The organism is Nostoc sp. ChiQUE01b, from assembly GCF_034531255.1.
Lineage (GTDB): Bacteria > Cyanobacteriota > Cyanobacteriia > Cyanobacteriales > Nostocaceae > Nostoc.
This window is the reverse complement of sequence record NZ_JAVRBM010000046.1, coordinates 1-57,671: the sequence shown is the minus strand read 5'-3', so window position 1 is coordinate 57,671 and position 57,671 is coordinate 1. Positions and strand designations below refer to the sequence as shown.

Annotated in this window: 58 protein-coding genes and 1 pseudogene (1 of these 59 running past the window's edge); 21 read left to right on the top strand and 38 right to left on the bottom strand. The window is 41.7% G+C overall.

Features of this window, described 5'->3' with window-relative positions; genetic code table 11:
• The 3 genes in view from RMY63_RS25980 to RMY63_RS25970 are tightly spaced (at most 50 nt apart) and all read right to left on the bottom strand, a layout consistent with a single transcriptional unit that may run on beyond the window.
• Positions 1-3,461 carry the 5' portion of a translation initiation factor IF-2 N-terminal domain-containing protein gene (locus RMY63_RS25980; RefSeq protein ID WP_322731464.1) on the bottom strand. 1,021 nt of this gene lie to the left of the window's left edge, so 3,461 of the gene's 4,482 nt are visible here — the first part of the coding sequence; the start codon lies at positions 3,459-3,461; its stop codon lies beyond the left edge, outside the window.
• A gap of 21 nt (positions 3,462-3,482) precedes the next feature.
• Positions 3,483-3,854 (bottom strand): hypothetical protein, encoded by a 372-nt coding sequence (locus tag RMY63_RS25975; protein ID WP_322731463.1) that lies wholly within the window; start codon positions 3,852-3,854, stop codon positions 3,483-3,485.
• A 50-nt stretch (positions 3,855-3,904) separates the two neighbouring features.
• Positions 3,905-4,822: a histone deacetylase gene (locus RMY63_RS25970; RefSeq protein ID WP_322731462.1), complete on the bottom strand. Its 918-nt coding sequence runs from the start codon at positions 4,820-4,822 to the stop codon at positions 3,905-3,907.
• Between the two features lie 111 nt (positions 4,823-4,933).
• On the opposite strand from RMY63_RS25970, the gene RMY63_RS25965 reads away from it, so the two are divergent.
• Together RMY63_RS25965 and RMY63_RS25960 are read left to right on the top strand one after the other, a co-directional pair.
• Positions 4,934-5,971: a mechanosensitive ion channel family protein gene (locus RMY63_RS25965; RefSeq protein ID WP_322731461.1), complete on the top strand. Its 1,038-nt coding sequence runs from the start codon at positions 4,934-4,936 to the stop codon at positions 5,969-5,971.
• A 73-nt stretch (positions 5,972-6,044) separates the two neighbouring features.
• Positions 6,045-6,758, top strand: a pseudogene (locus RMY63_RS25960) (IS1 family transposase).
• Between the two features lie 83 nt (positions 6,759-6,841).
• On the opposite strand, the gene RMY63_RS25955 reads toward RMY63_RS25960, so the two are convergent.
• The 4 genes from RMY63_RS25955 to RMY63_RS25940 form a co-directional block, all read right to left on the bottom strand.
• Positions 6,842-7,621, bottom strand: coding sequence for an MBL fold metallo-hydrolase (locus RMY63_RS25955; protein ID WP_322731460.1), 780 nt, complete (start codon positions 7,619-7,621; stop codon positions 6,842-6,844).
• A gap of 68 nt (positions 7,622-7,689) precedes the next feature.
• Positions 7,690-8,472 carry an ABC transporter ATP-binding protein gene (locus tag RMY63_RS25950; protein ID WP_416212550.1) on the bottom strand — a complete coding sequence of 261 codons (783 nt, stop codon included), beginning with the start codon at positions 8,470-8,472 and terminating at the stop codon, positions 7,690-7,692.
• Positions 8,473-9,077: 605 nt separating this feature from the next.
• Positions 9,078-9,350 (bottom strand): GlsB/YeaQ/YmgE family stress response membrane protein, encoded by a 273-nt coding sequence (locus tag RMY63_RS25945; protein ID WP_322731458.1) that lies wholly within the window; start codon positions 9,348-9,350, stop codon positions 9,078-9,080.
• Between the two features lie 937 nt (positions 9,351-10,287).
• Positions 10,288-10,554: a hypothetical protein gene (locus tag RMY63_RS25940; protein WP_322731457.1), complete on the bottom strand. Its 267-nt coding sequence runs from the start codon at positions 10,552-10,554 to the stop codon at positions 10,288-10,290.
• Positions 10,555-10,829: 275 nt separating this feature from the next.
• Between RMY63_RS25940 and RMY63_RS25935 the strand changes: the two genes are divergently transcribed.
• From RMY63_RS25935 to RMY63_RS25920, 4 genes are all read left to right on the top strand, one after another.
• Positions 10,830-11,462: a bifunctional 4-hydroxy-2-oxoglutarate aldolase/2-dehydro-3-deoxy-phosphogluconate aldolase gene (locus RMY63_RS25935; protein WP_322731456.1), complete on the top strand. Its 633-nt coding sequence runs from the start codon at positions 10,830-10,832 to the stop codon at positions 11,460-11,462.
• Positions 11,463-11,574: 112 nt separating this feature from the next.
• Positions 11,575-12,090, top strand: a complete 516-nt coding sequence (locus RMY63_RS25930; protein WP_322731472.1) for a L,D-transpeptidase — start codon at positions 11,575-11,577, stop codon at positions 12,088-12,090.
• Positions 12,091-12,593: 503 nt separating this feature from the next.
• The gene (locus RMY63_RS25925) at positions 12,594-13,118 is read left to right on the top strand and encodes a L,D-transpeptidase (protein ID WP_322731455.1); all 525 of its coding nucleotides are present in this window, start codon (positions 12,594-12,596) and stop codon (positions 13,116-13,118) included.
• 165 nt (positions 13,119-13,283) lie between these two features.
• Entirely contained in the window at positions 13,284-13,574 is a 291-nt protein-coding gene (locus RMY63_RS25920) for a type II toxin-antitoxin system prevent-host-death family antitoxin (protein WP_322731454.1), read from the top strand.
• Positions 13,575-13,606: 32 nt separating this feature from the next.
• Here the strand turns inward: RMY63_RS25920 and RMY63_RS25915 are convergent, their stop codons facing one another.
• Both RMY63_RS25915 and RMY63_RS25910 read right to left on the bottom strand, forming a co-directional pair.
• Entirely contained in the window at positions 13,607-15,205 is a 1,599-nt protein-coding gene (locus RMY63_RS25915) for an Hsp70 family protein (protein WP_322731453.1), read from the bottom strand.
• A gap of 234 nt (positions 15,206-15,439) precedes the next feature.
• Entirely contained in the window at positions 15,440-16,030 is a 591-nt protein-coding gene (locus RMY63_RS25910) for an RNA-guided endonuclease TnpB family protein (RefSeq protein WP_322731452.1), read from the bottom strand.
• A gap of 181 nt (positions 16,031-16,211) precedes the next feature.
• On the opposite strand from RMY63_RS25910, the gene RMY63_RS25905 reads away from it, so the two are divergent.
• Entirely contained in the window at positions 16,212-16,835 is a 624-nt protein-coding gene (locus RMY63_RS25905; RefSeq protein ID WP_322731471.1) for a Uma2 family endonuclease, read from the top strand.
• Here the strand turns inward: RMY63_RS25905 and RMY63_RS25900 are convergent.
• The gene (locus RMY63_RS25900) at positions 16,830-19,454 is read right to left on the bottom strand and encodes a U32 family peptidase (RefSeq protein ID WP_322731451.1); all 2,625 of its coding nucleotides are present in this window, start codon (positions 19,452-19,454) and stop codon (positions 16,830-16,832) included. The two genes, RMY63_RS25905 and RMY63_RS25900, sit on opposite strands and share 6 nt — an antisense overlap.
• 255 nt (positions 19,455-19,709) lie before the next feature.
• Between RMY63_RS25900 and RMY63_RS25895 the strand changes: the two genes are divergently transcribed.
• The gene (locus tag RMY63_RS25895) at positions 19,710-20,042 is read left to right on the top strand and encodes a XisI protein (RefSeq protein WP_322731450.1); all 333 of its coding nucleotides are present in this window, start codon (positions 19,710-19,712) and stop codon (positions 20,040-20,042) included.
• A gap of 140 nt (positions 20,043-20,182) precedes the next feature.
• Here RMY63_RS25895 and RMY63_RS25890 read toward each other — a convergent pair whose 3' ends face one another.
• On the bottom strand, positions 20,183-20,329 hold the full coding sequence (locus tag RMY63_RS25890) for a hypothetical protein (RefSeq protein ID WP_322731449.1): 147 nt from the start codon (positions 20,327-20,329) through the stop codon (positions 20,183-20,185).
• Positions 20,330-20,390: 61 nt separating this feature from the next.
• Between RMY63_RS25890 and RMY63_RS25885 the strand changes: the two genes are divergently transcribed.
• A complete protein-coding gene (locus RMY63_RS25885) occupies positions 20,391-20,657 on the top strand; it encodes a hypothetical protein (RefSeq protein ID WP_322731448.1) in 267 nt (88 codons plus the stop codon).
• Positions 20,658-20,697: 40 nt separating this feature from the next.
• Here RMY63_RS25885 and RMY63_RS25880 read toward each other — a convergent pair whose 3' ends face one another.
• The 4 genes from RMY63_RS25880 to bchL form a co-directional block, all read right to left on the bottom strand.
• Positions 20,698-20,961: an AbrB/MazE/SpoVT family DNA-binding domain-containing protein gene (locus RMY63_RS25880; RefSeq protein ID WP_322731447.1), complete on the bottom strand. Its 264-nt coding sequence runs from the start codon at positions 20,959-20,961 to the stop codon at positions 20,698-20,700.
• Positions 20,962-21,159: 198 nt separating this feature from the next.
• Positions 21,160-22,563 carry a ferredoxin:protochlorophyllide reductase (ATP-dependent) subunit N gene (locus RMY63_RS25875; protein WP_322731446.1) on the bottom strand — a complete coding sequence of 468 codons (1,404 nt, stop codon included), beginning with the start codon at positions 22,561-22,563 and terminating at the stop codon, positions 21,160-21,162.
• 204 nt (positions 22,564-22,767) lie between these two features.
• Positions 22,768-23,556: a DUF5331 domain-containing protein gene (locus tag RMY63_RS25870; RefSeq protein ID WP_322731445.1), complete on the bottom strand. Its 789-nt coding sequence runs from the start codon at positions 23,554-23,556 to the stop codon at positions 22,768-22,770.
• 32 nt (positions 23,557-23,588) lie between these two features.
• Positions 23,589-24,455, bottom strand: coding sequence for a ferredoxin:protochlorophyllide reductase (ATP-dependent) iron-sulfur ATP-binding protein (gene bchL, locus RMY63_RS25865; RefSeq protein WP_292774821.1), 867 nt, complete (start codon positions 24,453-24,455; stop codon positions 23,589-23,591).
• A 688-nt stretch (positions 24,456-25,143) separates the two neighbouring features.
• On the opposite strand from bchL, the gene RMY63_RS25860 reads away from it, so the two are divergent.
• Complete coding sequence (locus tag RMY63_RS25860; protein WP_322731474.1) at positions 25,144-25,371, top strand: hypothetical protein; 228 nt, start codon at positions 25,144-25,146, stop codon at positions 25,369-25,371.
• Positions 25,372-25,458: 87 nt separating this feature from the next.
• Positions 25,459-25,689, top strand: coding sequence for a hypothetical protein (locus RMY63_RS25855; RefSeq protein WP_322731444.1), 231 nt, complete (start codon positions 25,459-25,461; stop codon positions 25,687-25,689).
• Between the two features lie 181 nt (positions 25,690-25,870).
• On the opposite strand, the gene RMY63_RS25850 is transcribed toward RMY63_RS25855, so the two are convergent.
• The 8 genes from RMY63_RS25850 to RMY63_RS25815 all read right to left on the bottom strand — a co-directional run bounded on the left by RMY63_RS25850 (position 25,871) and on the right by RMY63_RS25815 (position 36,795).
• On the bottom strand, positions 25,871-26,359 hold the full coding sequence (locus tag RMY63_RS25850) for an FHA domain-containing protein (RefSeq protein ID WP_322731443.1): 489 nt from the start codon (positions 26,357-26,359) through the stop codon (positions 25,871-25,873).
• Between the two features lie 865 nt (positions 26,360-27,224).
• Positions 27,225-29,849 carry a heavy metal translocating P-type ATPase gene (locus RMY63_RS25845; RefSeq protein ID WP_322731442.1) on the bottom strand — a complete coding sequence of 875 codons (2,625 nt, stop codon included), beginning with the start codon at positions 29,847-29,849 and terminating at the stop codon, positions 27,225-27,227.
• A gap of 339 nt (positions 29,850-30,188) precedes the next feature.
• Entirely contained in the window at positions 30,189-30,452 is a 264-nt protein-coding gene (locus tag RMY63_RS25840; RefSeq protein ID WP_322731441.1) for a hypothetical protein, read from the bottom strand.
• A 183-nt stretch (positions 30,453-30,635) separates the two neighbouring features.
• Positions 30,636-30,911: a TM2 domain-containing protein gene (locus tag RMY63_RS25835; protein WP_322731440.1), complete on the bottom strand. Its 276-nt coding sequence runs from the start codon at positions 30,909-30,911 to the stop codon at positions 30,636-30,638.
• A 774-nt stretch (positions 30,912-31,685) separates the two neighbouring features.
• Positions 31,686-33,260: a CPBP family intramembrane glutamic endopeptidase gene (locus tag RMY63_RS25830; RefSeq protein ID WP_322731439.1), complete on the bottom strand. Its 1,575-nt coding sequence runs from the start codon at positions 33,258-33,260 to the stop codon at positions 31,686-31,688.
• Positions 33,261-33,479, bottom strand: a complete 219-nt coding sequence (locus RMY63_RS25825) for a hypothetical protein (RefSeq protein ID WP_322731438.1) — start codon at positions 33,477-33,479, stop codon at positions 33,261-33,263. It lies immediately after the preceding gene.
• A gap of 466 nt (positions 33,480-33,945) precedes the next feature.
• Positions 33,946-34,383, bottom strand: coding sequence for a DUF29 domain-containing protein (locus RMY63_RS25820; RefSeq protein WP_322731437.1), 438 nt, complete (start codon positions 34,381-34,383; stop codon positions 33,946-33,948).
• A 483-nt stretch (positions 34,384-34,866) separates the two neighbouring features.
• A complete protein-coding gene (locus tag RMY63_RS25815; protein WP_322731436.1) occupies positions 34,867-36,795 on the bottom strand; it encodes an alpha-amylase family glycosyl hydrolase in 1,929 nt (642 codons plus the stop codon).
• A 479-nt stretch (positions 36,796-37,274) separates the two neighbouring features.
• Between RMY63_RS25815 and RMY63_RS25810 the strand changes: the two genes are divergently transcribed.
• Both RMY63_RS25810 and RMY63_RS25805 read left to right on the top strand, forming a co-directional pair.
• On the top strand, positions 37,275-38,327 hold the full coding sequence (locus RMY63_RS25810) for a hypothetical protein (protein WP_322731435.1): 1,053 nt from the start codon (positions 37,275-37,277) through the stop codon (positions 38,325-38,327).
• A gap of 285 nt (positions 38,328-38,612) precedes the next feature.
• Positions 38,613-38,825 carry a hypothetical protein gene (locus RMY63_RS25805; protein WP_322731434.1) on the top strand — a complete coding sequence of 71 codons (213 nt, stop codon included), beginning with the start codon at positions 38,613-38,615 and terminating at the stop codon, positions 38,823-38,825.
• 55 nt (positions 38,826-38,880) lie between these two features.
• Here RMY63_RS25805 and RMY63_RS25800 read toward each other — a convergent pair whose 3' ends face one another.
• On the bottom strand, positions 38,881-39,312 hold the full coding sequence (locus tag RMY63_RS25800; protein WP_322731433.1) for a hypothetical protein: 432 nt from the start codon (positions 39,310-39,312) through the stop codon (positions 38,881-38,883).
• Between the two features lie 111 nt (positions 39,313-39,423).
• Here RMY63_RS25800 and RMY63_RS25795 point away from each other — a divergent pair, with 111 nt between their 5' ends.
• Complete coding sequence (locus tag RMY63_RS25795) at positions 39,424-41,241, top strand: serine/threonine-protein kinase (RefSeq protein WP_322731432.1); 1,818 nt, start codon at positions 39,424-39,426, stop codon at positions 41,239-41,241.
• 525 nt (positions 41,242-41,766) lie between these two features.
• Positions 41,767-41,985, top strand: a complete 219-nt coding sequence (locus tag RMY63_RS25790) for a hypothetical protein (RefSeq protein WP_163937100.1) — start codon at positions 41,767-41,769, stop codon at positions 41,983-41,985.
• 39 nt (positions 41,986-42,024) lie between these two features.
• Here the strand turns inward: RMY63_RS25790 and ribD are convergent, their stop codons facing one another.
• Positions 42,025-43,242: a bifunctional diaminohydroxyphosphoribosylaminopyrimidine deaminase/5-amino-6-(5-phosphoribosylamino)uracil reductase RibD gene (gene ribD, locus RMY63_RS25785; protein ID WP_322731431.1), complete on the bottom strand. Its 1,218-nt coding sequence runs from the start codon at positions 43,240-43,242 to the stop codon at positions 42,025-42,027.
• Positions 43,243-43,616: 374 nt separating this feature from the next.
• Between ribD and RMY63_RS25780 the strand changes: the two genes are divergently transcribed.
• Both RMY63_RS25780 and RMY63_RS25775 read left to right on the top strand, forming a co-directional pair.
• Positions 43,617-44,033, top strand: a complete 417-nt coding sequence (locus RMY63_RS25780) for a DUF2809 domain-containing protein (protein WP_322731430.1) — start codon at positions 43,617-43,619, stop codon at positions 44,031-44,033.
• The gene (locus RMY63_RS25775) at positions 44,011-44,238 is read left to right on the top strand and encodes a DUF167 domain-containing protein (protein WP_322731429.1); all 228 of its coding nucleotides are present in this window, start codon (positions 44,011-44,013) and stop codon (positions 44,236-44,238) included. Before RMY63_RS25780 ends, RMY63_RS25775 begins: the two co-directional genes overlap by 23 nt.
• A gap of 123 nt (positions 44,239-44,361) precedes the next feature.
• On the opposite strand, the gene RMY63_RS25770 is transcribed toward RMY63_RS25775, so the two are convergent.
• A complete protein-coding gene (locus RMY63_RS25770; RefSeq protein ID WP_322731428.1) occupies positions 44,362-44,973 on the bottom strand; it encodes a glutathione S-transferase family protein in 612 nt (203 codons plus the stop codon).
• 193 nt (positions 44,974-45,166) lie between these two features.
• On the opposite strand from RMY63_RS25770, the gene RMY63_RS25765 reads away from it, so the two are divergent.
• The 4 genes from RMY63_RS25765 to RMY63_RS25750 all read left to right on the top strand — a co-directional run bounded on the left by RMY63_RS25765 (position 45,167) and on the right by RMY63_RS25750 (position 47,442).
• Complete coding sequence (locus RMY63_RS25765) at positions 45,167-45,868, top strand: SOS response-associated peptidase (RefSeq protein WP_322731427.1); 702 nt, start codon at positions 45,167-45,169, stop codon at positions 45,866-45,868.
• Positions 45,869-46,032: 164 nt separating this feature from the next.
• Positions 46,033-46,554: a photosystem I assembly protein Ycf3 gene (locus RMY63_RS25760; RefSeq protein WP_322731426.1), complete on the top strand. Its 522-nt coding sequence runs from the start codon at positions 46,033-46,035 to the stop codon at positions 46,552-46,554.
• Positions 46,555-46,630: 76 nt separating this feature from the next.
• On the top strand, positions 46,631-46,921 hold the full coding sequence (gene gatC / locus RMY63_RS25755; RefSeq protein ID WP_292856937.1) for an Asp-tRNA(Asn)/Glu-tRNA(Gln) amidotransferase subunit GatC: 291 nt from the start codon (positions 46,631-46,633) through the stop codon (positions 46,919-46,921).
• Between the two features lie 260 nt (positions 46,922-47,181).
• Positions 47,182-47,442, top strand: a complete 261-nt coding sequence (locus tag RMY63_RS25750; protein WP_099103963.1) for a MoaD/ThiS family protein — start codon at positions 47,182-47,184, stop codon at positions 47,440-47,442.
• 82 nt (positions 47,443-47,524) lie between these two features.
• Here RMY63_RS25750 and RMY63_RS25745 read toward each other — a convergent pair whose 3' ends face one another.
• The 12 genes from RMY63_RS25745 to RMY63_RS25690 all read right to left on the bottom strand — a co-directional run bounded on the left by RMY63_RS25745 (position 47,525) and on the right by RMY63_RS25690 (position 57,568).
• Positions 47,525-48,382, bottom strand: a complete 858-nt coding sequence (locus RMY63_RS25745) for a lysophospholipid acyltransferase family protein (protein WP_322731425.1) — start codon at positions 48,380-48,382, stop codon at positions 47,525-47,527.
• Positions 48,383-48,694: 312 nt separating this feature from the next.
• Positions 48,695-48,964, bottom strand: a complete 270-nt coding sequence (locus tag RMY63_RS25740; RefSeq protein ID WP_322731424.1) for a hypothetical protein — start codon at positions 48,962-48,964, stop codon at positions 48,695-48,697.
• Positions 48,961-49,095, bottom strand: coding sequence for a hypothetical protein (locus RMY63_RS25735; RefSeq protein WP_322730855.1), 135 nt, complete (start codon positions 49,093-49,095; stop codon positions 48,961-48,963). Before RMY63_RS25735 ends, RMY63_RS25740 begins: the two co-directional genes overlap by 4 nt.
• 17 nt (positions 49,096-49,112) lie before the next feature.
• A complete protein-coding gene (locus tag RMY63_RS25730; RefSeq protein WP_322731423.1) occupies positions 49,113-49,418 on the bottom strand; it encodes a hypothetical protein in 306 nt (101 codons plus the stop codon).
• Positions 49,411-49,815, bottom strand: coding sequence for a hypothetical protein (locus RMY63_RS25725; RefSeq protein ID WP_322731422.1), 405 nt, complete (start codon positions 49,813-49,815; stop codon positions 49,411-49,413). The genes RMY63_RS25730 and RMY63_RS25725 overlap by 8 nt, the downstream gene beginning before the upstream one ends.
• 139 nt (positions 49,816-49,954) lie before the next feature.
• Positions 49,955-50,158 (bottom strand): hypothetical protein, encoded by a 204-nt coding sequence (locus RMY63_RS25720; RefSeq protein ID WP_322731421.1) that lies wholly within the window; start codon positions 50,156-50,158, stop codon positions 49,955-49,957.
• A gap of 90 nt (positions 50,159-50,248) precedes the next feature.
• Entirely contained in the window at positions 50,249-50,383 is a 135-nt protein-coding gene (locus RMY63_RS25715; protein ID WP_322731420.1) for a hypothetical protein, read from the bottom strand.
• A gap of 328 nt (positions 50,384-50,711) precedes the next feature.
• Entirely contained in the window at positions 50,712-52,103 is a 1,392-nt protein-coding gene (locus RMY63_RS25710; RefSeq protein WP_322731419.1) for a malic enzyme-like NAD(P)-binding protein, read from the bottom strand.
• Positions 52,104-52,427: 324 nt separating this feature from the next.
• Entirely contained in the window at positions 52,428-53,510 is a 1,083-nt protein-coding gene (psbA, locus tag RMY63_RS25705) for a photosystem II q(b) protein (protein WP_322731418.1), read from the bottom strand.
• A 254-nt stretch (positions 53,511-53,764) separates the two neighbouring features.
• A complete protein-coding gene (locus RMY63_RS25700) occupies positions 53,765-54,454 on the bottom strand; it encodes a Uma2 family endonuclease (RefSeq protein WP_322731417.1) in 690 nt (229 codons plus the stop codon).
• A 180-nt stretch (positions 54,455-54,634) separates the two neighbouring features.
• Complete coding sequence (psbA, locus tag RMY63_RS25695; RefSeq protein ID WP_322731416.1) at positions 54,635-55,717, bottom strand: photosystem II q(b) protein; 1,083 nt, start codon at positions 55,715-55,717, stop codon at positions 54,635-54,637.
• 351 nt (positions 55,718-56,068) lie between these two features.
• Positions 56,069-57,568 carry an MBOAT family protein gene (locus RMY63_RS25690; RefSeq protein ID WP_322731415.1) on the bottom strand — a complete coding sequence of 500 codons (1,500 nt, stop codon included), beginning with the start codon at positions 57,566-57,568 and terminating at the stop codon, positions 56,069-56,071.
• Between the last annotated feature and the right edge of the window lie 103 nt (positions 57,569-57,671).

Below are 57,671 nucleotides of genomic sequence, written 5' to 3'. Positions count from 1 at the left end.
CTTAACTTCCCGATCCAATCTTGTACAAAACTCTGATATTTATTCAGATAAGTTTTGTCTTTTTGAAGTTGTTGCTGCCAAGATTCAAACTGAATATTGACTTTGCGTAAAAACTCTATACTAAACAAGTCGGCTTGAGAATTTTCTGGTTTAAATTTATCAGGTATAGTTTGCCATTCTCTCAACCACCAGTTTCGTTCTTCTCTTAAGTTTCTTGATGGCTGTGGTTGTGATTTTTGTTCTAGTTCGCGTAGATTTATTTGTAGTTTTTGAACTTCCTGTAAAGAAGTTTCAGTTTCTTCTTGTAGCTTTAATAAATCCTCATTTAGAGAATGTTTAATTGTATCTAGCACAGCAAAAGGTTTTAATAATGAAATTAAAGCTTCAAGCTGAGTGATGCAAGTTTCCCAGTAATTTACTTGATTTGTAAACTCTTGGGGTTGCTCCCAAATATTTGATTGTGTTGCCAGATATTTTTCAACTAGAATACGTAATTGAGCAGGTATATTTGTTTGTTGATTAAGTTCTTGTAAGATATTAATCACCTGTCCAAGTTGGAAGTTAGCATCCTGCTGTGCTTTTTCTACCTCAGCTTGAGTAATCGATATTTGCTGTTGGCTAACTTCGTTTTTTTGAAGTTCATTTAGTTGTCGTTGCAGCGACTGAAGTTGTCGATCTGTTTCCGTTTTGACTTTTAAAACACATTGACGCGCATTTACAAGAATAGTATCTAGCAATTCTTGTGTAATGCAGGTGAGAGTAGAGTCAATGTTATTCCATTCCCATGATGCACTATAACTCCGTTGCATTCTAATTAAAAAAACTTGAGTATTTTCAACTAGTAATTTTCGCTGTTTGGGGTTGAGTAGCTGATAATTGTTAAACTGTTGATAGGTTTCTTGCCATTGAGTGCGATCGCTCTTTGATAGCACCATTGGAATCTGACTAAAATTTTCTTGTAAAAAATAGCTAAAATTATGCTGTTTACCCCGTCTGTCAATAAAACCCCCGTCTATTTCATAAGCGATCGCCTTTGCTAATACTTCCCATTCAGGTAGGTTAATTTTATAAATATTTGGTACTATTGGTAGTTTTAATGTATTAGCAAACATCAACAAACCTAGCGGCAAGTCAACTAAATTTTCTGTGAGTGGTAAACCTGATTGATGACATTCTTTTAAAGTTTGATAGAGATGAGAAGGTGCTGTATATTTCCATTCCTTAACTGCTGAGATAATATAATCTATTTCCCGTTGGCGGTTTTGCCATATCTGGATTGTTTGTTGTATGTTTTGCAATTTAGTAAGATATTGCTGATAATCTGGTTGTAACTGATTTAACGAGGCGAAATTTTGTTTGACAACCTCCACTGATGCTGCAACTTCTAAGATGGCTTTACTTGCCTCTTGAGCATAAGTCAAAGAAGTTTTAAATCCAGAAATTTCTCTTGTTACAGTTTCACGCAACCAAGCCGCTAAACCAAAAGCACCAAGCGCCGGACGCACAAAGCCAAGTTCATCAGTATATTTGATGGTTTGACGAACATTTGCTAAAAATTCTTCTACTAAACTGTTACCTTCTGTGTAGGGCTTAAGAATTGGCAAAAAATCTGTAACTTCTGAAGCTTCCCAGTTGATATTTGGTGCAGTATTTAATATATTTTTTAATTTTGCAATTAGTGATTCAACCTCGTTATGTTTTTCTACAGTTTCGTTGTAAGATTTTTCTTGATTTTGAAAGTTTACCTCTAGCTTTACCTTATTTTTATTGAATTTAGTATGTTGCTGATTAAATTCTTCCTCTGCTTGGAAGTAGGCTGTGAATCTTTGTAATGATGCCAGTAATTGACTGAAATTTTTGATATTCTCCAGCCGTTGAGTCAGATTAGTTTCACAGTCAGTGGCAGTATTTTCTAACCATTTGCCAATCACTTGGTCTTCTAGAAAAGGCTGTCCTTCTTCCCCAACTTTTTCGGCTCTCCCCTTGCGTACAGCCCGAATCACTGGGTTATGAACTAATCGACTTAGGGCGTTATCTACTGCTAAATTGGCTTGAGATGCGATTAGAGTTCGTCCACCGCGAAGCGCAATTTGATAGCAAATCTCGGCAATTACGGTAGTTTTCCCAGTACCTGGTGGCCCTTGGATGAGAACAATATCCTTCGCGGCAAGTACCTTTTCTACTGCTGCTTTCTGACCAGGATTTGCAGAAGATAATAACAAATCTTGTGGTTGAAGTTCGATAGTTGTTTTGATTTGTCTAGCCTGAGAAGCATCGAATAAAAAGTTGCCCAAATATGGATTTTGGGTGTAACCATTATTCAAATCATCCAAAGCTTTTTTCTTGCGCTGAATCTGCTGAATATCACCAACTGCCTCAAAACACAAAAATCCTGTATCTGGTAACTTATAACGCTCGGTTGCCATGAATTCAGCTAAGTCGCGTTCTAATCTGAGGCTGATGATACAACGGTTGGGGTCAACTTCTTCAACAGTCCCTAATTGACGACCGCTAATCCAATTTTTGCCAACGGGAGCAGTTTCAAAAAGCTTTAAATCTTCGTTTTTTATGCGTCTTGCTCGTTCCCAGAAGTTTTCTACATCGAGGGAATTTTGATAAAAACCGTCAAGGGTGGCTGAGGCTACATCAATTTCAAAACTAATCCGCCTTTTAAAGTTATAGTTATGACCTACGTAACGCACACAAAATTGACGCGCTTTAGCGATTTTTTCTTCAATTTGCAAAAACGCTTTCCAAGCTTTCAGCTGATCTTCTGTAGGCACATGGTCGCCACAAACTGGCGCGGTTGCGATGCGTTTCAATGTCGTCGGCGGAATGTCGAGATGATGCTGATGATTAGGCAGCAAGCGCAAGCGACAAGATATAGCATAGCTATCGGCGTGTCCCCGTGAGGGTTGTAATAACTGAGCCGAAAGTATTTTTAAACCGCCGCGTCCATCTTTTGGTACAGCTGCTCTAAATCCTAATGTTTTTTTGAGCTTCTCAAGTCTTGTAGGTAACTGAAAATCATCGGAGTCTGTTGCTATTGTCAAATCCCAAATTTCCTCTCTTGCCTCTTTCCCTGCACCCATGCGACGCACATAAAACAGAGAAGGTTTTTTACCCACACATTCCAACATTAACTCATTGGCACGATCGCGCCGCTCTCTAAATTCAGGATATGATTTCAGAGCAGTTTCACCTTCAAGATGGCGGATAAAGCTATCAATTGATGAAGCTATAAACATATAGCCCCAATCTTCAGAGTGTGTTTTAATTTTCGAGGATTTTGCTGTTAGTTTATTTATTGCTATACGAATGCGTTCTGCATCGGATTCTGAGATTGCACTAGTATGGCTTTTGACTGCAATTTTGAGTTTTTCACAAATTACTAATAGCTTCTTGCTATCCAAATTCAATTCTTTTGCTAGTTCGTAGATTCTGAGTTTGCCGCTGTTCATCGACTATTGCCCTTGTCCTTATTAGCCCAACCGTCTTGAATATTTTACTGATTTAAAAATTATTTTTGTAATCGCAAAAAGAATGATTATTGTGACACCGTAAAACAAAGTATCTAATAAAAATGCCCCAATATTTATATTTTGGAAATCTTCAACTCCGATTCTCCCCCAACCATGTACAGGTGAGCCAGCATTATCGTCATACACTATTGGGAATGGAAACCCAGCTGTTAAGGAATTACCACCTATACAGGCATTGAGAGGACATGGTTCACTGAAGCAGAATCGCTCACAATCAGGAGGATTTTGATACCATAACGATAATATAGCAAACGGAATTCCTAACAATGAACTCAATATTATTGCTGCTATTGCTTTTCTAAATTTGCTCATCTAAGGAACTTTCAAAGAATAAATTAATCAAAAAAACTCAAGCAGGTGTATCAAAGTTTATACTGCTGATAAACTTCACTAGCGGCGCGATGCAGCAAGGAGTGTCGCCAAACTAAAGATTTCATGTCATCAGCATAACCACCACCAATGACGCAGGCGACGGGATAACCGCTACTCATACAGGTACTCAAAACCTGCATTTCCCGGCGAAAAATGCCAGCATCTGTAAGGGCTAATTTGCCCAAGCGATCGCCTATATGAGGGTCAACACCAGCATCATAAAATACTAAGTCTGGCTTGACTTTAAACAATAAATCTGATAAGTAATTCGCCAAGGTTTGCAAATAAGCGTCATCTTCCATTCCCACCGGCAAAGGAACATCCAAATCGCTGTTTTGTTTAGTACCGGGGAAATTCACTTCGCAGTGCATGGAGAAAGTAAAAACACTGTCGTCATCTTGAAAAATAAAAGCTGTACCGTCTCCTTGGTGGACATCCAAATCGACAATTAGGATTTTTTGAACGAGTCCGAATTTTTGTAAAACGCGACAAGCGATCGCTATATCGTTGAAAATACAAAAACCAGATCCATAACTAGGAAAAGCATGATGAGTTCCACCAGCCGTATTACAAGCTAAACCCTGACTTAGTGCTAATTTTGCAGTGAGTATTGTACCACCTACAGCTACACAGGTACGATTTGCTAATGCCGGACTCCAAGGCAAACCAATACGTCGCTGTGCTTTGGCCTCTAGGGTTCCTTTACAGTAAGCTTGAACGTAGTTTGGAGTGTGGACTAACTCTACCAATTCTAAGGGCGGACGTTCGGGGGTATAAAATTGTTCTTGATTAGCTACACCATCAGCTAACAGCAATTCGTAAAGTTGTCGGAACTTAGACATCGGGAAGCGATGTCCTTCTGGTAAGGGAGCAATGTAATCTGAGTGGTAAATAATTGGCAAGTCCATAGTCCAGAAAATCTCAAGCAGGTAATCCGGCAAATAACAAGGTAAGATTTAGCCATAATCACAGCCAAAATGCTGCTCTTGTAAATCTAAAATTCCAAATTTAAAATTGATATGATGGAATGGATTACGCCGATAGTGTTTATTCTATCTGGCTTTCTGGCTGGAATAGTCGGTGAAAAAGTTATTTTCAAAAAACTAGAAACATTTGTTAATAATAAACGAATTGCCGGGAGTAGAATTATATTTCACTCTCTACACCGGATGACTTTTCTTTGGTTTGTCATTGGCGGTTTTTTTTGGGCAGTTCTGAGTTCTCCCCTGAAGCCAAATGTTGCCATCGTACTGCAAAAAATTCTGACGATGGCATTTCTGTTTTCAATAACTTTAGTCTTGGCCAAATTGACTGCTGGTTTTGTTAATTTATATATTCGCAGAGCAGAAGGGGTTCCTACATCACTAATTTCTAACCTTGCCAAGGCTACTGTTTTCCTTTTGGGAACATTAATCATCTTGCAAACAGTGGGTGTTCAAATTACACCGATAGTCACGACTTTAGGTATTGGTGGTTTAGCGGTTGGTTTGGCACTTCAAGACACACTTGCAAATCTATTTTCTGGTTTTTACTTAATTATTTCTAAGCAAGTTAGAACTGGAGACTATGTGAAATTAGATGCTGGACATGAGGGATATGTTATAGATATTTCTTGGCGGAATACCACAATTAAAGAAATTTCCAATAATGTAGTCATTGTTCCTAATTCTAAGTTGTCTTCTGCAATTTTCATAAACTATCATTTACCCGCCAAGGAAATTACTTTAACAATGGATGTAGGTGTAAGTTATGATAGCGATTTGGAACAAGTTGAAAAAGTGACTGTAGAAGTTGCCAAAGAAGTCATGCAAGAAATTGCACCGGAATTAAAAGAAAATGAACCATATATCAGATTTCATACTTTTAATGATTTTAGTATAGATTTTACGCTTTATATGCGGGTAAATGAATACTTCGATCAGCGTATGGGTAAACATCTTTTTGTTAAGAAATTACACAAACGCTATCAGCAAACAGGAATTCAAATTCCTTTTCCCATCAGAGAGGTTTATGTACCAAATAATGTAAATAAAATTTCGGCATTAAATTCAGACTAACTCTTGTTAAGGCAGGTGTTTTATAGGGAATTTTGGCGTTGCATAATGGCGGTATGAATTGAGGTGAAACTGGATGGAATGTCCGCGTTGTGGGTCGTCCCGTATCCGTAAGAACGGAAAAAAAAGAGGTAAAGAATCACATTTGCTGTGATTGCGAAGTGCGTTCCGCCCCGCTCCGCTAACGCCAATTCATTGATCGCTACGAACCACCCCAAGGATACAGTGATGAAGTGAAACGGGAATGCCTGAAAATGTATCTTAATGGTATGGGATTTCGTGGGATAGAACGGGTCAAAGGTGTGCATCACACGACGTTGATTACTTGGGTAAAACTTGTCGGAGAACTACTGCCTGATGCCTACGACCTACAGACAATTCCAGAAGTTGGTGAACTTGATGAACTAGAAACATTCGTCGGCTCAAAAAAAACAAAATCTGGCTTTGGACAGCAGTGAACCACTTCACACAAGGTATTTTAGCCTGGGTCTTGGGCGACCATAGCGCCGAAACCTTTCAACCGTTATGGGATATCGTGGGCACTTGGCAGTGCTATTTTTAGATCACAGATGGATGGTTGGTCTATCCAGGCTTGATTCCAGAGGGCGACCAGATTGTGAGCAAGATTTACATGACGCGGGTTGAGGGTGAAAATACCCGGTTGCGACACTACCTGCAAGGGTTGCATCGTAAGACGCTATGTTATTCCAAATCAGCACAAATGCTGAGATACTCAATTCGATTGTTACTTCACTATCTAAAATTTTGGGATGTTCCAGTTTTGCAATGATTCATACCGCCATTATGCAACGCCGGAATTTTTAAATTTTTTTACCCTGAATTGGAAAAATCCAGGGTTAGCATGTTTGTGACTTAGATTGCTAATGCTCGTTTTTCTAATGGTAATTCAAAGCGATCGCCTGGTTTTGGCTCAAGTACCTTCGTCGCAAGATTGTTTTTCTCAAGTAACAAGCGAAATTCCTCAGCAGTTCCTTTAGTCTGAATCAATTTCATCAACAATCCCTCAAACGCCACATCTCCACCAGCCGCTGTAGGTATTATTACTTGAGGCTGTAATGATTTTACGACTTCTAAAGCACTATTTTGTCCTTTAATAATCGACCCAAGCAAAGGTAGTGTCATATCAATAAACGGTGTAATCACTACATCGATAGGTGTAGCTTGCTGAAGTTCTGGGGAATGATACCCGTGAGGCTCGTAGTATACAGTTAAACCACTCTCCAATTCTTTGAGGAGATAACTATTTTCTACCAAAGTGGGGCCAATTGGAGAGCCGGGGAAAGCCTTGATTTCAATTTGATTATTTAAAGTGAAAGTTTCACCATGAGCTAATACTGTTAATTGGGTGTAGCCTAACTGCTGCACTACCTTAGCTGCATTGGGAGAAGCTATAACCTTGATGCTGCGATCTAACAGCTTGAGCGTTGGTGGGTGAGCGTGGTCTTCTAAACCCTGAGATAGCAGGATCAAATCAATATTATCTGGGATTGGGCGATTTTGCGATCGCGAACCTTTAAACAACCAATCCAAATTGCTGAAAATTAACGAACCAACCAGCCAAGGGTCAATTAATATTCTTTTATTACCAATTTCCAGCAGCCAAGAGTTACTGTCTAACCAAGTTAAAAACATAAATTTTATAAAGATAACGCCTACCTTCATTATCAATCGTGTCAGCTTTGAGGGTAACTGAAAATTTTCTATTTTCTCCCCTTTCTTCCCACTGGTATACACATCGGTGTACCAGAAACCGGGTCTGGGATAACCCGACATTCCAATCCAAACACCTCCCTTACCATCTTCTCAGTGATCACCAAATTAGGTTCGCCAACAGTAAAAATTTGACCTTCTTTCACCGTTACCAAATAATCAGCATAACGACAGGCATGATTCAAATCATGTAACACCATGACAATCGTTCGTTGCTGGTTTTGATTCAAATCATACAGTAAATCTAAAACTTCTATTTGGTGCGCCAAATCTAAAAAAGTAGTTGGTTCATCTAACAATAAAATATCCGTATCTTGAGCTAATGCCATTGCAATCCAAGCACGTTGTCGCTGTCCACCAGAGAGAGTATCTAACTCGCGTTCTGCCAAGTATTTAATCCCAGTAATTTCTAACGCTTGTTCTACTAATTTTTCATCTTCTTTTGTCCACTGCTGCAACCATTTTTGATAAGGAAACCTTCCACAAGCTACCAAATCTCGAACGGTTAATCCTTCTGGGGCAACGGGGCCTTGGGTAAGAATTCCTAATTTTTTAGCAACATCTTTTGTTGATAGCTTAAATACATCTGTTGTATCTAAATAAATTGTGCCAACACGAGGTTTTAGTAATCTTGCTAAACCCCGTAATAAAGTGGATTTCCCACAACCATTTGCACCAACTAAAGCAGTTATTTTTCCTCGTGGTATATCTAAATCTAAATTCTTAATAACATTTATATTATCATAACCCAAAGTCAAATTTTGCGCTGACATTTGGTAATGTAGATTATCGCTCAATAATGACATTGACATAATTAAATTTAAGAGAATATTTTGATGATTTTGTAAGTAGGTAATATCATGTCCGCTTGATTATCCCGCTTCTGTCACTCTCCGAAAACTTTTGCCATTTATGAATTCTAGAGCTTTTGTATATGAAGCGTAGGCTAGCATTTACCGCAGGCATCGCGCGATTCTTTTCTAATAACAAATACAAGACCAATTTTTTTCTAATAGTATAGCTTGTATTGATTGTCTCATAAGGCTTCTAGCGATTGCCCTCCCGGAGAGTGACAGAAGAGGGTTATAGCAACAGCCAACGTGGTTAAGACATTAACAGATAATGAAACCTAGACACAAAGAGACTTTTCACCCAGTCCCCATTACCCCTTATCCCCAGAGGGGACCCCACCATCCCCAGTCCCCAGTCCCTTGCTATATTTAATTAAACTAAGGCTAATTTTAATATTTTTTTGCAAAATGATCAAAAAAATAACGCCTTCCTGTCATTCTGGTGGCGCTATTTTTTTAATTTAATTCACAGTTAAAAATAGTTAAATGAATTTGCTAAATCTTTGTCATTGATTGACCGCAAATTTTTATACAGCGCTGCGGTTGGTTAATAAATTCCACAAGAAAACTGCAACAATTGCACCAAGAACTGCTACCGCAATACCTGGAATACTGAGACTAGGAGCGGCTAGGGCTAAAGTTCCCGTACTGAAAAATACACCTAAACTACCGCCAACAAAAGCACCAATGATTCCTAACAAAATGGTTCCTAGAATTCCGCCACCTTGATGACCAGGGTAGATAGCTTTCGCGATCGCACCAGCAATTAGACCTAAAACAATCCAAGCAAGAATATTCATTGTTGTTAAGTTGGTAAACGTTTTTGACTTACATGCATATATTAACTATCTTCATTTGTGACTTAATCTACCATCAGAATTAATTATGAATATCCATTAGGAATAGTTTAATTGCTACTAAATTTTTTAATATATTGCGGCTACTATCCTGCTTAGGACAAGTCGGCTATGGATAAGCCGCTCTCTAAGGATTTGCCAATGTCTTAAGCTGTCTGACCAATGCTATAGCAATCCGATTTGATTCGGAGAATTACTCGTAGAGACTGGGGAAGGTGGGGCCCCTGAAGGGGATAAGGGGTAATGGGGACTGGGGACTGGGAAGAAGGAATAAAGGTGTACCTAGCTTCGCAAAAATCAAATATTAGTCCTATATATGACAATACGGTTCAGATAAGCTTTTTTTTCTCCCCCTGCTTCCCCTGCATCCCCTGCTCCCCCTGCCTGCCTCAACGGATAAATTTCCTTAACTGAACCGTATTGCTATATATGACCCATTTGAGGTAGATAGTCAATTAAAAAAAGCTCCTAGTAGGTCTTTAACTAGGGGCTTATACAAACTATTGCTTGGTAATTGCAGTATATGCATTTTTAATTAGCTCTCTCCTCTACTAGAAGAATTAAGCTGAGTTTTTAGAGACTGTCTCTAAAGTAATGTAAAGCAAGCAAGATTAGGCGATTGAGACGATCGCCTATCCTTTTGCAAGTTCATGTCTAGTTTTTAATTTTTTAGGACTTACGCAAAACATAACGAAAGTAGCGGTAATTCATGAATTACCGCTACGCAATAATCAGGTTTTCAGGCACATCTTGCATAAATCCTGTTTTTAACAAAGTTTGGGGGTTTAAGTCCCCTGTCTCTTCTATAGACAGCAGGTTTTGTGTCGGGGTTAAATCCCCGTTACAAAACGTAATTGCGAATTGCGAATTGCGAATTGGTTTAATTGCTTATCCTACGATCGCTACCAATAACTTGATGACTGAGAAATAGGAACAGTCTGCGGTAATACCAATGAATACTTAGAAAAATCAGACTTACTAAGGTTAGCAGCATAACGCCCAGAATCGTTGTATATGCCTTAGTGCGCCACCTAAAGTCATTTGCACCTAGTCGCACAAGCTTCCATAAGTTAGTTATATTAGCGCTTTCAGAATCGTAAATAGTGATTGGTAAGGATGCTGCTGTGTTTTGTTGTGCAATTGTCATTTTAATTACTCCTTTAGACCCAAATACTGAGGCATGAATTTTAAACTACGGTAATACGATAGACTTTATGTTATTTATATGTAATATCTCATAGCTTGATGCAATAAGCAAGTTTTAAGAGCATTAGGAATTGGGAATAGGGTATTGGGCATTAGCATTAAAAATGTGGAGGGTAATGAGCAACCACCATAATATGAGCGATTTTACACCCAGTTCCTAATCCCCATTACCCCTTATCCCCAGAGGGGGCCCCACCTTCCCCAGTCCCTTTTACAATGCCTAATGAAATTTGGTTATCACAGTTGCAAAAACACCGAGCGATCGCAGTTATCCGTGCTCCTCAAATCGAAATGGGACAACAAATGGCAATGGCTGTAGCATCTGGGGGAATGCAGCTAATTGAGATTACCTGGAATAGCGATCGCGCTGGGGAATTAATCAGTCAATTACGTTCGGAATTACCAGCCTGTATCGTTGGCACTGGTACGCTATTTAATGTGCAGCAGCTACAAGAAGCGATCGCATCTGGGGCGCAATTCCTCTTCACACCCCACGTTGATTCGGCAATGATTCAAGCAGCACAAGAAAAAAATGTGCCTATCATACCAGGAGCGCTGACTCCTACAGAAATTGTTACCGCCTGGAGTCAGGGTGCTAGTTGTGTAAAAGTGTTTCCTGTGCAGGCAGTGGGAGGGACTAGTTATATCAAAAGTTTGCAAGGGCCGCTGGGTGAGATTCCTTTAATTCCTACTGGCGGCGTGACTCTAGAAAATGCCAAAGAATTTTTGCAAGCTGGAGCGATCGCTGTCGGTTTGAGCGGAGAATTATTTCCCCAAAAGCTTGTCACAGAGGGAAATTGGTCAGCGATCGCAACTCAGGCAAAAAATCTAATGCAACAGTTAGGTTAACTTAGAATCAAATCATCAAAATTCACGTCTATTAAAGTAATAGATAGGGAAATAAAGGTGAAAACCGATGGGTTTCTCTAGACCCGATAATTTGAGTGTGAGTGTATCTAAAATGAAAAGACAAATTTCTCCTGAGTGGGTGCGTCGCCTACAAATAATCCTCACTGGTACAGCACTGTCCTTAAGTGTTTTTACTACTACTGGAACCAGTGAAGTTTGGGCGAATTCCAAAAATCAAGTGATTGCACAAAAAATCCAGACATTACAACAATCAGATCAGCGCTGGATTCAAATTAACCTTTCAAAGCAACGATTAATAGCTTGGCAAGGTGACAAAGTTGTTTATGGAAGTGCTATTTCCTCTGGCAAAAAAGCCACTCCTACTCTTGTTGGTACTTTTAAGGTTCAATCCAAGTTTAAAACTACGCGGATGCAGGGAGAAGACTACAATGTTCCCAACGTTCCTTATGCAATGTTTTACCAAGGTAATTACGCTATTCATGGAGCTTATTGGCATAAGAGATTTGGTACTCCAGTGAGCCACGGCTGTGTGAATATCGCGCCTAAACATGCAAAATGGCTATTCAAGTGGGCATCGGTAGGGACACCAATAGTCATTCATAAATAATAGGTGAAGCAGCCAAAAGGCAATTTAGTTAAAATCATAAATAACAACAAATCAAGACAATTAAGTGATTCCCAGCAAGATTTTATGCTGGGAATCTTCGGAGTCGTAATTACTGAATTTGAAATAAAATCTAGAAAAGGGCATTCAACTATTATGCCCAATAAATAAGCGGAAATCCTGACAATTACTTTATGAAATTACAAATGTAAATATGAACTTGGGGAAAGTTTGTATTTAAGCATTTAAATGACAGATTTTTGTCAAGAATGTCCTTTGTAATTAGTCATTGGTCATTAGTCACTAGTTAAAACTCATCATTTAATTATGGACAAATGACAAATGTGCAAATTGGATGCGGATTAACTTAGGACTTGTGTTGAGAAGCATTAGCGGATGAATTGCGTAAATCCTCTACAGAAAGCAAGTAGTCGATCTGGAAATTTGTAGTTTTCCAAAAAATTACTTTACTTGATGATTTTGCGTAGTTTAGAAGATGAGGCATAATGCAAACTTGGATTCGCCGTGGTGGGATTCGTTCTTCAGGAACTTTTTGTACAGGTGTGGCGCTGATGGTGGTGACTTTATTCTCTTGGTCATCACCGCTTACAGGTATACCCAACTCGACTACAGCAACAGCCACCTCAGTCGATCAAAACAGCACTAATAATATTAGCCAACCTCGCTGGATTGAAATTGATTTGTCAGAACAACGTTTACGTGCATGGCAAGGTGATAAACTTGTTCATTCATACCGCATTTCTGGAGGTAAGCGATCGACTCCTACACCCATAGGTAGATTTCGGATTAATTCTAAGTATCGTATTCACCGGATGCGAGGCAGAGGCTACAACATTCCTGACGTTCCTTACACAATGTATTTCTACAGAGGGTATGCCATTCATGGCGCTTATTGGCATAATCGTTTTGGGACTCCAGTTAGTCACGGTTGCGTAAATTTACCTGTTAAGCAAGCTCGTAATCTTTACAACTGGGCTTCAACAGGAACTTTAGTAGTGGTGCGGAAATAATCGGTAATTCGTAATCAATAGACCTCTTGCAAAAGTCCCCTAACACCCCACCCCCAGCCCCTAAGAGCAAGCGGGGAGGGGAGACTTTGACGTAAGTTAAAGGCGGGGTGGGGTTCTTATTTTGGATTTATGCAAGAAGTCTAATAATCTGCAATTTTTCCTTTGATGAACTGGAGAATTGCCGAAGCCAAACAGAGATTCTCCGAACTGATTAATGCCGTAACCAAAGAACCACAACGCATCTACAACCAGAATCAATTAGTAGCGGTTGTTGTGAAGGCTGAGATGTTCGAGGAATTCTTAGTTTGGCGCAAGCAGCACGAAAAGATGTCTTTAGCTGATGCCTTCAAAGAATTACGCCAGATAGCTGCTGAGGAAGACTATATCCTTGAAGTACCCTCCCGCCAAGACCGTCCTAGCCCCTTCGCTGATGCCATCGATGACTTTTCTGTGTGACCTAACATTATCAGCGAATTAGCACGAGTTAATTAACTCAACTGTGCCACAAGTTGATTTTCCAACAGCGTGTCATTCGTTAACAAGTCTTCAACGGTGATTCGCAAAAAGCGTTGCTCATCAACTTGAAAGAGGATTTTGATCCGATCGCTTCCAGGATATCCGGCTGGTGTCAGTTGGGCAATTGTCCTCGCGCCTTCTTGATCGTTGAGGGGTTTGACGCTGGTTTCATTACTGTCGAGACGGCGAGTAATCAAGCGATCGCCATCAAAATAAACTTCAGTACTACCTGTATCTGCTCCTAATTCTCCTATAATTAGTTCAATACTGGGCTGATTTTCTACAGAAGCGCCTAAGACTAATTCCACTGGCTGACTCATTGGATATGCTTGTCCCGCTTTAATTAAAGAATGCCATTTGTGACGCTGATTGCGACGATCCCAGTAGCGGATACCATAACTATGATACAGAAAGTCTTTGATTTGTATCCCTTGTGCTAACTGTAATGCACCTTGAGCGATCGCTTCAAAGGGACGTTCGCAACGGATTTTTTCTGGGTCAAAATACTGTTTGATCCATGTCTGCACTGCTGGCAATTGCACTGTGCCACCAACTAACAAAACTGCATTAATATCTGGAAGTTCTATCCCTTGCCGTTTTGCTTGCTGTAACAGTGTTGTCATCGACTCATCTAGTAACTCAAAAAATGCGTGTTCTTTAAGGATATTTTCAAAAGTGTCGCGGTTTAGTTCCAGTTCATAGCTTTCAAATGTCTCATCATCAAAATAAACTTCACTAGCTTGGTTTTGAGTTGATAGCTGAATTTTTACCCGTTCTGCCAATCGTGTTGTCAAAGGACTTACCGCTAACTCTTGAGTTTTGGCAAAGTAATCTACTAACCAATTATCAATATCAGTACCGCCCAGATTTTGGCCAGCTTTCGCCAGTACACGGGCAGTTTTGACTTTTTGTTTTGAATCTTCAGCTAGAGACTTATTACCCCACTTCAGGATAAATCCGAGTGGTTTGGTGGTTGCTTGGACACCTCGATCTAACCGGACAAGGGACAAATCCAAAGTACCACCACCAAAGTCAATCACCAAGAGAATTTCTTGATCTGCCAAGCCATAACCCAAGGCGGCAGCTGTGGGTTCATCCAGCATTCGCACTTGTTCAACGGGAAGGGCTTGACAAACTTTTCCCAACCAGTGACGATAAGCTTCAAAACTGTCTACGGGTACGGTTAACACGAGAGAATCTAAGCCACCTTCCAAGGGTGCTAGTTGTTCAATTACTTGAGTAAGGAACCATTGCCCTACTTGTTCAAAGGTGACAACTTGCCCATCTAATTCGGGTAAGAAACCTTGAATATCTGCACCAATACCGCGTTTGAAACTACGGAAAAATCGCGTTTCGCCTTTGAGGTCAAAACCGCGATCGCGTACTTGTTGCCCGACTAAGACTTGATTTTGGGTTGCGTCTTCAACATAAACCAAGCTGGGAATCAGTGGCGGATTGAGACTTTGTTTAATTGATAAACCTGGTAGAGTCAGGGTTTCTGGCTGCTGGGTTACGGGGTTCCAACGAGCAATGACTGTGTTGCTAGTACCAAAATCGATTGCGATCGCCATATTTTATATTTATTCTCTTGCACGAAGACGCCAAAGTTACTTTATTTGTAATTATTCTATTTACTTGAAAGTAAGTTGCGATCCTCTGTACTTTATCGTACCAAGGGCTTGAAACCATGAATTACGAATTACGAATTACGAATTACGAATTATTTGGTCGCCATTGATGAAGATTGTCTGCGGTGATCCTTGATATGCTGTGGTTGCTTTCCGCTCTCTGAAACTTACTCAATTCTAATGAATGTAGTCTTGAAGTTCAGTTCCTAGTTTGGAGCATGGGAGCAGTGAGCCATCACTAGGCTTGCACGATTGAGCTATCCGTGCGTAATTTAAAATATTAATACTCGCGTTTAAGTCCCGGTTAATAGACAGATTACAAGCTTTGCACTCATAAAGTCTTTTGCATAAAGGCATTGATTGAGATGCACCGCAACTAGAGCAAAGCTGGCTCGATGGGAACCATCTATCAACCAAACATAATTTAGACCCATACCACTGGGTTTTATATTCTAGTTGGCGCTTAAATTCATAAAAGCCACAATCACTAATAGCACCAGCTAGTTTATGATTTTTGAGCAGCCCAGACACATTTAAATTTTCCACCCATACCTCACCGTGGTTCTTAGCAAGATAGGTAGTTAATTTATGTAGATTATCTGATCGGATATTACTAATTCTATAATGACATCTAGCTAACTTGAGTTTTATCTTCTCACGATTCTTTCCTGCTTTGGTGCGACGACATAATTGTTTCTGAAGTTTAGCTAACTTGTGTTTAGCTTTTCTATAAGTGAGTTTATAACGTTCATTGACCTGAATTGACATTGTTTCCAAAATAGAAACAAAATTTTGCCAAATCTTCCGGATTCCTCATTTTGGCGTTCTCTAACGAGGTTTTATGTGGGCTTAGATCCCCGACTTCTTTAAGAAATCGGGGATCTGAGGGTCAAGTGATGTGACACCAAGTAATTTGCTAAACTCTGAATCATCATCAGGAGTAAGTGTGATGTTTCAAGCTTTACCAAAAGCGATCGCTTTTGAAGAATTCCTCAATTGGAAGCCAGATGGTGGATGTTATGAACTACACGATGGAGCAATTGTTGAAATGCAGCCAGTAGGAGAGCATGAAGAGATTAATGGTTTTTTAGCTGGTGAAATAACTTTAGAGTTCAAACGATTAAAACTCCCATACCTCATACCCAAGCAAGCACTAGTTAAGATTCCTGACAAAGAATCAGGTTATTCGCCTGATGTTATAGTGATAAATCAAAAGAATCTTTCGTCAGAACCGATGTGGAAAAAGTCCTCAACGGTTACTCAAGCTGCGTCGGTTCCCCTAGTTATTGAAGTCGTCAGCACTAATTGGAGGGATGATTATGCATCCAAGCTGGTTGACTACGAAACTTTTGGTGTTCCTGAATACTGGATTGTTGACTATTTAGCTTTGGGCGGTAGAAGGTATATAGGTAATCCCAAACAACCGACTATTTCGGTTTATTATTTGGTGGATGGTGAATATCAAGTTAACCTGTTTCGGGGAAGCGATCGCATCATATCTCCTATATTCCCAGAATTAAACTTGACCGCCGAACAGATTTTTCAAGCTGGACGTTCAGAAAATCAATTATGACCGCAGTGCTGACACTCCCATAGGGCCACGAGTCACGCCCAGTTGATTTTGCAACTTCAACTCGCGCCAGAGTTGGGAACCTGTAATCTCGCCTTGCAGTAGTTGATGATAGCGATGTATTATTTTACTCACTTGCTCTGGTGTTTCATTCACAAATTCGATGCGGAAGTGACGTAATCCCAGTTCTATCAGACGCTGTACGTACTCGGCTCCGGTTTGAGCAGTGCCGTTAAATACAGTATTGCGGCAACCTACATCCGCTTTGAGGACGTGTTCGCTGCCTACACGGTCTTTTAATTTCACTTCCTGCTTTTCACAAGGTCGTCCACAGTTAGTGTAGTCTGTACCCGTCGAGAGAAAGGCACAAAATACACAATGTTCCATGTGGAACATTGGTATATGTTGATGGATTGTCACCTCAAACCACTGGGGTGGACAACTGGTGAGCAGGTCTTGTAGTTGGGTAATATTCAGGTCATAGGATGCTGTCAGCCTTTCTAAACCAAAGTGTTGCTGAAAGTAGTCTGCTGTTAAAGGATTAGCAACGTTGAGCGAAAAATCTCCAATACAACGGTCTGCTGCAAAGAATTGCAATTGGTCATAGTTCCGTATCAGATAGCCATCTGCTTCACAGGCACGTACTTGCTGCAAAATCCAATTTTCTCCAGGTTTGGTAATTCGGGGTGGTGCAACCCAGATGGTGGGGAGTGGGGATGGTGGGGCCCCCTCTGGGGATAAGGGGTAATGGGGAGTGGGGAGATGAGGGGGATGAGGGAGAAATTTTTGTTTGTGTGTTTGGGGTTGTTGATGTACTAACTGTACGGCTTGTTGGTAGGCGCGGGGATCTTCAAATTCGCAGTAGAGTGTTTCAACACCAGCTTGCAGTGCGGCTTGCAGTTGCTTGAGGTTTCGCACCAGAACGATGAGAGAGGGGGATGAGGGGGATGAGGGGGATGAGGAGGGGAGTAAGTTGTGGAAGGTAACATTAGAACGTAATTGCCAGCGTTTGGGTTGACTTCGTAATTCTTCTAACTGTGCTACGATTTCCCGCCGCATCCGGTTCAATTCACTGACGGGTAGCATAAAAGTACCACTGAGGTGGTTGGTTAGCGTTCCCAAACAAAAAGGTGTGTTTCCGAGACGACCGAATTGTTCTTGTAAACGGTCTGTATCTAGGGGTTTGGTGTGTGCTTCCACTAGGGAAATTGCAGACTCTACTTGGACAATATTACCGAGTTGATCGCGGGCGATCGCAATCAACGCCTGACCAGCTTCTCCATAAACTTCCAAGCCAATCGGACGCTGAAATTGTGGGTTATCGCCAGCAAAACTCTGACGCAGTTGCTTATCGAGTTCTGGATCGCTGGTTTTCCAAATGCGATCGCCTATATGCACTCGGCGCAGGTTCAAGTCATTTCGACCAAAGGTCAGCACACTTTCCTTACCTTTGGACACTACCCCATAAACTCGCCCGCCTTCTTCCTTCGCCTCTGGATGACCGCAGTCAAATACAATTCCATCCCCTGGTTTTACAGGCGCTTCCAATTTGACTGTTACCTCTTCGTTGTGAATGCGGCTGACTTCACCTAAATAAACCCCACGTTTTTTACCAAAACGGGCATGAACTAGTTCCTGATTATTAATCCCGCCAAACCAGCCCGTGTAGAGTCCGCGAGAAAATGCCATTTCTAGGTTGTAATGTTCTTGGTCTGATTGACCTCTTCCCCCTTCCCTTGTAGGCAAAGAGGGGTTAGGTCTTTGCAATTCAGTCATTACACTATCCAAAGCTTGCCGATAAACACGGGTGACATTAGCAACATATTCTGGAGCTTTCAGGCGACCTTCAATTTTGAGACAAGTTACTCCTGATTTCACTAAATCGGGCAAAACATCTAACCCTGCTAAGTCTTGAGGACTGAGTATATATTTGCGTTCTTTTAAGTTTACAACTTCCCCATCGGCGATTAAATCGTAGGGCATCCGGCAAGCTTGGGCACATTCACCTCGGTTAGCAGAACGTCCGCCTAAAGCCTCGCTAGTCAAACACTGACCGGAATACGCTACGCACAAAGCACCGTGAACAAAAACTTCCAAGGGCAGCGAAGTTTCTTGTAGGGCAATCTGCTGTTGTATTTTATTGATTTCTTTGAGAGAACATTCACGCGCCAGCACCACCAATTGACAACCAAGAGACTTAGCAAATTCTACCCCAGCCGCACTGGTGATCGTCATTTGCGTAGAAGCATGGATGGGAAAATCGGGCGAGAGGTGACGGATGAGACGGCATATACCAATATCTTGAACAATTACCGCATCCACACCAGCTGCAATAATTGTGCGGAGATATTGCTGTGCTTCTGCTAGTTCTTTGGAAAATATTAGTGTGTTGACAGTGACATAACCCTTTACGCCGCGACGGTGCAGAAATGTCATTAATTGAGGTAAGTCCGCCTCAGTAAAATTTTCTGCCCGCATTCTGGCGTTGAACCGATCCAAACCGAAGTAAATCGCATCTGCCCCATTTTCCACCGCAGCTTTAGCACATTCCCAATTACCTGCTGGTGCAAGTAGTTCAGGACGTTGAAGGGAGAGTTGAGAAGGGGAGCAATCGCTTTTCATCAAATTTAGGGAGGGTTAACTAGCACCATAGTGATTTTATCGAAGTTATTGGGGAATGGGGCGATCGCTCTTTCATTTGCGGTTCATTCAATCCTTTTCTCCTCTGCATCTGGAGTAAGTAGACAGGCGAGAAGAAACAGAACTATATTAAATTTAGTTAAAAAAGTTTTTTATCTTTCCATTTATCCAATCTGTAATTAAAACTAATCAGCTCTGTTTACTAATTTATAATATTGAACACGAGGCGATCGCCTAATGGCAAAGCTAGAAGTATATCGACAATATATTAAGAATTTGCTGGAACAACACGCTAGTACTGTTTGGGATAATCGTATTCAAGCGCAGACAATTTTTGATATAGAACACGAGCGTTATCAATTAGTTTATGTAGGTTGGCGCGAGCAAGACCGCATATATGGGCCTGTTCTCCATGTAGATATTATTAACGAGAAAATCTGGATTCAGCAAAATGGAACAGAAATAGGAATTGCTAATGAATTGGTTGAATTAGGTGTCCCGAAAGAGGATATTGTTTTAGGCTTTCAATTACCATCTGTACGAAAATATACAGACTTTGCTATTAGTTAATTGAATTTATTAAAAATAGAGATCGCTGATTGAGAGGAGATATCAAGCCACGTTCAACAGCCACTTTTAATGCTCTGGCTTTACTTATCAAGCCACGTCGGTAGACTTGCATAAGTTCATCTAGTTGACGAACTTCTAAATCATTTATTTATCCCTCTCGATGACGCGCTAACAGCTCGCTCAAAACTTATTTCTTGCTGTTCAGGTTCCATTTGCATATCATACATAGCCAAAACCTCAGCATCAGGTAGTGACTCCAAAAATAGTTCGGTAATAACTTTTTTCATATTCATCTAAATCAAAATAAATTAGTTTTTTTGCTTCTACATTTTCTAATGCTTTGAGCAGATGTTTTTTATTACTTTCCGATTTCAGTTATATTCTACATATAAATGGGTAGATTCACTCCCGCCAGCAATTTTAACTCGTGATGAAGTTCAAGGAGGTTGGTTCGGCCCAGATCATAAGGATTTAAAACAGGAAGCAGATAAACGTCTTCCTAAAGTTATGGAAGCGGTCGAATCTATGATAGAAACCCATTACCGTTTTAAATCTTACCAAACAGAAGTACAAGCAATATCTAAATTAGGAATCACTGCTCTTTTGAAACTGTAATTCATCATCCTGAGTCAAAAATCTAACAATTATATTTGTATCAACTGCAATCATGCCACGATTCCTCTATACCTTGGCGAATTGCATTGTCCATATCCTCAAGATTTTTAGGTTTTCCTTGATATTTTAAACAGCCTGCTACATGATCTAATTTAGTTTCTGGAAAAAGTTTCTTAGGCTTTAAAAGAATTCCATCACCCATATCAATAATAATAAATTCTTGACCTACTTCCCATTGATGAGCTTCCCGCAAAGATTGGGGAATAATTACTTGTCCTTGAGGAGAGAATTTGGTAATTTCCATTAACTTAAGAAGTAAAAAACTAAGAGTAATATAAAAATTTTAGCATTTTTGATTATCCCCATTTATCCTCTTCCTCTGCTTCTCTGCGCCTCTGCGGTAGCCTGCGGCAAGCCGCTCCGCGTCTACGTAAAAAAAAAGGCAAACCCAAAAGTTCGCCCTTAACATACTATTATGCTGTTGCTCAATCCAAACCCAAATCTAAATTTTCGCTTCTTCTCTCACCAACTTATCCCAACCCAAATCTTTCAAATTATTATTCCGACGCAACGGACGAGTCACCAACTCTAAAATGTCACGCGCATTCGTAAAGCCGTGAATTTGAGCAAAAGTAAACTCCACAGACCACTTAGTATTAATACCGCGTGCTTCCAACGGATTCGCGTGAGCCATACCAGTAATTACCAAGTCTGGTTTCAACTCATAAATTCGCTGAAGTTGATTGTAATTATCCGGCTTCTCCACAATCTTTGGTAGGGGTGAACCCATTTCCTGGCAAGTTTTCTCCAACAGCACCAACTCAGCAGCTTGATAGCGCTTATCCATGTAGGGAATGCCGATTTCGTGAACAGTCATCCCACAACGGATTAAGAATCTTGCTTGGGAAATTTCCAGCAAGTTATCACCCATAAAGAATACAGACTTACCGCGAATTAGTTTCACGTAATCTTCCAAGCCTGCCCAAATTTGTGCTTCCCGTTCATCCAAACCCTTGGGAGTAATACCAAACACCGAGCAGATTTTCTCAATCCAAGCGCGAGTGCCATCGGGGCCAATCGGGAAGGGTGCCCCAATGAGTTTACACTTGCGGCGGCGCATTAAGGTGGTAGCTGTACGGCTGAGGAAGGGGTTGACACCAGCAACATAATACCCTTCTTCCAGTACTGGCAATTCAGTGAAGCGCTTCGCGGGTAGCCAGCCGGAAACTTTGATGCCTTGTTTTTTCAGTTCCAAGGTTAACTGAGTAACCACGGGGTCGGGAAGGGAGCCAAAGAGAACCAGTGGTGGATGATCTACGTACTCAGATTCATCTTGGGCGACATCTTCTTTCTTCTTACCAAAGTTGAGCAGTTTTGCGATCGCATTACGCTCGTTCTTCTCTGTTTCCGCCACCGGAGCCTTATCAGGACAACGGTTAGCCATTGCTGCTAATACTGTGTCTTCCCCTTGGGTGAAGGCGTAATCTAGACCATTTGCCCGCGCTACAACGATGGGAATCCCAATTTCAGATTCTAGCTTCGGTGCCAAACCTTCCAAATCGGTTTTAATAATTTCGGTAGTGCAAGTACCAATCCAAACAATTACACTAGGATTGCGATCGCGTTTAATTTGCAAGCACAACCGCTTTAACTCTTCATAATCATTCAGCTGTGCCGAAATATCGCCCTCTTCCAACTCTGCCATTGCATAGCGGGGTTCAGCAAAAATCATCACCCCCATCGCATTTTGCAGGAAGTAGCCACAAGTTTTTGTCCCAATCACCAAAAAGAAACTATCTTCAATTTTTTGGTATAACCACGCCACGCAGCTAATTGGGCAAAAGGTATGGTAATTCCCAGTTTCACACTCAAAGTTTAAAGCTTCTGGTTGTTGAGCGACAGTCATTTTGGTTTTTTCTCCCCTTGATATTTAAAGTTAGAAGTTAGGAGTTAGGAGTTAGGAGTAGAGACGCGATTAATCGCGTCTGTACAGGAGTTAGGAGTTTTTATTAATAACTATAAAATTTTTTAACTCCTAAGTTTTTTCCTAACTTTTTTACTCCAACTTTTTTAACTCCTAACTCTTAACTCCTAACTCCTAACTTAGTAATTAAGCGTTGGGGAAGAGACGGGCAATTTCTGATTCATCAAAAACGCCTGCTGGCAGTTCTTCCCCCAAAAAATCGTTATTTTCTTCAGCCTTTTGTAAAGCTGTTTCATCACCCCAGACATCTGACAACACGTCTTTAAACGCATTCTCATCTACTGGACTATCTTCAAGCGCCTCGTCTTCATCCAGCTTTACTTCTGTTGCAGCTGTTGTATCGAAGGCAATTTCCCCAAACTCATCTGCTTCTAAACTAGAGCTTTGAAGAGACTCATCTTTTGAGTCGTGTCCGTTGGTTAAGGAAATATCATCGAAGCCATTTTCGGTTTCCTCCAATTCGCTGATTCCCAGGCTTTCATCCTCAGAATCCACGATTGCGAACTCTTCAACTACCGCCATCGACACAAAGCCATTTGTATGAGCATGTGTCAATGTTTCATCTTCAGGCTTTTCATCAATGACAGATGTTGCTGCTTCTACGTATTTCTCTACATCTGGGTTGACGACGAAGCGATTACCGAGAGCTAAATCTGGGTCAAAGTGCAAATCCAACACCTCAATTAGGGTATCGGCATCAGGATTAAGTTTGGCAAAGGGCAACATTAACTGCGCTAGCTTTGGCTCTAGGGCGTTAAGAACTCCCAGGATGAGGTAAGAAGGTGGTCGCTTCCCGCCATCAGGGGTGTAGACCGATTCCACTTCCATGTGCAGGGTAATCCAGTCTCGATTATTCTGGAAAAATTGCAACCACTTTTGTTTTATTGAATCTGTAAAGCTGTGAAAGAATGCCATGTTATTGTCCCCCATCCTGAGAACTTGGTGATTTATACAATCATCAAGTCTAGTTCCTCTTCTGAATTAGGAACCTGGGGTTTACCCGGATTTAGATAAAAATCAGATAACAAAGAGAACAACTCCCGATCTGGTGAGTCATTAGGTACAACACCTTCGGGACGCGCTAGAATTTGGTCGGCGATGTTGAGATAGTAGTCGCAAACATAGTCTAGGGAAGGATCTTGCTCTGCCATCTCAAACAAAGTTTTCCCTTTGACACGAGAAACACGGATATCTTCAATCAAAGGTAAAACTTCCAAAACTGGCATGGGCACTGCTTCTATATATTTTTCAATTAAGTCGCGCTTGGAGGTGCGGTTGCCAATTAACCCAGCTAAACGCAGTGGGTGAGTTCTTGCTTTTTCGCGGACTGAAGCAGCAATCCGATTAGCCGCAAACAACGCATCAAAGCCGTTGTCTGTAACGATTAGGCAGTAATCTGCATAGTTGAGTGGTGCTGCAAAACCACCGCAAACTACGTCACCTAGAACGTCAAAGAGAATTACATCGTATTCATCAAAGGCGTTGAGTTCCTTAAGTAATTTCACGGTTTCACCGACTACGTAGCCACCGCATCCAGCACCCGCAGGTGGGCCACCAGCTTCTACGCAATCCACACCACCGTAGCCTTTATAAATTACATCTTCCGGCCAGACATCTTCGTAGTGATAGTCCTTTTCTTGGAGGGTGTCGATAATTGTCGGAATCAAAAACCCAGTCAGGGTAAAGGTACTGTCATGTTTTGGGTCGCAACCAATTTGCAGCACTTTTTTGCCACGTTTAGCTAGGGCGACGGATATATTACAGCTAGTTGTGGATTTACCGATACCACCTTTTCCGTAGACTGCTAGTTTCACTGTTGTTTGCCTCTTATAGCTTTTTGTCAAACTTGTGGCTCAAACATTTGCCTTCACCTTTCCTGAGATGGCGATGCGTGAGGTCTGTTGATGTCATTATTGGGCAAATTACCTAGAAAAGAAAGTGGCTCCTAATCTGTAAAACGGTTTTATCGGATTAATTAAAGCTTAATTAGGTCTATTTGGGTTTTTATGAACCTTAAAGACTTTAAAAGCTTTAAAAAGAGTCATTAAAAAATTTTTATTACTTATTTTTATAAAAATAGTTACAAAATACAAAAAACTGAAATTGGGTTTTTTCTATTCTTTTCATAGAATTAACTGATGTTTTTACAAGGTGTTTTCAAGGCATTGAGGCGCAGGGTCAAGGGGAAATAGAGGTATATGCAGCCTGATGCTGGAAATACTACTGGAATTTGCGTTAGCGTAGCTCACCGTACTCTTACAGAGAAGCAAGCTACGCGCAGCGTCTCGTAGAGAAGGTATCGCAGATAAATCGCCAGTTTTCAGCCGATTGCTAAGACTGTTTATTTGCTGCTTGAGAGTAAGTTAGTCTGGTTTTGTAAAAATTTATTAAATTCCCAAATTTTAGGAGGCGGCAGCCCTCTTGAGAGGCATTCCCAGTCTCTGACCATTGGTGACAACTTCAGATTCATGTAAGCTTGTCAACAGGTGGATCAAAGGAAAAATGACCGGAAATCCCAGAGTCCCAAACCCAGACCACAAGGAGTATAAAAAAATACCAGCGCCAGAAAACGAAGTGATAGCCATGCGGATGGAGGAGCTATTAAAACCACTGGTATACAATCAACTGTCGTATGATCAGCAGTTGGGACTACGCGACCGGATTCTGGGTTTACCTCTAATGGTGGCAGCAGTATTAACACTTGTCATATTTGTGGACTGGCTCGATTAATGGTATCAAGTAACAAATCTGGGCAACGCCAGTTATTTTATGCCGTTTGAATTGATGTAGCTGATACCGAAGAATAACGAATTTGAGATGTCTACTGAAAAAATTTCGATTGAGATGTTGTTGAGCTCATTTTATCATTTTAATCATGCCTTTGAAGAAGAATTCAGAAGTCAGAATTCAGGAGTCAGAATCAATCAGTCAGGGATTCAGACCCGCGACTTTCTTGTTGACCACCAAATCTATGATTTGGAGGGGGTTTTAAACCCGTTTATTCATCCACCAGTCGCACAAAATTCAATTCTGAATTCTGGCGACTGACGCCTTTATTCTGTTTAATAATCGAGAACTTTCCCACGACTTTATTGCTTATCTTACCTTCTCCTAAAAATCGAGATTTGGGAATTGCTAAATATCAACCCAAATCTCAACAGCGAGATCCTTTGGACTTATCTCCATACCCCACTTGACATTTTGGTTCTAGCTTTAACTTGTCACTTTCTTATTCCTCTAAATCCTCGGCCATACCGGGGTTTATTAGTGTAATGTCGTACTCACTCGAATCCGTTTGTCCTAAACGCTGAGTATTTCTTAAAAGGTAATAAATGGCACGTACTTGAGGCCCAAAAACGATCTCGTCTTCATTTCTGAGATCGTGGGCTGGTATCTTGCGTCCATTAATCATCAAACCGTTGGAACTAGGCTTACCTTTGGCATCGCCATCTACAATCCGGTAATAGTAGCTATGACTATTATGCTCTCGTGGCAATCTCACTAATGTGGCATGGCGGCGGGAGACAAACTGCGACATTAAACGGATATTACATTCGCGGTCTCTACCAATAGAGTAGACGGGGTGCTCCAGAGAAAATTCTTTGCGACCTTGATCGTCTTCAATAATCAGTAGATGGTTTTCATTGGTTTCTGCTGCCATTGACAAATCGGTGGAACTGTAATTGATTAAGATTTGTTTTGTATCGGATCTTGCCATTTTCGCGCACCATCAGTCTGTGGTGCTAATTTAAATAAGCTTTAAAATTGCATAATACCTTGAAAAAGTAGAACATGGCCTTCTACTCCAGTAGCGGGGTATTAAACCCGACTATAGCGTTTCCTAACGGGACTTAAACATTTGTCAGGCAGAAACAAGCCTCAAATCCATACAGGGCAAGGAAAATACACCAAATGCTCCAAAATGCTTGAAACCCAGATATATAGCAAGGGACTGGGGACTGGGTGAAAAGTCTTTTGGTGTCTAAGTTTTATCATCTCTTGATGTCCTAACCACCAAGGCTTGTGCTATATCAATAAGGGACTTCCAAATAAAAAAATATTCCAAAACTGGCACAAAAATCCTCTTAATCTCTCCTCTCTGTGTTCTCTGCGTCTCTGTGGTTCGTTTTTTGGGATAATTTATTCCTTGGAAATCCCTAAACTAAGCAAAACGATGTGAAAGTCTATCTACATATAGATTTGAGGCTTTTTTATGGTTACTTTTTGTCTAAGTCCCACTAAGCAACTGAGATACACCCAAATCTTGTTTACCAAAGTTAGTAGCTTTGAAAATTGTTTTGACCGAGACAATTTTAGATTTTAGATGCGTGGATTTTGGATTAAATTGAAATCTAGAATTTAAAAAAAGGTTTCAAGCCCCCGACTTAAGTCGGAAAGAAAATTCCCAAATTTTCAATATTTAAGCCTCTTCTTTATAAGGAGAGGTTAATCCACGCATACGCTCTCTACGAGACGCTACGCGAACGCGGACTCGCTAACGCTTCGCTATCGTCAATCCAAAATCTAAAATTGGGTGACAACCAAGTATTTGTGGTGGCAAATTCGACGTGTAAAGGAGTATTCTACAGGCGATGAGCGAATCGCCGTAATAATATTGAGTTGGTAACGACGCTAACAGAGCTAAAAGCCATTAATGCAGCAGCACCAGATGGGTTAAGCACAAAACCCAGATTAGGGAATAAAACACCTGCTGCTAAAGGAATGCCAAGTGTATTATATGCAAAAGCCCAGAATAAATTTTGGCGGATTTTGTTGAAGGTGGCGCGACTAAGCTGAATAGATTCGACGACATCGTTTAGGCGATCGCGCATTAGGATAATTTCAGCAGTTTCCATTGCCACATCTGTCCCGGAGTGTAAAGCAATTCCTACATCAGCTTGGGATAAAGCTGGAGCATCGTTGATTCCATCTCCTACCATTGCAACTACCGAGTGGGGAGTGGGAAGTAGGGAGTTAGGAGTTAGGAGTGAGGAGTTAGGAGTTTTCTTTGTCCCCTTGTCTCCTTGTCTCCTTGTCCCCCTTGTCTCCTTGTCCCCCTTGTCTCCTTGTCCCCTTGTCCCTTCTAACTGGAGAGACTGTATTGCTGCCGCTTTTTTAGCTGGGGGAACACCTGCGATTACATCAGCGCTATCTAATCCTAGTTGTTTGGCTATGGCGCTAGCTGCTTCTTGGCGATCGCCACTGAGCAACATTACTCGTAAGCCCATCTGACGTAACTCGTCTACGGTGGAGCGAGCATCCGATCTGAGGGGATCAGAAACACCAATTAGTCCGGCTAAAGTTCCCCCAATTGCTACACAAACGACTGTTTTACCATCTGTTGCCAAATCCTCTACTACCTGTTGTGCGGTTTCGTTAATGGCAATGCTGTGCCAACTCAACCATTCCGAGTTACCCAACAATACAACTGTGTCCTCTACTACAGCAGATACCCCTAGCCCTGGTTCCGTGTGAAAGTCTACAGCCTCTGGAATAGATAACTGTTGCCGCTGTGCTTCTTGCTGAATCGCTTTTGCTAGGGGATGGTGAGTACCGCTTTCTACGGCTGCTGCTAGTTGGATTAGGGAGTAGCGAGTGGGGAGTAGGGAGTGGGGTTCACTACTTCCTATTCCCCATTGCCCCTTATCCCCAGAGGGGGCCCCGAGTTCCCCATTACCCCTTATCCCCAGAGGGGGCCCCACATTCCCCATTTCCTCAATTAACAGACAATCTGTGACGATGGGATTACCTGTGGTGAGAGTGCCAGTTTTATCAAATACTACGGTGTTTAACTGGTGTATTTTTTCTAAAACGTCGCCACCTTTGATTAACAGCCCCCGTTCTGCGCCCATAGCAGTCCCAACAAGAATGGCTGTTGGTGTAGCAAGTCCCAAAGCACATGGACAGGCGACTACCATAACTGCGATCGCTAGTTTTAAACTGACTAGGAGTGCTGAGTGGGGAGTTGGGAGTGAAGAGTGGTGAGCGTGGCCGATCATTTCCATGCCACCAGACATGGTAATATCAGTCCAAATGTGAGTGCCGAAAAAATACCAAAAGATAAATGTAAAAACAGATGCTGTCAGCACACCGTAAGTAAAGTAACCAGCGACTGTATCTGCTAATTTCTGTACTGGGGCTTTCCGAGTTTGGGCGGCTTCTACTAGGGCGACAATTTGAGCTAGAGTTGTATCACTTCCAGTCCGGGTTGCCTGAATAGCGATCGCTCCTGATTGATTTAGCGTCCCTCCTGTTACCATATCTCCTGGTTTTTTGATTACTGGCACGGCTTCCCCTGTTAGCATTGATTCATCGACTGTTGTTTGACCAACCAGTACTTCACCATCAACGGGGATTTTATCACCTGGCAGCACTTGTAAGCATTCACCGACACGCACCTGTTCAGCAGGAATCTCAACACTAGAAGAACCCATTCCGGCTTTGTCTGGGTTGGCAATCAATCGCGCTAAGAGTGGCTGGAGTGCTAGTAACTTCCTAAATGCAGCAGCTGCGCGACCTCTAGCTTGTTGCTCTAATGTCCTTCCTAAAAGAATAAAGCCCAGCATCATTACTGGTTCGTCAAAGAAGCATTCCCAACCCAATTGGGGAAAAAGCAGCGCTACTAAACTAGCAATGTAGGCTGTCAGCGTTCCCAATCCCACCAGGGTATTCATGTTAGGCGCATTTCGCCGCCAACCCAGCCAGCCATCTACTAAAATCGGGCGACCGGGAATTAACAGCGCTATTGTCGCCAGTCCACAGTGAAACCAGATGTTATTTAGCACAGGCAGCACTGAGCTACCAAGATTACCAAAATGTCCACTTCCCGACAATATTAGCAACACCGCAGCGATCGCTAACTGCCATAGAGAAGAACGCATTTCTCGGCGTTGTCGTTCTGCTGGATCTGGTAAGGTCGATATTTCACCTGCTACTGTGCCATTAGCTTTTCTCTGTTGAGTCGGGAATCCAACGGCTGTTAATCGCTGTGCCAGTGCATCTGCATCTATTGCACCAACTTCTGACTCTACAACTGCTACCTCTGTGGCCAGGTTCACACAGGCACTCTTGACTCCTGGATGTTGGGTCAGCTGTCGCTCTACTGCGTTCACACACCCAGCACACTTCATACCCCCAACATCGAGAATAATCTTCTCTAGGATTGGGTCAAGTTCTACGGCTGGCTTAGTTTTCGGGACAAGTTGCATGGCTTGTGTTTAGATTCGCTACAGAAATTCAACGCCTGACTAAAAGCGTCTCTAATTCGAGCGTAGGCGAAATATGCAACTATGACTCAATGTCAACCATATTAAAATTATTAATTTATAAAAAGAATTCAGTACGACTGGGTAATGAATATTGGTTTAAATCTTGCCCCTTGTGGGTGAAAGCGAATTCAAAGATTATCGCCTTAAAACTCTATCCCTTATCTACGGGACGTTACGGGAATATGGATAAAGTATTTAAAATTCTGAATCCTGAATTCTGAATTCTGACTCCTTTTTCTCGTACTTCGTTGAGCATCAAGACTATCGCTGCACTTTAATTCAACGTTCCCAGTTCCCAGATTTATCTTCTGTAGGGTTCTGAATTTTGAATTTTAAATTTGGAATTTTTAATTCCCCTACAGGGGGTTGACAGTTCCAACGTCGATAAGTGACATAAATAATAGCTACCACCTGTATTGGCGCGATCGCAATCAGGTTTTTTAAGAAATAGTTGATTTCTAAATGAGACATAACACTAAAATATCCTAAGCCTAACAAGAAGAACATTGCCCAGTTAAGCTGTTTAGGTTTGAAAATGAGCATATCAATAAAAATAAATATTACGAGGTAGAAGTGCTGGATAACTTCTGCTAAAGGTAAAGGGTGAAGCGGAAGGGAAAAAGGATGTTTCTTTTGTCGCTACCCTTTATCCCCACGCTTTTGCTGCAATCCTAAACTTGGAAGCGTGTGTTAGCCTCTGCTTCCAGTAAGAAGGCTATTCTTGTACTAAAACCAGCCCTGCTTATTTTCAAAATAGGTATTTACAAATCCTTCAGGGGATTTATTTAAGTAGATCATGCCTTCAATTAAACCTACAAGTTGCATAATTAACAAGGCAACCCCATAGGTGAAAGAACCCCCAACTACAGAAATCACTAACATGATAAAGCCTTCCGAAGCGTATCCTAGAATAAACTTATGAACCCCAAATGCTCCCAGGATAATGCCACAGTAACCAGCTAGAAGTTGTTTGGTAGGGTGACTGGGGTTGAGATTTGCCATATCAGTGCTGCTCCTTGATAAGTGAGTATAAAAATAAAGTCTTTATTGTAATGAAAGCAAGTAAATCTATTTGCTTAATCAATAAATTTTTAATTTTTCAGTATGAGTAAGTCCCAAAATGAATAATTAAAATCAGCGTGCTTCTATTCCAGAGGAGACGCCAAGATGTCTTGCAGTATAAGCCGAACTGGCGCTCCTTGATGACTTTTGGTGGATTTGACGATCGCAAACCCAGGTGCAGCTAGTTTTGCAGATTTTTAGCTCAGGCGTTTATCTTGAGCAGAATTAATCTTAAATAATCAGCAAAAGCTGCTACTTACACCACTTTCTACAAGTCCATCCGTATTATTTCCGGATTCTTTTGCGATCGGATGTGAAACGCCATTGTATCAATAGACAAGACAACTATGTGGCTAGTAGGAATCTAGAAGCGCAAAAGGCATCTTCCATCTCTTTACTAACCACTTTTTAGTTACCGATCCCCACTTCCATGAGCGCAAACCGGAATTGCATTCCAATTCATGACAGCTAAAAATGGTTCAAGAAGACAATTAACATCTCGAAAATGGCTAAAATCTATCCGAATGAGAATAAATGCTTAACTAGTTAGTTTGTTTTCTATGTTAATAGTATTCTCTAATTTGCTTTTGCCATTATCTTAATTGGGTTTTCAGCTAGTATTTATGCTTGTAACCAATTATTACTAGTAAATTGTCTCTACCTATGGAGATAAAATCAGATTTTTTTGTTTTTGGCAACAGTAGGATAATTGTATCAATTACTACCTAAAATAAATAAACTTAATAGTGTACCACTATTCCAAAGGCTGTGGAGGAGCATAGGAGCGAGGAGATTGCGCGATCGCGTGTAGACTACTCCCAACACAATACCCAATGCGGTCAGGGGGAGAATTTCCGATAAGCTAAGGTGAGCGATCGCAAACAACAAACTACTGATTAGAATCGATCCCCACACGGGTAAGTAACGAGTTAGAGAGGGTAACAAAAAACCGCGAAATAGGATTTCTTCAAAAAATGGAGCGGCGATTGCAGCTGTAAAGAAAAATATGCCAAGTGCAACACCATCTTGGCTTTCCAGCGCTAGTTGTAGCAAAGGATTACTCCCACCCTGTCCTTGCCACAGCTGTTGATTAATCAAAGATACCACCACAACTACAGGTAAAGCCGTGCAATAGCCTCCCAGTCCCCACAAAAACCAGTTATCTTGAAAACGGAAGCGAAACCAGAATTCTGGTAGTGGAAAAAAGCGCTTGAGAGAGAAATACAGCACTAACAGCGCACCTAATGCTACCAAGAAATAACTAACCAACACAGAAAACGCCTGAAGTCGCACATCCACAATGGGACGCGGGATGGGTAGCAATGATATTACCAAGGGCACAAAAATTTGCCCCATAAAGAAAAAGCCGATGATAAAAACCTGCAAAACCGTTTCACCATCCCAAGGCGTTGACCAAGGGATATCAGCATTTTGAGCTAATAAAGAGGCTTTTCCTTTCAACAAGTATTGAGCAAATAATAAAATCAGCAGTATTAGACCAATTAAAGCTGCCAAAGTGGGAATAGTGCCAATAACCGCCAATTTCAGCACTGCTTGAGCAGAGGATTCTTGTTGTGCAGCTTTTACTGCTGATAACGCATCTTGTCGTTGCTGGAGTTGGTATAACTTAACCAAAGCAGTAGAGCGAAACCAACCTTCTAAATTTTTTTGAATTGGTTCTTGAGCATTTGGGAGGATACGGGGAGGATTGCTCCACAGTCCAGTCAATACAGCGGCGGTTTCCCCAAACCCTGAATTAATATCTGAGCGTTGTTGTAATTCGCTCCAAGTCTTGAAGGCTGTATCCGTCTGTCCTTGCTCTGCTTGTAAAATTCCCAAACGCAGGTCTAATTCAGCCAGTAATTTTTGTAATTGCTTAAAAGACTGTTGTAACTGTTGCTCTCCCTGTTTAGACGTTTCAATAGTGGGAGGAGCATCCGGTAGAGGTTTCACAGGCGTGGGAGTTATTTCCGCTTGAGAGCGTAATTGTGCAAGTTTATTGTTAACTTTGTCTAAATTAGCTTGAACTGATTGACGCGCCTCCTGATACTGCTTTGTAGCGCTTTCTAGGGGTTGCTCACCAAGTATTGCTTCCTGAATCGCTTGAAGTTTGTCATCACCCCTATCTTCTGATTGCCAAGCTTGGGCTTGTAAAGCAATATTTGTTTGGTATAGTTCCAAACGACTTTGAAATTGAGGTTCTTGCCAACTACCGAATAAAGCCGAAACTGCTAACAGAACTGCTATCGGCGTCATCACAAAAAATAAAACCAACCGCTTGAGTGTCATCTATCCCCCTTTAACTGACCAGTGGAGAGCGCGTCCCCCTTGGGAATTATCGCAATAAAAAGTCAGAGGTGGATAAATATCATCAATATTATAAGTTTGCGATGAATGTGCGATGCCTGCGGTTTTTGCTAGCCTATGCACCCACAATGTTAAATTACAGTAGTGTTCTCTCACCTTGAGGAAGCTGATAATCTTTGTTTTGAGCGATGAATCACTCACTACAAACTAGGATTTTATTTTATGTTTAATTATGCCTACTATGCCTAGTTACTGAATCTCACCAGTTTAACTTAATACAGCATTTCATTAATTCGTAGCGAATTAATGAAAGGCAATATAGCAGTCGAAGCATAGGTTAGGACTATATTGGTTGCTGAAACCTTTGATAATACTGAGTTTCTACTCAGCACGGGCTAAACGCCCCGCTTCCGCTAACAGCACTCAGCACTTTGCTATACCTTGCAATGCCATTGCATCCCAATACAATGTTAATGCGTCCCTCTGCAATGCCATTGCATCCCGATACAATGTTAATGCGTCCCTCTGCAATGCCATTGCATCCCAATACAATGTTAATGCGTGCCCTTACAATGCCATTGCATCCTGATACAATGTTAATGCGTGCCCTACAATGCCATTGCATCCCCCTGCATTAAAAACGCTACGCTTTTACGCAAAATTGTACTTAGATAAATTCAGGATCGAGAAGTTGTTCTATAGTGAAAGGACACTCAAGGGGAAAAGTTTCTATTGGCTTTTGAGTCTCATTTGCGGCGTCTCTACGGGCGCGGCGATAATATTTCTGTATCCACTCCCAGTCTTCTAGAAGGCGCTGCAAACTGGGAGTATCTTCTAAGCAATCTTGAATTTGGTTTCGGCAGTTTGAGATTGTTTTAACCCAACTTTTGGTTTTTCGCTCTGGTTGATATTGGCATTTGAGTAAGTGCATTAAAAGCACCTGTAAATAACTTCCAAGTTCCTTTTGTTCGCTCCGACTCAAAGCCTCTAGTTCCTCTACCAAATGTTCAACGTCTAACTCAGTCCAGCGTCCTGTCTTCAGGAACTCAGCTTGTTGCTGCGTCCACACCAGAAAGTCCTGATTGTAGAGTGTCGTTTTACTCATCAACAGTTACCCCTTTGTTTTCAGCAACATTTTGCCTATTTTTGCTCAATGCAGTGCTTTACTAGACATTTTACAAACAAAGTAGGGCAAAAGCGCTGACTACAAACCTTTAATTATTAATGCTATTTTATTTAATCCTTCAAAAGGAATCTAGCAATTACTCCTTTTATTAATTTTTTTATCTTGTCGGTTGCATTGAGGACGGCAACTGCTGATATCTCGTTCTAAGGTAAATTTCTTTTTGCCTTCGGGTTCACCATGTAATTGGTTAGGCGTGTAACCTAAATTATTGATCCAAGTTACAAATGCATCTTTGTATGGATCATTTGCATAATGAAGAGTGAAGAATCAAAATTTTAATCCTTCACTCTACTGGTCTGTCAAAATCATTTTGACGGTTGGAGAGACGCGATAAATCGCCGTCTCTACAGCAAATCTATTTGTCAATTATTTCTTGACAAACTACTACCTCATTTTATATTTCTAAGATTCTCTTCCCGATGCCCAAGTATCACGCCATTTGACAGTACCTTCTTTCGCAATCACCCAGCGGCGATTTACGAGATTTTCGCGCAGAGGCGATCGCCCTTCCCGCCACATGGCATATTTATAAGCTATGAGATTTCCGGCACTCTCATTAAAGGGAATTTCAGCAAACCAAGTATTGGTGTTGATGTACTCTAAGGGATATGCTTTGCCAATATCCCAGTTACCTAACTCTGGGCAATCTCCTGTCACTACAATAATTTCACCTGGTTGGGTTTCTACGCCATTGAGTTGGACGCGGACAATTGTTTGTGCTTTTATCCGTTCGCCAACGTGGCTGAAAACAATTGCTCCCCTTTCTTCTAGTATTAGGTCATAAATCTTACCATCTTTTACCTCATACTTGTTGCGAGTCACCACGCAGGTATGTTCTCCATCGGGCAATTCTGTTTCTACTTCTGGTAAAGTAACTTCTCCTCCCCGGTTTAAAGCGACAAAACACACAGAGTCACGATAACGGCGTACATAGCAGTAAACATCAGGTGTTAAGTATTTTTGCCAATGGCTACCCAATGATACAGCTGGATTCAGTCGTCGTAAGCCAGACAGCAGCCTGATGCAACGATAAATCTCACTCTCTGTATCCCAACTTTCCATCATTGGGCGGTTATATGGGTCGTTACCGCCATCAGTGTCGTTATGCAGATACTGTTCTGTGCCGTAGTAAATGCAGGGAATACCGCGACAGGTCATAATTAAGGCGATCGCAACCTTTAGCATCGCTGGATCGGGGTTTAGCGATTGGAAACGGCACATATCATGGTTATCGATGAAGGTAACTAGCTCTGTTGCCCCTTTATAGCGATAATCTTGATCGAAAATGTATTGAATTGTTTCAAATCCCATTTCTGAACCTTGTCCCAGTGCGGCTCGAATTGCCACGCACAACCCAAAGTCTAGAAGTGTCATGCCTGAGTGGTTAACAAATTCCACCGAGCGCTCGTCATCAGGATTACTGTAAATCCATTCACCAAAAATAAATACATCTGGTTTGTGATTCGTCATCTCGCCAGTGAATTCTTGCCAAAACCAAATCGGCATATGCTTGACGGTATCCACCCGCAGTGCATCTACACCCCGGTCTAGCCATTGTTTAATGGCTGACTTGATATACTCACGATATTCAGTATTGTTCTCATTGAAAGTTGCTAGACCAGATAATTCACAGTTCTGTACTTGCCAATCATCTTCCCAGTTTTGCACTTCGCCATAGTGGTGATACCAATTGTTAGCATCATCATTGAAGTCAGCAATTTTGACACCATCATCATACAATTCACCTTTGCTACCGCTAGTATCAGGTGTACTATGGTTGCAGACAATATCCAGCACTAGCTTCATATTGCGCTTGTGCATTTCTGTAATTAACCGATCGAAAGTTGTATTTTTTTCTTCTTGAGTAGCGTTTAAAGAAGGGTTTTCTCCGTCAGCAATGTATCGAGGATTAAGCCGTTTAAAGTCTTTTGTCCAATAGCCATGTATTGCTGCATTGCCAACAAATAACTCTTCAACCTGCTCGAACAGTGGAGTTAGCCAAATGGCAGTCACTCCCATATTTTTGAGATAATCTAATTTATCGATGACACCTTGCAAGTCGCCACCCCAGTACTTACCCCAATCTTGTCTAGTTGGATCGTACAGTTCTGAGTTTGCACCTTCGCTGTTATCTGGATCGCCATCATAAAAGCGATCGACTACGAGAAAATAAATTGTTTCCTGACGAAATTCAATATCTCTGGTGTAAAGGAACTCTAGAGCAATCTCAATATCTAGCTGCGGTTCTTGTATAAGAGCTTCTACATTTTCCTTTGCAGGATCTATTTTATATTGATCTGGTGAAAACTGGGATGGTGGGGTTTGTACCATAAAAAACTCAAAATTTCATCTAATTCACACTTGTAGAACTAACAGTACAACGTTTCGAGCATTGTCTGTTACTACAAATCTTGGTATTTGTGACATCCTGCCTACGGTGTATGTATCTATCGCTAGCTAGTTTATAATTCTATCGATAGATATAATTCATCTGCTGGAGGATAAAAATAAAGGGATATAGCAGTTATTTAGGATAATTGCTCGGTCACAAAAATTTACAATATTTAATAAAATCGACTTGCGGTAAATATTGAGTCTAGCTCATGTTTAAGTGTATATTCGAGAACAGATTTTAAAATACTTCAACTCCTGGAAGATTAGTTGTCAACAAAGTTTTGTTACACCTGAGCAATACTGAGTCAACCACGTATTAGCCAACTTTTTCTCTAGAAGATTCGCTCCATTGGTAAACTGACCATTGTCACTTTCAATCTGTTATTACTATCAAGGAATTAATTTAAGTAGCAATTATGACCAAATATGACAAGGTTTTTAACTCACCAAAGACATCAGAGGAATCACTAAGTCCAGAGGAAGCGGTAGCGGCGATCGCAACTGTGACTGCGATCGCTGATTCATTTATTGAAGAGGTAGATGCAGAAAGTTTAGCGGGTATCCTCTGGGAATTCGAGGTTTTTGAGGAATACTCAGAAGATGAAATTGCAGAAATAGTTGATAGACTCATCTCCATTGCAGAAGAAGAGGGAATTGGGCCCCTGTTTAATGCTGCCAAAGTATCTCTCTCAGATGAATTAGTGCTAGATGGTTTTGCTGCGGGGGTAATAGTGCTTTTAGATGATGAACTCGCCATTCCCAAACCGAAACAAATCTACTTGAAAAAGCTACAAGCAGCTTTAGAACTTGAAGATGAAGAAGCAGAGGAAATCATCAAGGAGGTAATCGCAGCCTTTAAAGAAGCAGAAGATGAAGAATATGCAGACGACGATGATGATGAAACAGTGGTCATCGAAGATTTTAGCGAACAGACATATCAATCTCCTTTAGGTAATTTTACCGTACCGATTCCGGTTGAGCCGCAGCAGGGTGGTAGAATTCAAAGCCAGGAAGGAGTAGTTGGCTTTTCTGATGACATCGGTACTTTGCTGAGAATCGATTATTATCCTTTCCCCTTAGAACAGTTAGAGGAATTGGAGTCTGTTGGACAAGAAGAATATTTAGAAACAATTTTAGTAGAGAAGTATGTACCCCAAGCGATTTTTGCCAATGTACCAGATGCTTCTGTAGAGTATACCGAATATCTGAAAGATACTTTGCGAGGCGCTTACTACGTGTTAATCGATATGCCCAAAGGTTCTACAATTTCTAAGCAGGAAAATAATGGAACAGCAATCAGATTAGATGCATACCGGGGGTTGCTCACCTTTATCAGTGGTGAATTTTTATATATAGTTAGTAGTCAGCACAGCTTTATTGACGGCGAAATTCCCGATTCTCTTGAAGAAGAAGCCGAAGATATCAAGGAGAGTATTTTAGAGTTTGTTGAGACTATAGAGTTCACTTAGTATAGCTTTGCATGAAAAGTGCTGAGTTAAAAGTGCTGAGTGCTGAGTTAAAAAAACCACGCCACTTGCGGGTGGGGTATCAACCTTCTCCTGATTAGTAAGATTCCGCCCACAAGAAGAGAAGTTGGAGCGGAGGCTTCCTCCGTTGGCGAAGCCCGCCGTAGGCATCCAAACTTCGGGGGCGGGGCATTGACCATAGTATTTAAGTACTGAGTAATTTTTATTTCAATCAGCACTCAGCACTCAGCACTCGGTACTGAGTAAGGTAAAAGCGTAGCGTTTTTAATGCAGGGGAACGCATTAGGATTGCAAGCCGATGCATTAACAATGCAAGCTGACGCATTAACAATGCAAGCCAATGCATTAACAATGCAAGCCAATGCATTAACAATGCAAGCTGACGCATTAGGATTGCAAGCCGACGTATTAACAATGCAAACTGATGCATTAACAATGCAAACCAACGCATTAGGATTGCAGAGTATTGCAAAATATTAATTCGCTACGAATTACAAATGCAGTGCAATATCCAAACAGACCATCGCTAAATGTCTTAAACCGATTCCGGCTCATTAATGACTTCATTGCTCTCCTTCCCAGCGCTCCGTGCCATAGATAAACTGGGATTGCTCTCCCAAGGCTTGACCAAAAAGAAAAAGATACAAGCCCCTAAATTTATTTGCGCGATCGCGTTTGCTGCCGCTTTTGAGGTACTCGCTGCGGTGTGCGGGCGAGGGATGAACGCTGCATCTCCCACTAAAACAATGCGATCAAAAGCCATTTGGGGCACACCCAGATCCAGAATGGCTTGCACAAACGGTTCTTTTGTTGCTGCCACTAGCTTTTGAAACGGAGTAACTAAGACTCGATTTGCATACGATCGCATCTCTTGTTCTACAGATGGCGCGATCAGACCGGGTGGAATCGAGAAATCTCGACGTTTGCCGTGCTTATCAGTCAGAATGTGCGGCAATTCAGTCTCCATAACTCATCAACTCATCTGATGTACATTTGGAAAGGGCGATGTCTGACGACAAGCCTGGAGAAGACAGGAAGTCTCCGGCTCCGCACTAGCTGTCTACGCTTGTAATTTTTCATGACAATAACCCAGCTGAACAATCGCTATCAAATTATCCAAGTAATCGGCGCTGGTGGGTTTGGCGAAACCTTTCTAGCAGAAGATGTCCACATGCCTTCTCGCCGTCGCTGTGTAATCAAGCAACTAAAACCGATAACCAATAATGACCCACAAACCTACCAACTTATCCAACAGCGGTTTGAACGGGAAGCAGCAACCTTAGAGTATTTGGGTGAAAGTAGTCACCAAATTCCCAAACTCTACGCCTATTTTTCTGAAAACGGGCAGTTTTACCTCGTCCAAGAATGGATTCACGGTCAAACCCTGACGAAAATTGTTGAAGCCAAAGGATTGGAGAGTGAAATTGCTGTTCGGCAAATTCTCTTGAGTCTGCTTTCAGTCTTAGATTATGTTCACAGTAAAGGCATTATTCACCGGGATATCAAGCCAGATAACATTATTCTGCGTTCTGCTGATGGTAATCCAGTTTTGATTGATTTTGGTGCAGTCAAAGAAACAATCCGTTCAGTAGTGAATTCTCCAGCATATCCCACGCGATCGCTTGTTATTGGTACGCCTGGGTATATGCCTAGCGAACAAGCCGTTGGCCGCCCAGTTTACGCCACTGATATCTACAGCTTAGGTTTAACGGCGATTTATCTGCTAACTGGCAAACACCCGCAAGGACTACTAACTGATCTGCAAACTGGGGAAATACTTTGGCAGCAGCACGCCCCTAACGTCTCTTCCCAATTGGCGGCGGTACTCAATCAGGCAATTAAGCCTCATGCTGGCGATCGCTACAGCACTGCTAGTAAAATGCTATATGCCCTGCAATCTGTTAGTAATATACCTCCTGAGTTAGCTGCAAATACTTCCACAGTCAGTTTTTCTTCCACTGCATCAACTCAGCAAACCCAGCCATTATATTCTTTGCAAAACAATTCTGCGATTCCAGGATCTTCAACTCCTGGAAACTGGCAAAAACCTGCTGTCATTGTTGGCAGTTTGCTGATAGGCGGCTTGATTGGTGCAATTGCAATTTCTGGCATGAATCGCCAGCAACAACTACAAACAACCGTTACCACAAATCCCACATCAGAATCTCTACCTACTGCTACATCTACCAACTCGCCAGTTTCTTCCCAACCTTCTCCAGTCCCAGTTGTACCCACCTCACCACCGCAGCCACAAGTAACTCCTGAATCTATACCAACTTTTAATGTCCCATCCATATCAGAGCTAGAAAGTAATTCTGTTCCTTTAGATACCGTAATACCAGTAATAACACCAAGACTACAGCCAAAACCAGAGAATCAGGTTCCGGTTCCCACACCAGAAGGGCGTTCCACACCACAAAAAAAGCCGCGCAGTAAATTAGCTGCAACTGCTAGTAAGCAAGACGTTCCCGCATTTCCTACAGGTACATCCAGAAGCGCCGTAGAAGCTACCCTCGGCAAACCAAATCAAGATTTAAGAGGTGCATGGGGCAATACTCGTGCTGTTGTTTACAAACTAGTGCCAAACAAAATTGATCTTGGCTACTTATTCGATCGGAATTCTAAAACGCTGCGCCAAACTGAGGTATCTTTTGCCCAATCGGTAGACCCGCAGGTAATGGAGTCTACTTTGAATGGAATGTTAAATGGGCAAGCGACTGAAAAAATTAAGCAGGGACTGAAACAAGTACAGCAACGTCAGTCTGATAATTTTAGTTTTAAGAATGGCTCAGTCAAGGGTCAGATTATCCGCCAAGAGTGTAATTTTATTTATATCAGCATTTGGGATGTAGATTTACATGATTTTGTGAGTCCATCTACAGCCAAAAAGTGTTAATGTCTTAATGATATATTTTTAACATTTCCTTGATTAGCTATTGTTAATAATTTGGCAGAATTAAGTGCTGAAGAACCATTGATTTTTACAGCAGACTCAAAAACTGTCACAAATTTATGAGCTTTATGATAAATTCACTAAGTTATGACACTTCTATAGCAGACGTAGTAAACATTAAAGCAATTCGCAATTCGCAATTCGCTTTTTCCGTGTTGTAACGGGGATAAAGACAAGCAGCCCAACACTTGCGGCTTGATAGAAGCCGGGGACTTAAACCCCTACACTTTGTTAAAGCAAATACCCTTTTAAAATATCCTCTAATTCTTGAGAATCTGTATTTCCGATATCCAATGCCTTATGCCCATTTTCAAACTGAGTTTCAAATTCTTAATCTTCATAAAGTTATAAATACCATTATTAAGTTTTTAATAATACTTGTCTCAGCTTCTACATTCATGTCGTAAATTGCGATCGGAATTGTGTAATCTAAAGACAGCTAATAGCTCATTATTCAATCGAGGTCTGATGACTCCTACAATCATGCGTCAGCTTTGGTCAGTGGTTGAAACCGCGCAAGCCAAGCTCCTCTTACAACTCGATGATGCTAGCTTGGTGCAGTGGTTAGTAAAACAAACCGAAACGCAAGTGTTGTTAGATTCTAACGAAACTGACTTTCTATGCCACTACATTCAATCTCGGCTAGCCCTCATACGTGATATTGCCCATGAACGCCAGTGTTCATGATTGCAAAATCAAAATAAATAGATTGATTGTCAAGTGTTATTACTGTTGACTATTAGCTTTTGGGGAAAAATAACCTTCCACTAAGCAGTCAGAGCCGACTACACGCCAACGAACACGTTCTAAAGACAACGCCTCAGTCATGGTAGTAAAACCTAAATCGCCCACTGGTGTGGGAGCAATACTACCACCAATGATTTTCGGGGCAATAAATGCCAAAACTTTTTGCACTGCTCCTTGAGCGATCGCACTAGCAGCTAAAGTCCCACCACACTCCCACAGCACGCTACAAAAACCTCGTTCATATAAGTATGCCATTGCCTTATCCGGTACAAGTGATGCTAATTCCACCACCTCTACACCCTGTTTGAGCAACAGTTCTTGAAAATCGGGATTAGCACCCTTCTGTGTCAACACCAAAGTTGGAGCATCCGCAGTTTGCCACAGATGGGCACTCGGCGGTAAGTTGAGATGGCGACTCATCACCACCCGCAGGGGATTATGTGCCCCCACCTGATGGCTGGTTAAGTAAGGATTATCTTGTCGGACTGTATTACCGCCGACAATTATGGCATCACAAGCCGCCCGCACTAGATGTACTTCATTGCGGGCTTCTTGACTTGTTACCCAAGCGCTATGACCAGAGGTGGTAGCAATTTTGCCATCTAAAGTCATGGCATATTTTAAAATTCCCAAAGGTCGCTTATGGAGAATGCGATGCACAAAAGCTTCATTTAGTTGACGGCAGGCTGACTCTTCTACTCCTACCAACACTTCGATCCCCGCCGCCCGTAAACGGGCGATGCCACCTCCAGCTACCAGTGGATTGGGATCAACCATACCCACTACTACTTTTGCCACCCCTGCTTTAATCAATCCTTCCGAACAAGGGGGAGTACGTCCGTAGTGATTGCAAGGTTCGAGGCTGACATAGATTGTTGCACCACGAGAGCGATCGCCTGCTGCTCTTAAAGCAAACACTTCTGCATGAGGCTCACCTGCGCGAGGATGAAATCCTTCGCCGACAATCTCACCATCCTTGACAATCACCGCTCCCACTAACGGATTTGGCGAAGTCCGCCCTAAAGCACGGCGAGCCAGTTCCAAACACCGCAGCATCATGCCAGAGTCAAAGTCACTTCCTACCTTTTGCTGCGGTGGTGAATTCGAGCCAGTTGCTGACTCCACTATTCGTGTATTTTCCTGAGTGTAATTTGGTAAGGATGCATCTGTTTGAGCGACCACTGGGGAATTATCCATAATTTTAGGCAATACTGTAAATATTCTGCACGCGATCGCGCAGCCTCTCCACAAGAGAATCGCGCTTTGCTCCTGATAATTAAACAGTAATATCTAGGCACTATTATTGGCTGTCTCAACTTACATGAGTCTGTAATATTCACACTTATCAGTTCAGGGTAACTGAAAGTATAGGTTTCAAAACCCTTCATTTGGATGAAGGGCTATTGTATCAGGTCAGAGGAATTATTTTACACAATTCCTGGAACAGTATTACGGGTTTACCATTTACACCCAGGAACGACTCAAAGGGGTAAATATCTCCTGAGCAGCTGCGATCGCACTCTTAGCCCAAACCGCTGCTAAAATCTTGCATAGTCTCTAGTTTGTAGAAAATGCTTCGATACCGTAACCAAACAATATTTATTATTATTTCTGCGCTCATCGTTGTACCGATAGGATTTTTGTTTAAGTATTATAATGGGCCTGCCCATCACTGGTTTAATGATTACGGAGCAGCTGTATTTTACGAAATATTTTGGTGTCTGTTCGCATTTTGGTTTTTCAGAAGTCGGGCAGCGGTAATCCAAATTCCTATATGGGTTTTTGTCATCACCTGTATACTAGAATTCTTGCAACTTTGGCATCCGCCACTATTAGAGCAAATTCGCGCCACCTTGATAGGTAAATTGTTACTTGGTACGACCTTTGTTTGGTGGGATTTTCCTCATTATATATTGGGTTCTGTTTTAGGCTGGTTGTGGCTGCGACAATTACATGGAATAGGTTATGCAAAAAAAAGTCAAGGTTAAACCTAATTCAAAACAGCAAAAAATTGAAGAACAATCTGATGGCAGTCTGACTGTTTATTTAAAATCGCCCCCAGTTGATGGGAAGGCTAATGAAGAGTTAATTAAACTACTAGCAGATAAATTTGATGTACCCAAATCTCATATCAGAATTAAGTCAGGTTTCTCCTCTCGGCAAAAGCTGATGGAAATTGATCCGAATACCTAACTGCTGCTTAATAATACCTTTTTTGAAGACTTTGCTGCCTTCTGAATGTGAGTTACATTCCACCCACTACATTCTCTGCTAGAGACAATAAACGAGAGATAGGATACTTGCAAAATCTAATTTTTATGCCTCTGTAATACTGATATACCTTGGTTGAATTTTGACTCTTTCTATCCAAGCTTGAATAGCAGGATATTGTGTTAAATCAAACCCACCTTCATCAGCTACATGAGTATAAGCAAACAAGGCAATATCAGCAATCGTATAACGTTCTCCTACAAAAAAATCTTGAGAAGTTAAGTGTTTATCCATCAAGTTAAGTGCTGCATAGCCCGGTTCGCGTTTTTGTTTGATAGCTTCACTATATTTTTCAGCTTTACCTAGAATAGAAATCCAAAATCTTGATGTAGCAATAAAAGGCTCATGGCTACATTGTTCAAAACATAACCATTGTAGTACCTGCGCTCGTAAAAAGCGGTCATAAGGTAAAAACTCTGTACCTTCACTGAGATAAACCAATATGGCATTTGATTCTGCCAAATATTTCCTTGGCTCGATTTCCAGAACAGGTATCTTACCGTTAGGATTTTTACTTAAAAATTCTGGTGTTCGAGTCTCGCCTTTCAAGATGTTAATCTCTATCCTCTCAAAAGGTATACCTAGTTGAGTCAATAAAAGACGTATCTTATAACCATGACCAGAAGGTAAAAAATCGTACAGATGCAGTAGTTCCATGTTAAAATCCAGTTAGGAATATGTTGATAAGCAAATGTTCAAAATACAATATTTTACCAAAAGATTTTCCCAAAACCGGATATTTTTTTGATTTAGGATCTGAACGTACTACAGAAAATTATTCGAGAAAATAAAAAAATATATTATTTATAGATTGAGATGTTTAATTTAGTTAATGGTCGAAAAAAAAACTATGTGTGGAAGATTTACTTTAAACCAGTCAGCAGCAGGATTATCTAAAGTTTTCCATGTCGAGTCAGTTCCCGATTTGGCAGCCGAATATAACATTGCACCTACGCAAATGGTGGCGACAGTGTTACAAAATCCCGAAAGCGAAAAGCGGGAATTTAAGCAGTTGCATTGGGGATTAATTCCGTCATGGGCGAAAGATGCAGGAATGGCAGCAAAGCTGATTAATGCTAGGGCAGAAACTGTTGCCGAAAAACCTGCTTTTCGTTCGGCTTTTAAGCACAGACGCTGTTTAGTGCTAGCTGATGGCTTTTATGAGTGGCAACGCCAACAAGGTAAGAAGCAGCCATTTTATTTTCGTCTTCAAGATCGGCAACCCTTCGGTTTTGCAGGTTTGTGGGAGAGATGGCGATCGCCTGCTAACGAAGAAATAATCTCTTGTACAATATTGACAACGGCAGCTAACGAATTACTCCAACCCATCCACGAGCGGATGCCAGTGATTCTGGAGCCACAAGATTACGATTTATGGCTAGATTCCCAAGTGCAAACGACCCAAACCCTACAGCAGCTATTGCGTCCATATCCAGCGCCAGCAATGATTGCACATCCAGTTAGCACCTTGGTAAACAACTCTCGACATAATAGTTCAGAATGTATCGTACCCCTCAGCGAGAAGAATGCCCCCCCAAATCAGTTAAATTAACTATTGAGTGAACTAGGGGATTGGGGAGATGAGGAAGCAGGGGGAGCAGGGGGAGCGGGGGAGCAGGGGAGCAGGGGAGCATGCCCCATGCCCTGTTTGGCCAATGCCCCATGCCCTGTTTGGCCAATGCCCCATGCCCCAATACCCAATACCCAGAGATAAATATGCCAAGAACACAAAAAAACGATAATTTTATTGACAAGTCCTTTACTGTGATGGCGGATATCATTCTGAAGATGCTGCCAACCAACAAAAAAGCTAAAGAAGCGTTTGTTTATTATCGAGATGGTATGTCGGCCCAAGCGGAAGGGGAATATGCTGAGGCATTGGAATGCTATGAAGAAGCTCTAACACTAGAGGAAGATACCAACGATCGCGGCTATATTTACTACAATATGGGGCTAATTTATGCCAGCAATGGCGACCATCACAAGGCTTTAGAACTATATCACAAGGCAATTGAGTTAAACCCACGTATGCCCCAAGCCTTGAATAACATCGCTGTGATTTACCACTACCAAGGCGAAAAAGAAAAAGAAGCTGGAGATGACGAGGCTGGTGAAGCACTTTTTGACCAAGCAGCAGACTATTGGATGCGTGCGATTCGCATGGCTCCCAATAACTACATCGAAGCCCAAAACTGGCTGAAAACCAGCGGGCGATCGCAAATTGACGTATTCTTTTAGTCATTAGTCATTAGTTCTTTGTCATTTGCTAAGGACTAATGACCAATGACCAATGACCAGTGACCAATGACAATTTATGATTGACCAAGAACAAGTTCACAAAGTAGCTAATCTTGCTCGTTTAGAATTGACTCCAGAAGAAGAGGAACAATTCACTACCCAGTTAGGAAGTATTCTGGACTATATCGAACAATTGAATGAACTTGATGTCAGTAATGTGCTGCCAACAACACGCGCAATTGATGTCAGCAATATCACACGAGAGGATGAATTGCAACCCTATCCTGACCGGGAAAGTATTCTCAACAGCGCACCTGAACAGGAAGGCGAATTTTTTAAAGTACCAAAAATCCTCAATGCTGAATAGTCAAACAATTTGGGATTTTAGATTTACAATTGTAGATTGACGATAGCGCATAGCAACTGTTAAAACACTTGCTCGTACTGCCAAAGTATGTTGTATAGCACAAGCCTTAGTGATTAGGACATTAACAGATGATAAAACTTAGACACAAAGCGAAAAGTTGGAGCGGCGGCTTGGGCTGATCTGTTAGCGCAGCGTTAGCGACGCAGGAGCGTCACTTTTCAAGACAAAGACTTTTCACCCAGTCCCCAGTCCCTTGCTATATGTCTAAATCTGTAATCACCGTTACCGTCAAGTTGTTCGCTGCTTATCAAGAAGCCTTTAGGGTTTCGGAACTAGTGCTGGAATTTCCTAATAGTATGCCAGTCAAAGCAGTATGCGATCGCCTCATAGCTGAACACCCTGAACTCTCACAATGGCGCGATATAACCCGTTTTGGGATTAATTTGATATTTGTCGAACCAGATACCCTACTACAAGATGGGGATGAGGTTGTGTTGATTCCACCAGTTAGCGGTGGCTAGGAAAACAGTTAGGAGTTGGGAGTTAGGAGTTGCGAGTTAGGAGTGATAAATTAAAGATTCAAAGCTTCTAACTCATAACTATTCAAAGAGAATTGGTCTTAGCAGTTAGCTTTATTAAGTTATCTAACTCTTGCTGCATTTGACTAACAACTAATTCATAACATTCATTGATATACTGGCGATCGCTAGCTGCTTCACGGCCGTAGCGTTCAAATACAATTGGCGGACAAACTCGCGTATATATGGGCACTGGTAATGGAATATTGGGTAATGGGCCAATTGCTAATCCCCAAGGCAGTCCGAGATAGATTGGAAAAACTTCTGGATCGATACCTAATAGCCAAGGCATTCCCCACTCGTGGAGTTGTTGCACAACTTTGTAGCAGTCAGCGATTACAATGAGTGTATCGTGAGCGCCCCAGGAAATCACAGGCACAATCGGCACATTTTCCCGTAACGCTAACTTGATAAATCCTTGTCGCCCTGCCAAGTAGATTTTGTTACGTAAATAATGCGGTCGGAAGACATCTTCGGCTCCACCAGGATAAACTAGCACACTCGCTCCAGAGCGTAAGGCAGTGTAAGCCATTTTTGGATGGGCGATAATTGCTCCAGCCTTGGCGACCAGTTGCGCTAGTGGTGTGCTAACCTGCCAAGCCTTGGGATGCATCAAACCATAAATGGGTTTCTCTACACCAAATCTTCGGAACCAGTCGTACATCATCATTGACATATCGGGTGCAGCGAGTCCTCCATTGTGCGAACCAACAAATAGGACTTTTTGTTGGGGTGGAATATTATCCCAGCCACTAGTTTCAACTCGGAAATAGTAGTGATACAAAAAGCCAAACAGGGGCATCAGAGATTCTATGAACTTGGGATCTCGCTCATCCAAAGACCAACCAGGTTTTTTATTTAAGAAATGTTGCTTTTTTGACATCGATGCATTCTAACAGTATTGGCAAAGTTCAAACAATCCCTTGTTTAGATATAACTCAATACGGTTGGGTTAAAGCCTTTTAAGGTTTCTGGTTTAACTTGCCATTCAGGGTAATTGAAACTTTTGGGGAATGGGAGAAATCCCCATTTTATGACGCTGGTGGCTGTAGCCCTGTAAGCTCGTATAACAACTTTTGAGATTCTGCCCTACCTTGTACATAACCGTGTTTTTTGAGTCGGTGCAAAGCTGGGTATAGCCGATTAAAGCCCATGTGTAAGGTTTGGTGGATCTGCACTGCCCGAAGTGGACAGGCTAATTCGGCACAGTGAGTGATGAGCCGCTAGCTTTTTCAACAAGTCCATCTCCTGACTGTTCTAAGACAGTACCCATACCCAAACGCATTTTGAAAGTGTCGCGGCTGCGGTTGCGTTTAATTCGTTTGGTATCGCCGGCTAAACGTCGGACTGTGGTTTCTCCGTCTTTGCGCTCCCGCTTGGTTTTTTTCACTTCGCGGACTTCGTACTCAATAACGGGCCTGCCATTGACACCCAGGAACGACTCAAAAGGGTAAATTCGAGTCAAGAGACGCGATCGCACTCGTAACCCAAAACCGAATTTGCCAAACAGTTCATGTAAGGCTTGAATGCAGTCTCAGTCAACATCTCGGCAATCCTTGCCTCTAAGTGCTGCTCAAAAAGTGAGATATCGCACATCCAGTCAGCGTGTAACTCTAGGATTGGGTCAAACTCAATTCCATAGTCTTGGGCAATGGATATTTATGAACACAGGAACGCCACAATTTAGGGGCGCAATTCTGAATGAACGCCGCACTTTCTCTAATTAACTTGCAGATGCTTTGGACACAATCCGCGACGGTGGTATGGTTGCCACCGTTTCGGCTAGTGTGTTCTTTTCCAGAAATAAAAATTAATCCGGCATCAATTTTAGTTTTGATATGATGCAATGATTGCCAGATTTCGTAATAGTCCCATTCTGGATCTGGTTGGGAGATATTTTTATTTGTTTCATTATTCATAAATTTCATCGTTCTCAAAATCATCATCACAAACTAATGAATATGAATTTTCGGGGTCAATTTCGTTAAGAACATCAATCATGGCTCGACCGCTTAAAACGTCCATTACTGAGTAGCCACCCTGGTCGATCGCAGCCTCAATTGGTATCATCTTGAAGATTCCTTCCAGTTCCGGCGTGCGTAGCCTGGGGTCGATATCATCAATGGAATTAATTGGCGGCGGCTGCTGGTTTCCCTCAATCCATCGCTCATACTGTTGAGCGCGAAAGTCAACAAAAGCTTTAGCACCTTCAGGAGTTCCTACCTCTGGTGCAGTTGCGAGAAAATCAGCAAGTTCTTTCCCACGAGCGAACCCTTCAAACCAACACATCATAGAAGCAACCCACTCTTCATTCATCGCAAAGCCACCGTTTGCAATCGCCTAAAAATTCTGACTAAAATCGGTCGTCTTCAACCTGCAATGCAGTATTTTGTTGAGCTTTGAGAAGTTCAACCTGTTTACTCAACTCTGCATACTCTTGGTTAAGATCCGCTAATTATTTCTTCCTGTCTCTGATTTCCTTATCAATTTGCTTGTGTATCCCCGACTCATGGATTTGGCGCTCAACACCTTCTATGAGCGTCTGTGTTGCAATTTCCTGATCTTCAAACTCGTCAGCTAGTGCGGTTTTCTCTAATCTGCACGAATTGTAGTCACTGAGATTGAGAACTCTTTGGTAAGTGATGGTTGTTACTTTCATTTGCTCAAAATGTGCTATTTTTGACAAGTCCTTTATAAGAGTGTCGATTGCGATCGCGGCAAGTGAAGCGCAATCAGTTTTGATTTAGTCTTATTGTTCTTCTTGTTCCTCTAGTATTTGACTAGTCACTTCACAGATAATTCGACGCAACTGTTCGGCTATCTCTGGCGGTTGCCGTTCAATAGCGTTTTGTAATACACTGATCAACTTTTCGTAGGCTTCCATTGTTTTTTGTGATATTTTGTTTAACATCAGTTCATAGCGCAAATTGATTGCAGCCTAAAAGCTCAGGGACGAGCGAGATGCCCATCCCATAAAAGTAATTATTTGAGTTAACAAGAAAGAATTCAAGAGTCAGAGTCAGAATTCAGAATTTGGATGACTGGTGGACAGCGCAGCGTCTCGTAGAGAGCGTCTGAATAAACGGTGAAACATCGCACCAAATTTTGTTTTGAATTTGCTAGTCAACTTTCGTAGTGACTGGTCTAAATCTCTAATGGAAAAGCATTCTGAATTCTGTATTCTGTATTCTGTATTCTGAATTCTTTTTTAATTAATTTCGAGCGATACCTTCTTCCCGCGCGGCACGTTGGACAGCAGCAGCAACAGCAGTGACAACACGCTCATCAAAGACTGAAGGAATAATATGTTCCCGATTCAAGTCTGAAGGCTTAACTAAAGAGGCGATCGCACTTGCAGCTTCTAGGTACATTTGGATGGTAATTGTCTGGGCCCGACAATCTAAAGCACCACGGAATACCCCAGGAAAAGCGAGGACGTTATTGATTTGATTTGGGTAATCACTGCGACCGGTGGCGATGACAGCAACATCTTTACTGATTAATTCTGGCTGAATCTCTGGAATCGGATTTGCCATTGCAAAGATAATTGGATCTTTCGCCATCGATTGCACCATTTCTGGTGTCAAAACTCCTGGTGCACTAACACCAATAAACACATCTGCCCCTTGCATTGCACCCGCTAATGTACCCTGACCTTTCACAGCAAATTCGAGTTTTTCCTCTGTTAAATCGGTGCGACTGTTAGAAAGAATCCCTTTAGAGTCGCACATCCAGATTTTTTCTGCCCCAGCTTTACGGAGTAACCGAGCGATCGCTACTCCCGCCGCCCCAGCACCGTTAATCACAATCTTGATTTCTGCTAAGGATTTATGTACCAGTTTCAGGGAATTAAACAACGCAGCCAAGGTGACAATTGCTGTACCGTGCTGATCGTCGTGAAAAACGGGGATATCTAACTCTTGGCGTAATCTCTTTTCAATTTCAAAGCAGCGAGGTGCAGCAATATCCTCTAAATTTACGCCCCCAAATACCGGAGCAATATTCTTAACTGCCTGGATAATTTCTTCTGTATTTTGGGTGGCGAGACAAATGGGAAAAGCATCCAGCCCCGCAAATTCCTTGAATAGCATTGCTTTGCCTTCCATGACTGGTAGGGCTGCGGCTGGGCCGAGATTTCCCAAACCCAAAACGGCACTACCATCGGTAACAATAGCAACAGTATTTTGTTTAATGGTTAAGTTGTAAACTTCCTCTGGGTCTTGAGCGATCGCTGTACAAATTCGACCGACTCCGGGCGTGTAAGCCATTGCCAAATCGGAAACACTTCTTAAGGGAATTCTACTGCTAATGCTGATTTTGCCACCGCGATGCAAATTAAAGGTGCGATCGTAGACACTGAGTAACTTGATGTCTGGCAATGCCTTGATTGCTTGCACAATGGTTTCAGCGTGTTCAGTACTGGCAGCATCCACAGTCAGATCGCGGGTAGATTCTTTGCGAGTTTGCTCGATTAAATCGATTTGACCAAGATTACCACCAGTGGTTGCGATCGCCTGGGTTATTGATGCCAACATCCCTATACGATTGGGAATCTGCAAGCGCAGTGTCAAACTAAAACTAGAATTCGGAGTTAGGTTTGCCATGTTGATTTTGGATTTTAAGTTTTAGATTTTATATTGAATTGAGACAAAAATTAAAATCTAAGATTTGTAATCTGTGGAAACACAATGTATGTAAACTTTTGGGATAATCATCAGCAGTTAGTTTACCCACTGCTTACAGTTTTGATAATTATTTTTATTTATACCAATGCATTTACTAATATAAATGAGTAACAGTTTAGTAATTGTACCCAAATACACCAGATATTTTTTATATTTTATCTATGTAAATATTTATATAACTATAGCTTCATGCATGAAAAAAGCGCCCTCTATACAGAGAGCGCAGTGAATTTTAACTTACAATTAACCGTGAATTACAGGTGCGATTGTTGCCACTGGTACTGCCTCACCCGCCGCCAAATCCAGAGGGAAGTTATGAGCATTGCGCTCGTGCATTACTTCTATACCCAAATTGGCGCGGTTTAGCACATCTGCCCATGTATTAATTACATGACCTTTGGAATCAAGAATTGATTGGTTAAAGTTGAACCCGTTGAGGTTGAACGCCATTGTACTGATACCCAATGCCGTCAACCAGATACCAACTACAGGCCAAGCAGCCAAGAAAAAGTGCAAAGAACGCGAGTTGTTAAAGCTGGCATATTGCCAGATTAACCGCCCAAAGTAACCGTGAGCCGCTACGATGCTATAGGTTTCTTGTTCTTGACCAAACTTGTACCCATAGTTTATAGATTCAGCTTCTGTTGTCTCTCTGACTAAAGAGGAAGACACTAATGAACCGTGCATTGCTGCGAATAAAGCACCACCGAACACCGCCGCTACACCTAATTCATGGAATGGGTGCATGAGAATGTTATGCTCGGCTTGGAATACCAACATGAAATTAAAAGTGCCACTAATGCCCAGAGGCATCCCGTCAGAAAAGCTACCTTGACCAATTGGGTAAATTAAGAAAACCGAAGTTGCAGCAGCTACAGGGGCAGAGTAAGCAAGGCAAATCCAAGGACGCATCCCCAGACGATAGCTTAACTCCCATTGCCGACCGAGCCAGCAGAAGATCCCAAACAGAAAGTGCAAAACAATCAGCTGATAAGGGCCGCCGTTGTAAAGCCATTCATCCATTGAAGCAGCTTCCCAAATTGGGTAGAAGTGCAAACCAATGGCATTAGATGTAGGTACAACAGCACCAGTAATGATGTTATTGCCGTATAATAAAGAACCAGAAACTGGCTCCCGAATGCCGTCAATATCGACAGGTGGTGCAGCAATAAAGGCAATAATGAAACAGATGGTAGCGGTTAATAGGGTAGGGATCATTAAAACGCCGAACCAGCCGATATAAAGCCGATTGTCGGTGCTAGTAATCCATTGACAGAAACGATCCCACAGGTTGCCGCTTTCGCTTCTTCCTAGAGTTGTGGACATAACTGTGTTATTTATAAATCGGTGACAACAAACTTCCCAATTTTTAAGAATTGAGAACTAAGCTGTTTTCAAAGACTTTCGCCAAATACCTTCTCCCTAATAGCCGGGACTTTCTGGAATTACCTCACACCAAAAATGCTGTTAACTCACTTCCCCAGGGAGACTGTGTGAAAAAAGGGAAAACTTTCCCGGCTCCTAATATCACGTTTTACATTAATAATTTGTATTTTTCAAGACATTATTTTTAAGTTTTGCTAAGTTAAACTCTCAACAAACTCAGCGTGTTCTTTTGAACTTAACCCTTGTTGCAGCACTGCTAAAACTTTCGTCATATCTCCTGTGATTAATGAGGTGACAGCTAACCACAAACCCGGAAATACCCGACTTTTAATCACATCATCTGCATCTGCCACGAGTGGTAAATATTCACCATTTTGCAAACAAAACCAGTCGAGTTTATTCTCTAAAGTCTGCCAGACGATGTATTCCTGTACTCCGTTGCGACGATAGGCGCGTTTTTTGTCATATAAATCAATAGATGCACTACTGGATGCTACTTCTGCTACTAATTCCGGTGCGCCTTCTACGTAATCATCTTCAGTGATCTGTGCTTGTCCTCTGGCTGGTTTATCTATCAACAGCAAAACATCAGGTTGTGGTTCATTGTCTAAATCTAAGCGCACAGTAGTATTGTCGCCTAGTTCTACGTTTGGGGTGGAAACTTTGTAATTTCCTAACCAGATAATTAAGTTTCCATGAGGTAAACCATGACTTCTAAAACGCAGAGGTGATGCCACGTAGACGACTCCTTCAATTAATTCCGCTTTTTTATCGGGCATTGCTGTATAACGACGCTCAAATTCGTGGCGGGTTAAGCGATCGCCACTTTCTAAGGGAGGTATAAAAGCGCTATTATTTAAGCCATGTTCCACAGAAGCCGTCATTACCTGATTCCTCATCCGCAGGAGTTGTAGTTTGAATCTAACATAGAGGAGTGTGATATCTTCCCCAAGCAAATTATTTACTTAGTGATGTATTCGCATCGCTCCATTTTAAAATAATTACAACTAAAAAGCGCCCCCCATTTCTGGAGGGCGCTTTCTTATTTAGCTAATACTGAAGTATTAACCGTTGATAGCAGGAGCAGTCATTGCTACAGGAGCAACTTCACCAGCAGCTAAGTCTAGGGGGAAGTTGTGAGCGTTACGCTCGTGCATTACTTCCATACCCAAGTTAGCGCGATTGATTACGTCTGCCCAGGTGCTGATGACGCGACCTTGGGAGTCAATGATTGATTGGTTGAAGTTGAAACCGTTCAGGTTGAATGCCATCGTGCTGATACCCAAAGCGGTGAACCAGATACCGACGACAGGCCAAGCTGCGAGCAAGAAGTGCAGTGAACGGCTGTTGTTGAAGGAAGCGTATTGGAAGATTAAACGACCGAAGTAGCCGTGGGCTGCAACGATGTTGTAGGTTTCTTCTTCTTGACCGAATTTGTAACCGTAGTTAAGGGATTCGGTTTCGGTGGTTTCACGTACCAAGGAGGAAGTTACTAGAGAACCGTGCATTGCAGAGAACAAACTTCCGCCGAATACACCAGCCACACCTAACATGTGGAAGGGGTGCATCAAGATGTTGTGTTCTGCTTGGAACACAATCATGAAGTTGAAGGTTCCAGAGATACCCAGAGGCATACCATCAGAGAAAGAACCTTGACCGATTGGGTAGATCAAGAATACTGCGGTAGCAGAAGCTAGAGGTGCGCTGTAAGCTACGCAGATCCAAGGACGCATACCTAAGCGGTAAGAAAGTTCCCACTGACGACCAAGGTAGGCAGCGCAACCGATCAAGAAGTGGAAAATTACCAATTGGTAAGGGCCACCGTTGTACAACCACTCATCAAGAGATGCTGCTTCCCATATTGGGTATAAGTGCAAACCGATGGCGTTTGAAGAAGGAACAACTGCACCAGAGATGATGTTGTTTCCGTAGATCAAAGAACCTGCAACTGGTTCGCGGATGCCATCAATGTCCACAGGAGGAGCAGCGATGAAAGCAATTACGAAGCAGGTTGTAGCAGCTAGTAGGGTTGGGATCATGAGTACACCAAACCAACCGATATATATGCGGTTGTCGGTGCTGGTGATCCACTCGCAGAAGCGATCCCATACGTTAGCGCTAGAGCGCCGTTGTAAGGTTGTGGTCATTGTTTTATAAGTGCTATGGGTTGTTAAAAATGGAACAAGCGGTTTTATTTTTGCCTGTTGAAATACAGTTTACATGAATTTACTTTGACGCGAACTTTGACTTAATATTCTGTAACATAATTCTTTAACAAACTCATCGAACTGTAAAGTTTTTCTACTATAAATAATGGAGATAAAAGTAATGGATTAAGGCTTTTTAAGCCATTTCAACAACAAACTAATTATCACTTTCAATGACGCGATCGCTTAGTTACTTTCCTTTACACTTCTTTATAATTAGCTGATGGGACAAATTTTAAATCTTGTCGATTTGTAACTAGATAATAAGTTCTATGTTGTCTGATGGTTCGGTTAAAAATCAAAGTAGATGTAGGGCAAACTGCCTTCAGGAGCTAATAACCAAACAGCGTAGAAACAGATGGGAACGAAGACAAGCTTAAGGGGCCAGTTAAACTCTAACTTCAGCATTCGATTGAAGGTATAGACTATAGACATAAGGGCAGCTAAACCTATAAGTACCCAAGCGAGTTGAGATTGACTCATATTTAAAGCTTCCACATAGACCTTTTCAGCAAACTGGGCGTCAGCCGGATAACCCCAAAGATGCCGAATTACCAAAGAAGAGTCTTGGAGATTAGGTAGACGGAACCAAATCCAAGAGGTAAAAACCATCAGTTGAGTTAAGAACCAAGCGACAAAGATACCCAGAGGATTTTGCCAGAATTGTTCTAGATTTTCAAAGCGATCGCTTATAGAATCTGTAAGTCGATGAACCACCAAAGCTAATCCGTGGAATATCCCCCAAACGACATAACCCAAAGCAGCACCGTGCCAGATACCAGCAATTAGCATCACAATAAATAAATTCCAGCAGGTACGGACTAAACCCCGACGCGAACCACCCAAAGGAAAGTAGACATAGTTACGTAGCCAATCTCCTAGAGTGATATGCCAGCGCCGCCAAAACTCGGAAATATTGGTGCTGAAATAAGGAAAGTCGAAATTTTCAGGTAGAACTAAGCCGAAAAGCATCGCACTACCACGGGCGATGTCTACGTAACCATTGAAATCTAGATATAACTGCAAGCCATAAGCGAATGTAGCTAACCACAAATCGGTACTACCCGCCCGTTGTAAATTACCAAAACATAAATCGACGAAAATTCCCAAGTGGTCTGCAAAAATACCTTTTTTGACTGCGCCCCTGGCAATCAACCACAGCGCTTGGGCTACTCTATTAGTACTTGGTAATTCTAGTGTATTAAATTGATTTGCTAAGTTGTGGTAGCGCGTAATCGGCCCTGAAATCAGTTTGGCGAAGAATAATTTGTATGTAGCAAATTTGAGAAAATTATCAGTAGCATGGGCACCGCGATAGACATCTATTAAATAAGCAATACATTCAAAGGTGAAAAATGAAATTCCCAAGGGTGCAATTAATTTAAAAGAGCTATCTGGTGAGTTTGTTTGGACATGAAAAACAAACTTGAATAAAGGGGTAAAATACTTAAAAGCTAATAGCAGTAAAACATTTAAAATTATACCTACCGACAAAACCTTTAGACGGCGACGATTCCAATCAACTTGAGCAAATTGCCACTCTTCATTAGAAATTTGCCAGTCAAGAGAATGTTTTCCTGGTGATGTGTTGTTACCAATTTCCAGTCCTATGCGGAAATTAATAAACGTTAATGCTAATAGTAATGGTATGTATTGAATGTGCAAAGATGCATAGAAAACCAAACTAGCAATTAGCAGCGTCCACAATCGCAATTTATGTTGTGCTAAAGACCAGTAAATTCCTAACACGCTCAACAGGAACAGACCATAGAAAATTGATATAAAGTTCATTTTTTAGTCATTTGTCATTTGTCATTAGTCATTAGTCATTTGTCATTAGTCATTTGTCATTTGTCATTTGTCATTTGTCATTTGTCATTTGTCATTTGTCATT

Coding starts and splice junctions, on each gene's coding strand:
- RMY63_RS25895 (WP_322731450.1), top strand. CDS start 19,710: ATGGCAAAGCTAGAAGTATATCGACAATATATTAAGAATTTGCTGGAA.
- RMY63_RS25720 (WP_322731421.1), bottom strand. CDS start 50,158: ATGAAAGTAACAACCATCACTTACCAAAGAGTTCTCAATCTCAGTGAC.
- RMY63_RS25835 (WP_322731440.1), bottom strand. CDS start 30,911: ATGGCAAATCTCAACCCCAGTCACCCTACCAAACAACTTCTAGCTGGT.
- RMY63_RS25965 (WP_322731461.1), top strand. CDS start 4,934: ATGATGGAATGGATTACGCCGATAGTGTTTATTCTATCTGGCTTTCTG.
- RMY63_RS25975 (WP_322731463.1), bottom strand. CDS start 3,854: ATGAGCAAATTTAGAAAAGCAATAGCAGCAATAATATTGAGTTCATTG.
- RMY63_RS25970 (WP_322731462.1), bottom strand. CDS start 4,822: ATGGACTTGCCAATTATTTACCACTCAGATTACATTGCTCCCTTACCA.
- RMY63_RS25730 (WP_322731423.1), bottom strand. CDS start 49,418: ATGAATAATGAAACAAATAAAAATATCTCCCAACCAGATCCAGAATGG.
- RMY63_RS25715 (WP_322731420.1), bottom strand. CDS start 50,383: ATGGAAGCCTACGAAAAGTTGATCAGTGTATTACAAAACGCTATTGAA.
- RMY63_RS25790 (WP_163937100.1), top strand. CDS start 41,767: ATGACTCCTACAATCATGCGTCAGCTTTGGTCAGTGGTTGAAACCGCG.
- RMY63_RS25770 (WP_322731428.1), bottom strand. CDS start 44,973: ATGGAACTACTGCATCTGTACGATTTTTTACCTTCTGGTCATGGTTAT.
- psbA (WP_322731418.1), bottom strand. CDS start 53,510: ATGTCCACAACTCTAGGAAGAAGCGAAAGCGGCAACCTGTGGGATCGT.
- gatC (WP_292856937.1), top strand. CDS start 46,631: ATGATTGACCAAGAACAAGTTCACAAAGTAGCTAATCTTGCTCGTTTA.
- RMY63_RS25950 (WP_416212550.1), bottom strand. CDS start 8,472: ATGTCAGCGCAAAATTTGACTTTGGGTTATGATAATATAAATGTTATT.
- RMY63_RS25955 (WP_322731460.1), bottom strand. CDS start 7,621: ATGTTTTTAACTTGGTTAGACAGTAACTCTTGGCTGCTGGAAATTGGT.
- RMY63_RS25840 (WP_322731441.1), bottom strand. CDS start 30,452: ATGCTCATTTTCAAACCTAAACAGCTTAACTGGGCAATGTTCTTCTTG.
- RMY63_RS25925 (WP_322731455.1), top strand. CDS start 12,594: ATGCAAACTTGGATTCGCCGTGGTGGGATTCGTTCTTCAGGAACTTTT.
- RMY63_RS25765 (WP_322731427.1), top strand. CDS start 45,167: ATGTGTGGAAGATTTACTTTAAACCAGTCAGCAGCAGGATTATCTAAA.
- RMY63_RS25845 (WP_322731442.1), bottom strand. CDS start 29,849: ATGCAACTTGTCCCGAAAACTAAGCCAGCCGTAGAACTTGACCCAATC.
- RMY63_RS25935 (WP_322731456.1), top strand. CDS start 10,830: ATGCCTAATGAAATTTGGTTATCACAGTTGCAAAAACACCGAGCGATC.
- RMY63_RS25945 (WP_322731458.1), bottom strand. CDS start 9,350: ATGAATATTCTTGCTTGGATTGTTTTAGGTCTAATTGCTGGTGCGATC.
- RMY63_RS25830 (WP_322731439.1), bottom strand. CDS start 33,260: ATGACACTCAAGCGGTTGGTTTTATTTTTTGTGATGACGCCGATAGCA.
- RMY63_RS25915 (WP_322731453.1), bottom strand. CDS start 15,205: ATGGCGATCGCAATCGATTTTGGTACTAGCAACACAGTCATTGCTCGT.
- RMY63_RS25795 (WP_322731432.1), top strand. CDS start 39,424: ATGACAATAACCCAGCTGAACAATCGCTATCAAATTATCCAAGTAATC.
- RMY63_RS25800 (WP_322731433.1), bottom strand. CDS start 39,312: ATGGAGACTGAATTGCCGCACATTCTGACTGATAAGCACGGCAAACGT.
- RMY63_RS25745 (WP_322731425.1), bottom strand. CDS start 48,382: ATGTCAAAAAAGCAACATTTCTTAAATAAAAAACCTGGTTGGTCTTTG.
- RMY63_RS25710 (WP_322731419.1), bottom strand. CDS start 52,103: ATGGCAAACCTAACTCCGAATTCTAGTTTTAGTTTGACACTGCGCTTG.
- RMY63_RS25805 (WP_322731434.1), top strand. CDS start 38,613: ATGCAGGGGAACGCATTAGGATTGCAAGCCGATGCATTAACAATGCAA.
- RMY63_RS25890 (WP_322731449.1), bottom strand. CDS start 20,329: ATGAAAAAAGTTATTACCGAACTATTTTTGGAGTCACTACCTGATGCT.
- ribD (WP_322731431.1), bottom strand. CDS start 43,242: ATGGATAATTCCCCAGTGGTCGCTCAAACAGATGCATCCTTACCAAAT.
- RMY63_RS25910 (WP_322731452.1), bottom strand. CDS start 16,030: ATGTCAATTCAGGTCAATGAACGTTATAAACTCACTTATAGAAAAGCT.
- RMY63_RS25870 (WP_322731445.1), bottom strand. CDS start 23,556: ATGGCATTCTTTCACAGCTTTACAGATTCAATAAAACAAAAGTGGTTG.
- RMY63_RS25760 (WP_322731426.1), top strand. CDS start 46,033: ATGCCAAGAACACAAAAAAACGATAATTTTATTGACAAGTCCTTTACT.
- RMY63_RS25815 (WP_322731436.1), bottom strand. CDS start 36,795: ATGGTACAAACCCCACCATCCCAGTTTTCACCAGATCAATATAAAATA.
- RMY63_RS25905 (WP_322731471.1), top strand. CDS start 16,212: ATGTTTCAAGCTTTACCAAAAGCGATCGCTTTTGAAGAATTCCTCAAT.
- RMY63_RS25690 (WP_322731415.1), bottom strand. CDS start 57,568: ATGAACTTTATATCAATTTTCTATGGTCTGTTCCTGTTGAGCGTGTTA.
- RMY63_RS25940 (WP_322731457.1), bottom strand. CDS start 10,554: ATGACAATTGCACAACAAAACACAGCAGCATCCTTACCAATCACTATT.
- RMY63_RS25810 (WP_322731435.1), top strand. CDS start 37,275: ATGACCAAATATGACAAGGTTTTTAACTCACCAAAGACATCAGAGGAA.
- RMY63_RS25775 (WP_322731429.1), top strand. CDS start 44,011: ATGCAAAAAAAAGTCAAGGTTAAACCTAATTCAAAACAGCAAAAAATT.
- RMY63_RS25875 (WP_322731446.1), bottom strand. CDS start 22,563: ATGACTGTCGCTCAACAACCAGAAGCTTTAAACTTTGAGTGTGAAACT.
- psbA (WP_322731416.1), bottom strand. CDS start 55,717: ATGACCACAACCTTACAACGGCGCTCTAGCGCTAACGTATGGGATCGC.
- RMY63_RS25855 (WP_322731444.1), top strand. CDS start 25,459: ATGTCTACTGAAAAAATTTCGATTGAGATGTTGTTGAGCTCATTTTAT.
- RMY63_RS25885 (WP_322731448.1), top strand. CDS start 20,391: ATGTTTTTTATTACTTTCCGATTTCAGTTATATTCTACATATAAATGG.
- RMY63_RS25930 (WP_322731472.1), top strand. CDS start 11,575: ATGAAAAGACAAATTTCTCCTGAGTGGGTGCGTCGCCTACAAATAATC.
- RMY63_RS25920 (WP_322731454.1), top strand. CDS start 13,284: ATGAACTGGAGAATTGCCGAAGCCAAACAGAGATTCTCCGAACTGATT.
- RMY63_RS25880 (WP_322731447.1), bottom strand. CDS start 20,961: ATGGAAATTACCAAATTCTCTCCTCAAGGACAAGTAATTATTCCCCAA.
- RMY63_RS25900 (WP_322731451.1), bottom strand. CDS start 19,454: ATGAAAAGCGATTGCTCCCCTTCTCAACTCTCCCTTCAACGTCCTGAA.
- RMY63_RS25780 (WP_322731430.1), top strand. CDS start 43,617: ATGCTTCGATACCGTAACCAAACAATATTTATTATTATTTCTGCGCTC.
- RMY63_RS25820 (WP_322731437.1), bottom strand. CDS start 34,383: ATGAGTAAAACGACACTCTACAATCAGGACTTTCTGGTGTGGACGCAG.
- RMY63_RS25725 (WP_322731422.1), bottom strand. CDS start 49,815: ATGAATGAAGAGTGGGTTGCTTCTATGATGTGTTGGTTTGAAGGGTTC.
- RMY63_RS25735 (WP_322730855.1), bottom strand. CDS start 49,095: ATGTGCGATATCTCACTTTTTGAGCAGCACTTAGAGGCAAGGATTGCC.
- RMY63_RS25860 (WP_322731474.1), top strand. CDS start 25,144: ATGACCGGAAATCCCAGAGTCCCAAACCCAGACCACAAGGAGTATAAA.
- RMY63_RS25850 (WP_322731443.1), bottom strand. CDS start 26,359: ATGGCAAGATCCGATACAAAACAAATCTTAATCAATTACAGTTCCACC.
- RMY63_RS25700 (WP_322731417.1), bottom strand. CDS start 54,454: ATGACGGCTTCTGTGGAACATGGCTTAAATAATAGCGCTTTTATACCT.
- RMY63_RS25750 (WP_099103963.1), top strand. CDS start 47,182: ATGTCTAAATCTGTAATCACCGTTACCGTCAAGTTGTTCGCTGCTTAT.